Here is a 56,731-nt window from a genome sequence, read left to right on the forward strand (position 1 = left end):
TGCGAGCCGATCGTCGCCACCGGATTCAGTGCGTTCATCGCACCCTGGAACACCATCGAGACCTTGTCCCAGCGGAACTTCTGCATCGCCTCGACGTCGAGCGCGTTGATGTCGACGTCGACACCGGATGCATCGTGAAAGGTCACGCTGCCGCCCGCGATCACCGCAGGGGCCCGGAGCAGACGCTGCACGCCGTAGGCGAGCGTGGTCTTGCCGCATCCGCTCTCCCCGGCGAGACCGAGGATCTCGCCTCTCTGCAGTTCGAGCGTGACGTTCTTCACCGCCTCGACGGGAGGGTCGACGTCGTACACGACCGAGAAGTCGCGCACGCTGAGCAGTGGTTCTGACATGAGGGGTCCTTCGTCGGTCGGGAGGTCGGTGGGAGGGGCGGATGCCGCTGCATCCGCCCCTCCGGGACTGCTTACTCGGCCGGCTTCAGCTTCGTGAGGATCTGCACGATGTTCTGCTGCGTCGGGTCGCCCGAGGCGTACGGGTCCTCCTCCGAGGGCCACCCGACGTAGTTGCGGGTGTTGTACTCGCCGAGCAGCGGGTGCGCGCCCAGCGGGATCGCCGGGACCTGCTCGACGAAGATCTGCTCGAGCGTGGTGATCGCTGCAGTGCGCTCCTCATCGGACGACGCGTTCGCGTAGGTGTTGAGTGCCTCGGTTGCCGCGGGGTCTTCGAAGCGTCCGAAGTTGAACCCGGCGATGCCCTCGGGCGAGATCCAGCGCGGGTCCATCGTCGACGTGTAGAGGCCGTAGGCCGTGCCGCTGTCTTCCAGCCAGTGGATGATGGCCGAGAACGAGCCGTCGTCGCGGGGGCCTGCCCAGCCGCCCCAGTCGGGCATGTCGATCTTGACCTCGGCGCCGATGGCCTCGGTGACGTCTTCGGCGATGAGCTCCTGCGCGGTGTTCCAGTCGCTCCAGCCCGAGGGCACCGAGAGCGTGAACGAGACGGGCGTGCCGTCGGGGTCGATCAGCGCGTCGTCCTTCCACGTGTATCCGGCGCTCTCGAGCAGGTCGCGCGCCTTCTCGGCGTCTACCGAGTACTCCTCGCCCTGGAACTCGGGCTGGATCTCGTCCTCGAGGATCGACGACAGACCGGTCACCGACCAGACCGGCTCGCTCGCGCCCTCACGGGCGATGTCGACGTAGGCGTCGCGGTCGATGACCCAGGCGAGCGCCTGGCGGAACGCCACATCGTCGAACGGCTTCTGCTGCAGGTTCATGAACAGCGTCGCCGAACCCGTGGTCGGCGCGACGAAGAACTTGTTGTGCTCGGGGTCGGCGTCGAGGAACTGCTCCTGGATCTGCGGGATGAACGCCTGCGCCCAGTCGGCCTCGCCCTGCGCGAGAGCCGTCGTCAGAGCGGTGTTGTCGCCGTACGAGACGTAGTGCAGCTCGGGAACCGCGAGATCGCCGCCCCAGTAGTCGTCGCGGGCCTCGAGCGTGACCGACTCGGTCGACCAGTTCGACAGGGCGTAGGGGCCGGTGCCGATCAGGTCGTCGCCCTTGACGGGGTCGGTGGCCGGCTCGTCGAGGTTCTCCCAGATGTGCTTCGGCACGATCGGCACGTGCAGGACGCGCGCCTGGTTCACGTACTTCGATTCGCCGAAGTTCAGGGTGACGGCGTCGCCCTCGACGGTCGCCCCCTCGAACTTGAGGCCGGCGGTGTCGAGCTCGGGGGTCGACACGAGCTCATAGGTGAAGACGATGTCGTCGGCGGTGAACGGCTCGCCGTCGCTCCAGGTGACGTCCTTGCGGGGCACGACGGTGAGGGCCGTGTAGTCGTCGTTCCACTCGATGCTCTCGGCGAGCCAGGGGGTGACCTCGCGGTCGCCGGTCTGGTTGACGAGACCGAGGGTCTCGAAGATGACCTTGCCGTAGCCGTACTTCGACGCCGACGAGTCGCCGACGTAGGGGTTGTTCGACTCGGTGGTGATCGCACCGTCGGGCTTGGCGATCGTCAGTGCTGCGCCGCCGGATCCGGCGTCACCGTCGTTCGATCCGCCGGCTGCGCAGCCGGCGAGGGCCGAGACGCCGAGGGCGGAGATCGCCGCGACGGCGATCATGGACTTTCTGAGCTTCATTGCTTCTCCTTGGGCACGGGTCGTTGTGCTGTGTGGCTGTCGGTGCCCGGGCATCCGACTGCATTCGCTTACTGGCGAGAAAGTAAGCTGGTGCGAGGTTACTCGTTGGTAAGTAGAGTTGGCAAGTACGATCCAGTGCAGGATTCCGTGCAGAAGAGGATGGACCATGTCGAAGGATGCTGTCGCCCACACGTCCGTCCGGCCTGCCACCCGCGAGAAGCGCGAGCAGATCCTCAAAGCCGCCGTCGAGATCTTCGGCAACAAGGGATCGACCAACGGCACCCTCGCCGATGTCGCCGAGCAGGTGGGCATCACCCACGCCGGCGTGCTGCACCATTTCGGGTCGAAGCAGAAGCTGCTGCTCGAGGTGCTCGCCTACCGCGACCAGGCCGACGTCGCCGAGCTCGCCGAGAAGCACATCCCCGGCGGACCCGAGCTCTTCCTGCACCTCGTGCGCACCGCCATCGCCAACGAGCGGCGCCCCGGGATCGTGCAGGCGTACACCGTGCTCTCATCGGAGTCCGTGACCGACAACCACCCCGGCCGCGAGTACTTCGAAGAGCGCTACACGACGCTGCGACGCGAGGTGACGGAGGCCTTCCACGCCCTGTGCGCGCAGGAGGGAGTGACCGAGCCCTCGACGATCACGACGGCCGCCGCCAGCATCCTCGCCGTGATGGACGGCCTGCAGCTGCAATGGCTGCTGCATCGCGACGTGTTCGACCTCGGCGAGGCGAGCGAGTTCGCGATCCGGTCGATCGTCAACGGCGTACTGCATCCAGGACCGGCACTGGAGTCGTACCGCCGCGACTAGGCTCGGGCCATGACGATCGACCTCGAAGCGCTCTACACCGACCTGCACCAGCATCCCGAGCTCTCGTTCCAGGAGACGCGCACCGCCGGCATCGCCGCGGGCCACCTGCGGGATCTCGGCCTCGAGGTGCACGAGGGCATCGGCGTCACCGGCGTGGTCGGCATCCTGCGCAACGGCGACGGCCCGGTCGTGTGGGCGCGCGCCGACATGGACGCGCTGCCCGTCGGCGAGGAGACCGGGCTGGCGTACGCGAGCACCGCGACCGGCATCGACCCGGCCGGCAACACCGTGCCCGTCATGCACGCCTGCGGCCACGACATGCACGTCACCGCGATGATCGGCGCCGTCGAGAAGCTCGTCGCCGAGAAGGCCGACTGGTCGGGTACCGTGGTCGTGCTCATCCAGCCCGCCGAGGAGTACGGCGCCGGATCCCGTGCCATGCTCGACGCCGGACTGCGCGATCTCGTGCCGCATCCCGACGTCGTGCTCGGCCAGCACGTGACTCCCCTGCCCGCCGGAACCATCGGCGTACGCCCCGGCACACAGATGGCGGCATCCGACGGACTCACCGTCGTGCTGCACGGACGCGGCGGCCACGGCTCACGCCCGCACTCCACGATCGACCCGGTCGTCATGGCCGCGGCGACCGTCATGCGGCTGCAGACCATCGCATCGCGCGAGGTCGACCCGCGCGATGTCGCGGTGGTGACGGTCGGCTCGATCCATGCGGGCCTCAAGAACAACATCATCCCGGCCGAGGCCAAGCTCGAGCTCAGCCTGCGCTATCCGAACGACGAGATGCGCGACAAGGTGCTCGCGAGCGTCGAGCGCATCGTGCGGGCCGAGGCGGCGGCATCCGGAGCCGAGCGCGAGCCCGAGATCCGCACCGACCACACCCTGCCGCCGACGATCAACGACGCCGATGCCACCGCGCGCGTCACCTCCGCCCTGCAGCGCGCGCTCGGCGAGGCGTCGGTCGTCGACCCCGGGATGTTCACCGGCAGCGAGGACGTGTCGTGGTTCGCCCGCGACACCGGCGCGCCGCTGGTCTTCTGGTTCTGGGGCGGCATCGATGCGGCGAAGTTCGCGGCATCCGCCGCCGCCGGCACGCTCGACAAGGACATCCCGACCAACCACTCGCCGTTCTTCGCGCCCGAGATCCACCCGACGATCGAGGTCGGCGTCACCGCACTGTCGGCCGCCGCGCGGGAGTTCCTCGACTGACGCGCGTTCTCGCCGTTCACAATTCAGCATGAACAGCCGGAACTGCGCCGGATACGCACTCTGGACGCGCGGAACGCACGTTCTCTGCTGAATTATGAACGCGAAGCGGGGCTGACTCAGCCGCCGATGGCGTTCATGCCTCGGGCGGGCTGCAGGAATGACGGGTCGTTGATCGCGTGCCCCGGCAGCTTGCCGTGCACGCACGAGCGCAGCATGTCGGCGATCCCGCCAGCACGCCGGGCGGAGTCGGATGCTCCGTCGCCGCGCAGTACGCCGATCAGGTCGTACTCGGCATTCGAGAAGAGGCAGTTGCGCAGCTGTCCGTCGGCGGTCAGTCGAAGTCGGTCGCACGCGCCACAGAAGGGGGCGGTGACCGAGGCGATGACGCCGACCTCGTGCGGTCCGCCGTCGATGCGCCACTTCTCCGCCGGCGCACCGCCGCGGCCGGGAACCGGCTCCAGATCCCACCGCGCGCTGAGCTTCTCGAGGATCTCCTCGCGCGTCACCATCGAGGCGCGATCCCAGGTGTGCCCGGCGTCGAGCGGCATCTGCTCGATGAAGCGCAGCTGCGCTCCGACCTCCATCGCGAACGCGACCAGGTCGGGCAGCTCGTCGTCGTTCACGCCGCGCATCGCGACCGTGTTGAGTTTGAGCGGGCGCAGTTCGGATGCCGCCGCTGCCGCGATGCCCTCGAACACGTCGTCGATGCGGTCTCGACGCGTGAGGTCGGCGAAGCGCTGACGATCGACCGTGTCGATGCTGATGTTGAGTCGCGTGAGGCCGGCGTCGATCAGGTCGGGCAGGTGCTTCGCGAGCGTGATGCCGTTCGTCGTCATGGCGACCTCGACAGGGCCTTCGTCCCCCTCGATCGCCGAGACACGTCGCACGACGTCGACGATGTCGGCACGCAGCAGCGGCTCACCGCCGGTGAGCCGGAAGGTGCGGATGCCGAGCGATGCGGCGACCTGCGCCACTTCGACGATCTCGTCGGTCGACAGGATGCTGGTGCGCGCCAGCCATTCGTTTCCCTGCTCGGGCATGCAGTACGTACAGCGCAGCGAGCAGCGGTCGGTCAGCGAGATGCGCAGGTCGCGGTGCACGCGACCGTGGGTGTCGATGAGTCCCTGCGACGCGGGTGCGGGGTCTGTGGCGACCACGGGATGCGGCGAGCGCACACCGATCACGACCGGCACGGCCGTCATCGCAGTTTCCCTCTCCCCGACATGTTCCGAGACTACCCGCGCCCCGCGTCGCGCGGCCCATGCGGGCGCGACGACCGGCATATTGCCAGGTCCTCTCGGGACGCGCGGCGCTCGCCCAGGCCACCTGGCTGGAGATTCAGCCGGGAGTTCACCAGTCATCGGGCGAGCTCAGCGCACGGCTGCAGCTCACGGAACTGCGACGAACCGCACCAGCGCCGGGTCCACCCGCAACCGAACCCGGTCGCCGACCGCCAACCCTCCGGCAGCATCCAGCGACAGGTCGACCGCCCCGGCATCGGTGTGCACGCGCACGCCACCCAGCGTGGGCTCGATGCGCGCCACCACAGCGGTCCACGACCCCGGGCCTGCCTCGGCGACCCGCGCATCGCCCGGCCGGAAGACCGCGGCGAGCGCAGCGCCGTCCGTCGCTGCAAGCGCACGCGACGCAGGATCGGCGCTGGCCAGCAGCACCTCGCCGCTGCTCCACCCTCCCCCGCTCGCGACGCCCACCAGGCGATTGACCCCGGCGATCGACGCGACGAAACCGGATGCCGGGGCGGCGAGCACCTCGCGCACCGGGCCCTCCTGCGTCACGCGACCAGCCTCGACGACGATCAGCCGGTCGGCGAGCGCGACGGCGTCCGCCGCATCGTGCGTGACCGCGACGGTCGTGGTCGAGACGAGCTGGTCGCGCAGCATCCGCCGGATGTCGCCGGCCGTCTCGGGGTCGAGGGCGACGAGTGGCTCGTCGAGCAGTACGACGCGAGGGGATGCGGCGAGCGCGCGAGCGACCGCGACCCGTTGCTGTTCGCCTCCGGACAGCTCGTGCGGCATCCGCTCTCCGGAGCCGGGGAGACCGACCCGTGCGAGCCAATCGTCGGCCCCCGCCCGCGCCGCGCGCGCGTCAGTGCCCGCCGCCCGTGGCCCGAACGCCACGTTCTCGCGCGCCGAGAGATGAGGGAACAGCCGCGGTTTCTGCCCGAGCAGCACGACCCCGCGGCGCATCGGCTCGGTCCTCATCCGAGGCTTCGCTACCCGGTCGACGACCCGGCCCTCGACGGCGATCTCGCCCCCGCCCAGCGGCTCGAGTCCGGCGAGCGCCTGCACCAGCGTCGACTTGCCCGCTCCGCTGGGTCCCATCACGGCGACCGTCTCGCCGGTCTCCACCTGCAGCGAGACATCGACGGTGAAGTGCTCTCGCGGCACGACCACGCGGGCGCGCAGCCCGGCGACAGCAGGCGCGCTCATCGCGCCGCCCCCGGCCGCCAGCCGCGCACGAGCAGCAGCACGAGGATCGCCGTGGCGAGCAGCAGCAGCGCGAGGGCGACCGCGGCCCCCTGGGTGACGCCTGCGCCGTTGAAGGCCGTGTAGATCGCCAGGGGCATGGTCTGCGTGACGCCGGGTCGGTTGCCCGCGAAGAGTGCCGTCGCGCCGAACTCGCCGATGGCCCGGGCGAAGCACAGCACCACGCCCGCGACGATCCCGGGCGCCGCGAGCGGCAGCGTGATGCGGCGCAGGATCGTCCAGCGGCCGGCTCCGAGCGCGGCGGCGGTCCGCTCGTACTCGACGCCGGAGGTGCGCACAGCCCCTTCGACCGCCAGCACGAGGAACGGCAGCGCCACGAAGGTCTGCGCGAGCACGACGGCCGGCGTGCTGAAGGAGATCCCGAGACCGCCGAACCACCCCGCCCGCCCGAACAGGTAGAGCAGGGCGACACCGCCGACCATCGGCGGCAGCACGAGCGGCACCGTGACAGCGGCCCGCAGCACGGCGGCCAGGCGGGGCCCGGAGCGGGCGATCGTCAACGCCAGCGGCACACCGATCACGATGCACAGCAGAGTGGCGACGAGGCCGGTGCCGAGCGACAGGAGCAGAGCCGAGCGCGCGGCCTCCGACGTCACGTCGGTGATGAAGGTCGACCACTCGACACGGGCGACGAGCGCCGCGAGCGGGAGGATGAGGAACGCGAGACCGATCAGGGCCGGGATGGCCAGGGCACGCGGCGCGTATCCGTGTGAAGCGGCCGCAGTCACGGCGCTCCGAAGCCGAAGTCGGCCAGGATGCTCTGGCCACCATCCGACAGCACGAACGCGACGAACGCGTCGGCGGCCGCAGAGTTCGATGCCTCCGACAGCGTCGCGATCGGATAGTGGTTGACGACCTCGTCGGCACCGTCGGGCACGATCACCTCGACATCGTCACGACCGACGACGTCGGTGGCGTAGACGAGGCCCGCATCCGCCTCACCGGCTGCGACCTTGGTGAGCACCGCGGTGACGTTCTGCTCGAGGCTCGCGGCGTCGACCACGACGCCGGCGTTCGAGAGCAGCGTCGCCGAGGCGGCGCCGCACGGCACCTCGGGGGCGCACAGCACGGTGGTGACGTCGGCCAGATCGGCGAGGGCCTCGACGCGACCCGGATTGCCCGAGGGAACGGCGATCACGAGCGTGTTGGAGGCGAACAGGGTCGGGTCGACCGCGGCATCCTCGAGCTTGTCCATGTTCGCCTCGTCGGCTGAGGCGAAGACGTCGGCCGGAGCGCCCTCGCGCAGCTGGGTGACCAGCGTCGACGATCCGTCGTAGACGCCGCTGAACGTCACATCGGGGTTCTCGTCGGTGAAGGCCGCGCCGATCTCGTCGAAGGCGCCCGACAGCGACGCGGCGGCGTACACCGTGAGCTCGCCGCTGACGGCACTCTCCGGTGCATCTCCCGAGCCGGCAGGGGCCGGGGCTTCGGCGGTGCACCCTGTGAGGGCGAGAGCGGCGGCGGCCAGGACGACCGCGACGGTGCGACGCAGGGCGCGATTCATGTCAGCCCTTCGGCACTTCGACGACGACGTTGGTCGCCTTGACGGATGCGGTGGCGAGCGAGCCGACCTCCAGGTTCAGCTCGCGGGCGGCCTCGGCCGACATGAGCGAGACGACGCGGTGCGGTCCGGACTGCAGGTCGACCTGTGCCATGACTCCGTCGATCTGCACGCGCGTCACGATGCCGACGAAGCGGTTGCGGGCGCTCGAGAGAGCATGATCCGACGCCTGCGCCTCCTCGGCGAGCTCCACAGCGCGGGCGGCGAGAGCGTCACCGGGGATCTCGGCCGGGACGGCATCCGTCGTCGGCAGCAGGCCCTGATCGATCCAGCGCCGCACCGTGTCATCGCTCACTCCGAGCAGCTGTGCTGCGCGGGCGATCCGAAAGCTCTGCATGGGTGCACACTACCGCAGACGCGGATGCTCACACCGAAAATCACCGCATTCGCGGAAGCAACGGGCTCGCGCGGCATCCGTCCGCTGCGAACTCCGGACGAATCCCCTCGCCCCCGCCGCAATCGCGCACCCCGGGCATAGCCTGGTGCCATGCAGCCGCTCGTCGCTCCCGCGCCCGCCCTCGACCCGGCCGAACTCGTCCGCACCGCCAGGCATGCGGTGCTCACGGGCATCGGAGAGGAGGGGCAGCGCCGTCTCGCCGCGGCACACGTCACCGTGGTCGGCGCCGGCGGCATCGGCTCCCCCGTGCTCCTCGCACTGGCGGCGGCAGGAATCGGCAGCATCACGGTGATCGACGACGACATCGTGGAGCTGACCAATCTGCAGCGCCAGCTCGCCCACCGTGTCGAGGACATCGGCCGCCCCAAGACCATTTCGGCGGCGCGCGCGATCAGCGCACTGTCACCGGGGGCGGAGGTCGTGACGGCCTCCGAGCGACTCGACTCCGAGAACGCCGACCGCCTGTTCGCCGGGGCCGACATCGTGGTCGACACGAGCGACTCCTTCGCGACCCGGCGCGACGTCGCCGCCGCGACCGAGACCCTCGGCATCCCGCTCGTGTGGGGTGCCGTGCAGGAGTGGCACGCGCAGGCCACCGTGTTCTGGTCGAATCCCCCTGAAGGCCACACGCCCGTGGTGCTCACCGATCTCTTCCCGCTCGGCACCGAGGGCGAGCCGCCCAGCTGCGCGCAGGTCGGCGTGCTCGGGGCCCTGTGCGTGCAGGTGGGCGGGATGCTGGCGGGCGAGGTCGTGAAGCTCATCACCGGCGCGGGCGAGCCGCTGCTCGGCCGGCTCGCGATGATCGACTCCCTCACCTCGAGACAGCACGAGATCGCCATCCGTTCGGCGGTGTCGGCATGAGCGCCGCGGGCGGCGGCCGCCGATCCGTCGAGGATCAGCTCGCGCGGGTGCTGGATGCCGTACGCGCACTGCCCGCCGAGGCACGGGCGATCCGGGACGCGGCCCAGCGCACGCTCGCAGAGGCTGCGACGGCGGCGCACGACATCCCGCTCTTCGACAACTCCGCGATGGACGGCTTCGCCGTGCGGGCAGCGGATGTCGCCTCGGCATCCGACGAGAGCCCTGTCGTGCTCCGCGTCGTCGCAGATCTGCCCGCCGGGGTGTCGGACGACCCGGCACTCGGAGCCGGCGAGGCGGCACGCATCATGACCGGCTCACCCGCCCCGACTGCGGCGGACGCGATCGTGCCTTTCGAGGACACCGTCGGCGGTCTCGCCGATTCGCTCGGCGACGTGCGGGTGCTGCGCGCACCGTCGACCGCAGGAGCGTTCATCCGCCGTCGCGGCGCCGACCTGCGCGCCGGTGACGCAGTGGTGCTCGCCGGCGAGCGCCTCGGAGCGTTCCAGCTGTCCGCTGCCGTCGCCGCCGGGGTCGAGAGCGTGACGGTGACACGCGCACCCCGGGTGGCCGTCGTATCCACCGGCAGTGAGCTGCTCGAGCCGGGCGAGCCCGCAGCGCGCGGCCGCATCCCCGATTCCAACGGTCCGCTGCTCGAGCTCCTCGTCGCCGATGCCGACGCCGAGGTCGTGCTCGTCGCCCGCGTCGCGGATGACGCCGATGCCGTGCGCACCGTCACGGCGACCGCCGTAGAACGCGGCGCTGACGTGATCGTGTTCACCGGCGGCGTGAGCGCCGGTGCGTACGAGCCCGTGCGCGGCGCGTTCGACGGACAGGGCGAGGTCGAGTTCGCGAGCGTCGCGATGCAGCCGGGCAAGCCGCAGGCGTTCGGCGTGCTCGACGCCGGCACTCTGGTGTTCGGTCTTCCCGGAAACCCCGTGAGCGTGGCGGTGTCGTTCGAGGTGTTCGTGCGCCCCGCGCTGCTGGCGCTGCAGGGCCGCTCCGAGATCCACCGCCCGCGCGCATCCTTCACCGCGGATGCCGCGTGGACCACCCCGCCGGGACGCCGTCAGTACCTGCCCGCCGTCGTCGACCTCGTGAACAGGACCGTGCGCCCGGCGACCTCGGGCGGCTCGGGATCGCACCTGGCCGGCGGACTCGCCCGCGCCCACGCGTTCGCCGTCGTGCCCGCTGAGGTCGAGGCCGTCGCCGTGGGCGATGCGATCGATGTCATGCTGGTCGGATGAGCTTCACGCATCTCGATTCGGCCGGCCACGCCCACATGGTCGATGTGACCGGCAAGCAGCCGACGGTCCGCACCGCCACCGCGCGCGGATTCGTGCGCTGCGGCGCCGAGGTCATCGCTGCCCTGCGCGACGGCACCGCACCCAAGGGCGACGTGCTCGCGGTCGCCCGCATCGCCGGCATCCAGGCCGCCAAGTCGACACCCGCTCTGCTGCCCCTCGCCCACGTGATCGGCGTGCACCGCGCGTCGGTCGAGCTCGACATCGTCGACGATGGCGTGCACGTCGAGGCGACCGTGGGCACCGCCGACCGCACCGGCGTCGAGATGGAGGCCCTCACAGCGGTCTCGGTGAGCGCCCTCGCGATCGTCGACATGATCAAGGGCCTCGACCGCTCGGTCGTGATCGAAGACGTGCGCATCGTCGCGAAGTCGGGCGGGCGCTCGGGCGACTGGGTGCGCGAGGGAGAGACCCTGTGACCACCCGCGTCCGCTATTTCGCTGCGGCCGCCGAGGCCGCGGGCACCGACGCCGAGGACCGCGGCGAGCACTCGCTCGAGCAGCTGCGCGCCGCCGTCGTCGTCGACCATCCGGCGCTCGCCGACATCCTTCCGCGGTGCGCGGTCATGGTCGACGGTGTGCGCAGCGATGACGACCGTCCGCTCGACGACGCCCAGCTGATCGACGTGCTTCCCCCGTTCGCCGGGGGATAGGCCGCAGGCGAAGCGATGCCCGCGGGGCGTGCGCTTCGTTCGGCGATCTGCGCTTCAGAAGGACGCGGATGCCGAAAACGGCCTTCAGAAGCGCGAATGGCCGCGTGAAGCAGCCGCGACTCGACTCAGCCGCCGATGCCCTTCCACGAGGTCGAGCCGTCCGACTCGACCTGGCGCTTCCACACCGGCAGCGACGTCTTGATGTCCTCGATGACCGCGCGGCACACCTCGAAGGCCTCAGCACGATGCTCTGCCGCGACCGCGATGACCACAGCCGCATCCCCGACGTCGAGGCGACCGATGCGATGGCTCACGGCGACCACGACCCTGGCGTCGCCGACGGCATCCGCTGCCGCTCCCTCGGCGATGCGTCGCAGCGTCGGCTCCGCATCGGGGTGCGAGCTGTATTCGAGCCCGACCACCGGGGTCGTCGCATCGGGGTCGTTGTCGCGCACGCGCCCGATGAAGGTCGTGACCCCGCCCAGGGCCGGGTCGTCCACCGCAGCGAGATGCGCGTCGACGTCGAGCTTCTCCTCCGAGATCGCTGCGATCCGCACCTCGTTCACGAGTGATCACCGCCCTCGACCTGGTCGACGACGTGTCTGGCGACGGTGAGCACGACGGGAACACCGGATGCCACGGCCCGGGGCGACCCGGGAAGATTCACCACGAGCGATCCGGCCGGGTCGACGATGCCCGCCACGCCACGAGAGAGCAGGGACAGCGGGGTGTCGGCGAGGCCGCTGCGGCGCAGCTCCTCGGCGATGCCGGGCACCTCGCGGGTGATCACCCGACGGGTGCCCTCCGGCGTCTCATCGCGCGGGCTGACGCCGGTCCCCCCGGTCGTCACGATCAGTCTCACGCCGCGGGCCACCGCTCGGCGCAGCGCATCAGCGACCGAGGTGGCGCCGTCGGCGATGACCTCGGCATCCGGGCAGTGCCACCCGGCATCCCGCAGCAGCCCGACCGCGATCGGCCCTCCCCTGTCTTCGCGTTCACCCGCGAAGGATCGATCCGAGACAGTGATCACGCAGGCGGGGAGCGACGTCATGGCTCCCACACTAGGGCGAGACCCGGGGTCACGCACCGGCATCAGGCGACGCGGATCAGCGACCGCTGCCACCCCGACGAACCGTTCGGCGCGATCGGCGCCCGCTCTTCGATCTGCAGGTCGCCGTTCTTGTTGATGGCTCGCACGGCCACGTAGTGCGTGCCCGGCGTGGCATCCCACTCCATGAACCACTGCACCCAGGTGTCCTCGTTGATCGGTGCCGACAGCGTCGCCGGCATCCAGTCGCCCTCGTCGATGCGCACCTCGACCCGCTCGATGCCGACCGACTGCGCCCACGCGACGCCCGCGATCGGGATGCGGCCGGCCTTGACCGCCTCGCCGACCTTGGGAGTGTCGACGCGCGAGGCGAACTTGATCGGCGCCTCGGCGCTGTATCCACGCGGGGTCCAGTAGGCCTCGTCCTTGTCGAACGTCGTCACCTTGAGCTCGGTCAGCCACTTCGTCGCCGAGACGTAGCCGTAGAGACCGGGAACGACCATGCGCACCGGGAACCCGTGCTCGAGCGGCAGCGGCTCGCCGTTCATGCCCACCGCGAGGATCGCATCGAGGTTGTCGTCGGTCAGCGCCGACAGCGGCGTGCTCGCGGTGTATCCGTCGACGCTCTTCGACAGCACCATGTCGGCACCGGACTTCACCCCTGCCTTCTTGAGAACATCGCGCAGCGGGACGCCGAGCCACTTCGCATTGCCGACGAGGTCGCCGCCCACCTCGTTCGAGACGCAGGTGAGGGTGATCGCATACTCGTCGAGCCCCATGTCGAGGATGTCCTGGAAGCTCATCTCGACGCGCTGATCGACCATGCCGTCGATCACGAGACGCCAGGTGCTGGGGTCGATCGTGGGCACGGTCAGCGCAGTGTCGACGCGGTAGAAGTCCTTGTTCGGGGTGAACAGCTTGCTCAGGCCCGGGATGTCGAGCTCGGCGCCCTTCGGCACCGTGACCGTCGACTTCGGCGCCGGGAGCTTCAGCGCCTCCCGGATCGACGCCACGGAGGCGACCGTCATGCTCACCGTGCGCGACGCGATGCCGACGACGACCGCCGAGACGCTCGCGATCCCGGCGAGGATGAAGAACTGCCGACGCCCCAGATCCTTCGGCGGCTGCGCGGCATCCTGGCCCACCGTCCCGGCGCCGGTCGCGGCGAGACCCTCGCCCTTGCGGTCGGTCATCACGGCGGGAACCGCCGAGGCCCTCCACGTCTTCAGACGGCGGATCAGGAGCACCATCAGGATCGACCCTGCGATGGTGCCGAGCACGGGAGGCAGGAAGGCGAGGGGCGTGACTCCCGCCCTCGTCACGATCGCCGCGGTGGAGAGCGCGCCCGCGACCACCAGGGCGATCACGCCGAGCGGGGGACGGAGCAGCTGAAGGATTCCGGCGATCGCCGACGCGATCACCACCGCGAGACCGAGACCGACCAGCAGCGCGATCTTGTCGTACTCGCCGAAGGTCGCGATCGCGAATTCCTTGAAGGGCTGCGGCACGATGTCGATCACGAAACCGCCGACCGCGAGGATCGGGCTCGCTGAGCGCGCGAAGATCAGCGCGAACAGCTCTGCGGTGGCCAGGAAGACGGCACCGCTGATCACACCCGAGAGTGCTGCCCAGAGGATGAATCGTCTGCCCTTGCTGCGCTGTGGGTCTTTGCTGCGCTGTGCCATGATCTGCTCCTTCGCACCGCCGACGGTGTGGTCAGCGGTTGTTCGGAGCGAAGGCGCGAACGGATGGTCGCGAGCGCCGGTGCGTCAGAGACGCCGCGCGGTGATGGTGTCGCGGTCCTGCAGCTGGCGCAGAGTGCGCAGGCACCGGGAGCACAGGATCTCGACGCGACGCGGGTGGTTCTCCCCGCAGACGCAGTCGACCGTGACGCGCCACTTGGCCTTGCGTCCGCAGGCGGCATAGGCCTCGTCGTCGCCGTGGTCGCACTCGCACAGCTGGCGTCCTCGGTCGAGACCGGGGAGCTCGACGAGGGTGCGCTCGAGGTCGGCGACCGGGGGCTGCTGCGTCTTCACCACCTGCCCATGCTCCCGGAGCCCGCCGACGCGCGCAACACCGCGCTGCTCGCGTGCGCCGCGCACCGGAGACGACGAGCGTCGGGTCAGACCTGCACGACGTGCGGCGGGGGCGGCGGCGCGAGCTGGCGCTGCGGCACCCCGTGCGCCTCGCGATGCAGACGCTCCATGCGGCTGTCGAGCTCGGCGGCGGCCTCGGCCGCATCGGTCAGGCTGTCGACGAGGTGCGAGGGCACCTGGTTCGAGAACTTGTAATAGATCTTGTGCTCGAGGCTGGCCCAGAAGTCCATCGCGATGGTCCGGAACTGCACCTCGACCGGCACTGACAGAGCTCCGGTCGACAGGAACACCGGCACCTCGATGATCGCGTGCAGGCTCTTGTACCCGTTGTCCTTGGGGTTCGCGATGTAGTCCTTGACCGTGACGACGGTCACGTCGTCCTGAGCAGTCAGCAGGTCGAACAGGCGATACACGTCGGCGACGAAGCTGCAGGTCACGCGCACGCCGGCGATGTCGGTGATCTCGGAGCGGATGCGCTCGAAGTCCGGCTCGACGATGCCCTTGCGGGCGATCTTCTCGACGATGCTGTCGGGAGTCTTCAACCGGCTCTTCACGTGCTCGATCGGGTTGTAGGCGTGATGGTGGGTGAACTCGTCGCGCAGGATCCCGATCTTCGTCTCGACCTCCCGCATGCCGAACTCGTACTCGCGCAGAAAGCGCTGGAACTCGTCGCGGAGCTCCCGAGTCTGCTGGATCGCGTCGTCGGTGACCTGAAGAGACGTCATGCCTTCGACGTTATCCGTCCGTGATCGGAAGTGGCTGTGCATCTTCGATGGAGTCGAGAACCTTGACGATGTCGGAGGCCGGGTCTAGAACGGAGGACATGACCAGCGCAGGAGAGAAGTGGACCGAGGCGTACGTCGAGGCCTGGAAGTCGAACGATCCCCAGCAGATCTCCGCGCTCTTCAGTGAAGACGCGATCTACCTCACCAGCCCGGACGCCGAGCCGCGCGTCGGCCGGGCGGACATCGTCGCCGGCTGGCTCGACGACCTCGACGAACCGGGGGCGTGGTCGTTCGACTGGTGGATCGTGCGCGAAGACGACGAGTTCGTCGTGGTCGAGGGACGCACGAAGTATCCGGCGGAGCGCGACTACGTGAACCTCTGGATCGTCCGGCTGGATGCGGAGGGGCGGGCGACCGCCTTCACCGAGTGGTACATGCCCCGCCCTCATCAGGAGTGACGGCGACAGGGGCCCGTGAGGATTCCGTTAGGGACACCGGGGCACCCGTAGGGATTCCGTGAGGAACGCGTGAGGAAGCCGTTCGCGGGCGTAATGTCGCCCGACGTGTCAGATGAAACCCGGGACAACCTCGACGCTCCTCCTCGCGTGAAGCGCATCCTCATCGGCGACCCGCTGACGAGCGCACAGGTCGACGATCAGCTGCTCCCGAAGAAGATGGCGTTGCCGATCTTCGCGTCGGACGCCCTGAGCTCGGTCGCCTACGCGCCGCAGGAGCTCGTGATGATCCTCCTCATCGGCGGACTGACGTTCCTGTCGTTCACCCCGCTCGTCGCGGTCGCGGTCGTCGTGCTGCTGATCGTCGTCGTGCTCAGCTACCGGCAGCTCATCAAGGCATACCCCTCGGGCGGCGGCGACTACGAGGTCGCCTCGAAGAACCTCGGCGAGATCCCCGGCGTCATCGTCGCGGCCGCGCTGCTGGTCGACTACGTGCTGACGGTCGCCGTGTCGGTGGCATCCGGCGTCGACAACATCATCTCGGCGGTGCCGGGCCTCGATCCGCTGCGCGTCGAGCTGGCGGTCGGATTCGTGATCCTCATCATCCTGGTGAACCTGCGAGGAGTGCGCGAGGCCTCGCTCGTCTTCGCGATCCCGACCTACGTGTTCATCGCCTCCGTCGGCTTCATGATCGTGACCGGGCTGTTCCGCACCTTCCTCGGCGATGCGCCGGTCGCCTCGAGCGCCGAGTTCGCCGTGCACTCCGAAGACCTCGGCCAGGCCGCGGTGATCCTTCTCATCCTGCGGGCGTTCTCGAGCGGATGCTCGGCCCTCACCGGCGTCGAGGCGGTGTCGAACGGCGTGCCCGCCTTCCGCACCCCGAAGGTCCGCAACGCCCAGACCACGCTCGTGCTGATGGGTTCCATCGCCGCGTGCCTGTTCGCCGGGCTCACCGCCCTGGCCCTGATCACCGGCGTGCACTACGCCGAGAACCCGTGCGACCTGATCGGCTTCGACTGCTCGAACCCGCAGCCGAGCCTGATGGCGCAGATCGCGTCTGCGACGTTCGGCGGCGGCAGCATCCTCTTCTACATCATCCAGGCGGCGACCGCCTGTGTGCTGCTGCTCGCAGCCAACACCGCGTTCAACGGATTCCCGCTGCTCGGCTCGGTGCTCGCCCGCGACGGCTATGCGCCCAAGTCGCTGAACACCCGCGGCGACCGCCTGGTGTTCTCGAACGGCATGATCGTGCTGGGGATCGCGGCGATCATCGTGCTCGTGGTGTTCCAGGCGAAGCTCACCACGCTGATCCAGCTCTACATCATCGGCGTCTTCGTGTCGTTCTCGCTCGGGCAGATCGGCATGGTCCGGCACTGGCGCCGCGTGCTGCGCGGGCCGCTCGAGACGACTCCCGGATCGGGCGTCGACGGCGCCTCGGCATCCGACCGCCGCTCGGCGAAGATCGGACTGGTCATCAACTCGGTGGGCGCCGCGATGACGGTGGCGGTGCTGCTGATCGTGACGATCACGAAGTTCACGCACGGCGCCTACCTGGTGTTCTTCGCGATCCCGGTGCTGGCGTTCCTGATGATGGGCGTGAAGCGGTACTACCGCGACGTCGAGCACGAGATCGCGATCGACGACACGACGAAGTTCGGCGCGACCGGCGACCTGGCGATCGTGCTCGTCAACCGCCTGCAGAAGCCCGTGATCAAGGCCATCGACTATGCGATCGCCGCCAAGCACGGCAAGACTCTGGCGGTGCACGTCGCCGTCGCATCCGACGATGCCGCGCAGCTGCAGAAGGACTGGGCAGACCACCTGGTGCCGATCCCGCTGGTGATCGTCGAGTCGCCGTTCCGGTCGTTCGCACAGCCGGTGACGCAGTTCATCAAGCAGTACCGCGAGAAGCACGGCTCGTCCGTGGTCACGGTCTATCTGCCGCAGTACATCGTGGGGCACTGGTGGGAGACGTTCCTGCACAACCGCCGCTCACGCCGCCTGGCCAACCAGCTGATGCTCGTGCACGGGGTCTCGATCACGCTCGTGCCGTGGCTGCTCGACTCGTCGGAGCTGATCTACGGCCGACGCTCACGCCCGCTGCCGGGGCAGGAGCGCGCAGGGCGACCGGTCGTCGTGAACGGCCGCCGCGCGCACCGCCCCGAGGGTCCGCCCGAGAGCTGACGCCGGTCAGGATGCCGCGAGCACACCGCCGAGGATCTCCGCCGCCTCGGGGAATCGCGTCGGGTCGGCGTTCGCGTAGTTGAGTCGAACATAGGCTCCGGAGGGCTCCGCGGGGAACCATTCGGATCCGGGAGAGATGATGAGGCCGCGTGTCTCGCATCCTCGTACCACGCCGACGACATCGGTGCCCTCCGGAAGCCGCACCCAGAGGTTGAGGCCACCGGCCGGCACCGTCTCGACCGTCGCGGTCGGGGCGTGCTCGGCGAGGCTCGCGAGCAGCAGGTCGCGTCGCGCCCTCAAGTGGTCGCGGAAGCCACGCAGGTGGCTCTTCCACGCCGGCTGGGTCACGACGTCGAGCGCGGCAGCCTGCAGCAGCCCGCTCACGTACATCGACTCGGCGGCGCGGTCGGCGAGGATGCGCTCGCGCGCCGGGCCGCGGGCGATCACCGCGGCGATCCGCAGTGCGGGCGAGACGCTCTTGGTCAGCGAACGGAGATAGACGACATGGCCGTCATCGTCCATCGCCGCGATCGGACGCGGATCGCCGTCGATGGCCAGATCGTGCGCCCAGTCGTCTTCGATGAGGAAGGCACCGTGTCGCCGCACGCTCTCGAGAACGGCGAGGCCCGTCGACGCGGGCCACCTGGCGCCCGTCGGGTTGGCGAATGTGGGCTGCGCGTAGAACGCACGAGCGCCGGTCTCGACGAACGCCCGCTCGACGGCATCCGGATCGGGCCCGTCCGGCCCCGACGGGATCGGCACCAGCACCACCCCGGCCTGCTCGGCGGCGAGAAGAGCACCCCAGTAGGTGGGCGACTCGATCAGCAGAGGCTGCCCTGCCCCGACCACGGCTCGGAAGATGGAGCTCAGCCCGCTCTGGCTGCCCGCGATCACGAGCGCATCCCTGGCGGATGCCGGAGTGACGTCTGCGGGGGCGGATGCCGCGAGCTCGGCCGCGAACCAGGCCTGCAGCTCCGGCATCCCGGCGGCGGGCGAGCGAGTGAGCGCTGACGAGGTGCGTGCCGCACGGGTGATCGCCTGACGGACCAGCCGCTCGGGAAGCAGGTCGACCGCCGGATACCCGGAATGCATGCCGATCGCGTCGGGAGCGACAGTGCGCTGCGTCGAGGTGAGCCCGGCGAGTCGCGCGGGAGGAGCCCCGAGCGCGGATGTCTGCCAGCCGTAGTCGGCGGGGCGCGGCGTCTTCTGCGCGCGCACGAACGTCCCCGCGCCTGGTCGGGATTCGATCAGGCCCAGCCGGGCGAGGCGTCCCATCGCCTTCTGCACCGTCACAGGGCTCGCTCCGTACTGCGCGACGAGCGCTCGATTCGAGGGAACCCGAGACCCCGGAGGCGCCGCCTCGATCCACCGACGCAGTTCTCCTACGATCCGGTCACTGCTATCCTGACTCATGAAACAACAGAGTAGCGTTATCGTCCGCCCACGTGCGCCGCTATCCTCGAGTCCCGGGCTCTGGTGGGGACTCCTCGGCGTCACCGCCTTCTCGTTCACTCTCCCGTTCACCCGCATCGCGGTCGGCGGCCTCTCGCCGCTGTTCATCGGATCCGGCCGCGCGGTCGTCGCCGCAGCACTCGCCGCCCTGGCGCTGGCGGTGACACGTCAGCATCCACCCACCAGTGCGCAGTGGTGGCGCCTCGCGATCGTCGCCGGCGGCGTGGTCGCGGGGTTCCCCCTGCTGACGTCGTTCGCCATGACCGCTGCGCCTGCGAGCCACGGCGCCGTGGTGATCGGCCTGCTGCCCGCGGCGACAGCCGCGATGGTGGCGCTGCGCACCCGCGAGCGCCCCGGACGAGCGTTCTGGTGGTTCGCTGCTGTGGGTGCCGCCGCGGCGGTGGTCTTCGCGGCACTGCAGAACGGGGATCTCGGCGAACTCCACTGGGCCGATCTGCTGCTGTTCGCCGCGGTGCTCGCTGCGGCTGTCGGCTATGCGGAGGGCGGCCTGCTGGCTCGGGAGCTCGGAGCCTGGCAGACCGTGTCGTGGGCGCTCGTGCTCGCCGCGCCGCTGATGCTCGTGCTGACCCTGGCCTCGGCGGTCGCCGACCCGCCGACGGCATCGCCGGTGCAGTGGCTCGCCTTCGCCTACCTCGGCGTGGTGAGCATGTTCCTCGGATTCTTCGCCTGGTACCGCGGGCTCGCGATCGGGCCCATGGCCCCGGTGAGCCAGATCCAATTGGTCCAACCCGTGATGAGCATCGCGTGGGCCGCGCTGCTTCTTCATGAGCAGATCGGATGGCCCACCGCGCTCGGCGGCCTGGCCGTCATCGTGTGCGCCGCGCTCGCGGTGCGCACCCGACTGATCCATCCCCGACCCACCACCCGCCCCCTGAACGAGGAGTCCTGATGCGCCACACACCCCGTTACCTGATGACCGACCCGCTCGAGGTGAAGCGCCTGATCCGCGGCAACCCGTGGGCGACCTTCGTGTCCCCCGCGAGCACAGGGCTGGTCGCTTCGCACTACCCCGCGCTGCTGATCGAAGACGAGCACGAGATCGTGATCGCGAGCCACTTCGGCCGCCCCGACGAGCAGCTGCATGAACTGGGCGCGCACGAGGTGCTCGTGATCATCCAGGGCCCTCACGACTACGTGTCGCCCAGCCTCTACGCGCCGGGAGACCTGGTGCCGACCTGGAACCACGTCACTGCCCACCTCTACGGCACTCCCGAGATCCTCACCGAGGAGGAGAACTACGCCATGCTCGCGCAGCTCACCGACCACTTCGAGAAGGGAACGCCGCACGGGCGCAGCCTGTCGGAGGATGAGGCCGGCACCCGGCGAGCGGCGAAGGGAACCGTCGGGCTGAGGATGCGTGTCGACCGGTTCGACGCGCGCGCCAAGCTGAGCCAGAACAAGTCTCCCGAGGTGCGAGACACCATCACCGGGCGGTTCGACGAGACGAACGCGGCACTCGCGGCCGAGATGCGTCGAGTGTCCGGCCACGCCCCTCAATAGGCTGGGGCGATGACCGATTCGCCGCACACCGACGTCTGGCCTGTCCGTACCGAGCGGCTGCAGATCCGGCCGATGACGGCACCCGACGTCGACGTCATGTGGGAGTGGCGTCGACGGCCGGAGGTGAACCGGTGGCTCGGACTCGCGCCGGCCACACTCGAGGAGTTCCGCGAGCGGTATCTCGACCCCGGCCGGCTCACGTCGATGTACCTCGTCGAGCTGATCACGGAGAACGACGGACCCACGCCGATCGGCGACATCATGATCAGGATCGGTGACGGCTGGGCGCAGCTCGAGGTCGCCGATCAGGCGAGGGGCGTCGAGGCCGAGCTCGGCTGGGTGCTCGACCCCGCGCACACCGGTCGCGGCTATGCGACCGAGGCCATCCGCGCCGTGATCGACGTCTGCTTCGGTCCGCTGGGGCTGCGCCGGGTGCACGCCGGATGCTTCGCCGACAACGAGCCCTCGTGGAGTCTGATGGAGCGGCTCGGCATGCGCCGGGAGGAGTTCAGCCGCAAGACCGCTCTGCACCGGTCGGGCGAGTGGCTCGACGGGCTCAACTACGGCATCCTCGCGGAGGAGTGGACACCGACGCGTCAGAGTTCTGTGACCCCGTCGACCACGAACGTGTAGAGGTCTCTCACCAGATCAGTCGCTTCGAGGCGGTCGCGATCGCGCGCTGCGGCGACGAGCGCGTCGACGACCGATCGGAGCATGGCGGGGTTGCGGGGCCGGCTGAGCGAGCGGATGCCGAGCACCAGCGCAGTGCGCTTCGACGCGTGCAGGGCGCTGAGGTGTCGGTTGCGCGAGAACACCGCGAGCAGGTCGAGCAGTTCCCACAGCCCCTCTGCTCCGATGACCTGATCGCTCTCGTCCGACGCCCAGAGTTCGCGGACGGTCGCCGCCCGCTCGGCGAGATCGGCGATCTGCGCCTCGGTCGCCTCCGCGATGCCGAGGTCGGCCGCCGCGATCGACAGGCCGGAGCACTCAGCGGCGACAGCGACGAACCACGCGGGGGTCGGCGTCACGACGACCGACGCCCTGTTCAGACGGTGCTCGATCAGATGCATCGCTTCAAGGGTGCCGAGGGCTGATCGCACGGTCGCCGCGGCGACGGTGAGCCGCTGTGCGAGGGCGGTGACCGATAAGGGATCGCCGGGCGCCAGTTCGCCCGACTCGATCGAGTGCGCGAGCGAGTCGACGACGGCATCCGCGCGGGAGGTGATGACGGGCGGTGGCTGCTCGATCCCTCCCAGCAGTCGCGTGGAGTTCAGCCTGTCGATCCGCCGGTCGGGCATGTCAGTCCCCGGGTAAGAGGACGGCGGGCGTCGAGCCGGCGGAGACGGAGGCGGATGCCGCGGCGAGCGCCGCCGCCGCGCGGAGAGGTTCGATCGTCGATCTCAGGAACAGCGGTTCGATGAGGTCGCGTACCCCGACGCCGTCGCGCCGATCGAGCAGGGCACGCAGCTGATCGAGGGCCGCGCGCATGTAGTCGACGAGTTCGTCGGGCACGCGTTGCGCGGGCACTGTTCGGGTGAGGTGCAGCACCAGCTGACCGTCGAGGATGTCGATCATCGTCTGGTTGTGGGCGTTGAGCACGATCTCGCCCCACAGCGCGTACCAGAGGCTGAGCCCCTCGCGACTCGAGGTTCCTGCGAGCTCGGCGACCAGGAGTCCGTCGATCCTCTCGTGCAGAGAGGCGACCTGCTCGTCGGTGTAGGTCGGCACTGCTCTGACGGCGCAGTATCCGATCATGGCGACGGCGGTCTCGACACGTTCCGCCTGTGCCTCGAGGTCGACCGGCGCGACGCGTGTGAACCGGTTGGTGCTGACCTCGATGAGTCCGAGGTCGGCGAGACGGTTGAGAGCCTCGCGGATAGGCGTGCGGGAGACGCCGTATTCGGCCTGCAAGTCCTGGTCGCGAATCTCTTCGAGGGGTTGCATGCGCCCAGAGATGATCTCTTCGGCGAGCGTGGCGAAGACCTGGTCGCGGATCAGCTGCCGCGGCCGGATCGGCAGAGATGCGCTGATGTCGCCCACGGGCACACTTTATGCCGCTGTCATGCCGACGCACCATACATCAGGCACTGAAGTTTCACCGGATCCGACGGCATGTGCGTAGCGTTGTGGAGTAGGGCAGCGACCCTCACCCGGCACACACTCCCCATGTCGTGCCGCGGACCTCCCCCAGATCCCGTGACGCGAGTCGCTGCCCTTTTCGCTCCCCTGCGGCCGGGATCGGGATGCCGGATCTCAGCCTGCGACCAAGGCGAGCACGAGCGTGGCGACCAGCACCGTCGGCACGGCGACGATCGCTCCCCAGAGCATCAGGCTGCCCCAGCGGATCTCGACACCCAGCGACACCACCCTGTGGTGCCAGAGAAGGGTGGCGAGCGATGCCCACGGGGTGATCAGGGGGCCGAGGTTCACGCCGATCAGCAGCGCCATGAGCGCGACCGGATCGCCGGCTGTGGGTTCGAGGATCAGGTAGGCGGGCAGGTTGTTGACCCCGTTCGCGGCGAGCGCGCCCGCCGCAGAGAGACGCAGCAGTTCTGCGGGCGCGTGGCCACTGGTCGCGAGAACCGACAGGAAGTCGAGGATGCCGTTCGCGTGCGCGGTCTCGACCACGACGAACAGGGCCGCCGCCAGGCCGATCGCTTGCCATGGCACGAGCGAGAGTCGCAGCACATGGCGACGCCGGATGCCGAACACGACGATGAGCACGAGCGCTGCGACCGTCGCGGGGATCCACACGTCATGGGTCACTGCGAGCAGCGGCATCAGGAGCAGCAGGATGCCGGACGCCGCCCAGAAGAGCACTCGGTCGGAAGGGTCACCGCCTGTCGGCGCCCGATAGGCACCGAAGAGCGTCCGTCGGTGTCGCAGCGTGAGGACCACGACGGGCACGAGCACCCCGACGAGGGTCGGCGCCCAGCTCAGCGCGAGGAACGCGAGCGGGTCGTCGCCGATCGACCGCGCCGCGAGCAGGTTGGTGAGGTTCGAGACGGGCAGGGCGAGGGATGCCGTGTTCGCCAGCCACACGGTGACGAGGGCGAACGGAAGCGGGGGGATGCCGACGCTCTGCGCGAGCACGACCACGACCGGCGTCACGATCACCGCCGTGGTGTCGAGCGACAGGAACACCGTGCTGATAACGGCGAGTACCACGACGGACAACCAGAGCAGGATGACGCGCCCCTGCCCCCAGCGCGCGAGGCGCTGCGCGACGACGTCGAACACCGCAGCATCCCGCGCCAGCTCGGCGACGATGGTGATCGCGATGACGAACCCGAGCACGGGCGCGATGCGTGCACCGAGCGCCCCGGCATCCGCGGGTGGCAAGACGCCCGTGACGATGCAGACGAGTGCCACGGCGATGAGAACCAGGACGATGATCGTCCCCGCCCCCAGCCGCCGTCGCGTCGCACTCACTCGCTGAGTGTAGATCCGGAGGGAGTGTGATCCGGTGAGTGTCCGGCTCGCGGATGGTCAGCCGTGTGTGGTCAGACGTGGCCGTCGCCTCGGGTCATGCCTCGATCACGGATGAGAGGTCGGCCACGGCTGTCGTGATCTCGAGGTCACTCGGCCCTCGCAGACCTGATCCGTTGCGAGGTGCCACCATGAAGAAGAGCTCCTCCCCCGACGTCAGCACGATCACGACGCCGCCGTATGACATGCTCGTGGTGTCGTGAGGGAAGACACCCTTCACCGCGTCGAATCGAATCTCACGCCGCTGGCGGGCGCTCCCGATCCCGATCGTCGACCGCCGAAAGACGATGACCAGGGTCTCGTCTGAGGCGACCACCCAGCCGGATCCCGGGTACGTATGCTGACCGTCGCCAGATGCGAAATCCGCCTGCATGAACGGAAAGAACGCCCCTGCTCCGGCCGCTTTCGCCTCTCTGGTGGCCCGGTTGGTGATTCCCTTCCACCTGAAGGCGTTGACGAAGAAGACCGCGACCATCATCGCCCCCAGCGCCCCGAAGTACAGCGATCTGGGCGGCTGCACCCCCTGCACGGTCGGCAGAACCATGACCGCCAACCCCACGACCGCAGACACCGTCGCCGCCACGTTGCGGGCGAGGGTGGTGGTCGGCCCGTATCTCGCGCTCAGGGCGACATTCACGATGGTTCCCCTCTTGAATCCGCTCCCAGGCTAGCGGGGGATCACGCCGAGACTTGCGCGACTATTCGTCCACTGCGCCCCACCCGCGCGTGGCTCGCGTCAATCCGGGAGTCGTGGGGAGTTGCCCTCGACTTCGTTTCGCGCTTGAGCGACTTGGTCCTGGTAGTCCGCGTCGAAGAGCATGGGAAGCTCGGATTCGAGCTGAGCCTCGATGTCCAGAGAACGCGCTGCTCCGGGCCCGAAGCATGTTGAGATGGCTCCTCGCGTGTCAGCCACTCATAGAGCACGAGCGCTTCGCTGGTGCTGAGCGAAAGCGAAATCTTCTCATCCACCGCCGATCCATCCGTTCGTCAGCAGGTGCATTATCTGTGCGTTCGAGGCCACGTCATGTGTTCTCGGAGAAGGATCGGGCGCCAGCGCGCAGGTGCCCGATCTTCGTCGTCGTATCCGCGTTGATCGCAACGCGCGCGCTGAGAAAGACCTGTTCGGCCTGCGCTCTGTCCGGGAAGTACACAGCCGCAAACCCACTCTCAGAATCAGGCTCCGGATCCAACGTCACTCCGCGGCCACGCAGTTCCGCCACAACGCCGAGGATGAACAGCTCGCCATGCAGACCACCCGCGGCCGACCCGTCAAAAGCCTCTGCTGCCTCCGCCAACCCCTCAAAACTGCGCAATGAACACGCCCCAAACCTCACCATCTCCCGCCTCATCGAGGGTGATCGCATCCACTGGCGATGCTGGTCGATCGGGCAGGATCCATCCGGCGGCCGCCCATGACGCGAGCGCGGATCCGCTCGGATAGGGGGTGATGTCGAGCATGGCCCCGGAGCCGACGACGGGCACGTCGGCCCAGTCCTCGCGGGTGGCGACTCCATTGAACTGCAATCGCGAGAGGTGGGGAAGTCGGGCCAGCGATGCAAGCCCGGTGACCTCACCACAGACGTTGAGGCGGAACTCGGCCAGGTTCGTCATCCCCTCGAGTTGTCGAAGATCGAAACGCGATGGCCCCACCCGAAGCATCCGACGCATCGACTCGGGATGCTCGAAGACTGGTAGCTCTGTTGCCGACCGCGCCCCATGATGCTCGAACACCTCCAACCTTCCGGCCACTCTCGCGAAGCTCTTCGGAATGACACCCTCGACACGCAGGAAGCGCAAGTCCGGGTTGCGAAGCACGGACGCGGTAGTGCGCGTCACACCGCCGCTGAACTCTTCCAGGTGGGGCAGGCTCGATAGATCAGGTCTATCGGAGCACGCTCCGGCCGCAAACGCGAGCGACCGAAGGAGACGCGCGTTCTGCAGGATGTTCGCACCGACAACGCGATCCACAGTGCCGACCCATAGATCCTGAACGTCATCGATCACAGGTTCAAGGAAGTCCAAGGAGGTCACCGAAGCCGGACTTGATCCGGAGCTGACCGTGATTCGCATACCGGCGTCGATGGCGGCGCGCAGTTCCGCAGGGTCGGTCACGAGATCGTCGGCGCTCATCACATATTGGAGCGCCTCCGACCCGTCGGCCCGATACCAGGTGCCGACGCGCTCCGCTGAGATGGTCATACTTCTAAGAGATAGCGGATGCTCAGGGTTCAGCGCGATATGCGACACATCACAAACGCGCAACGGGTGATCTCGGCCCCTTCAGTCCTCGTCCCAGGGGAGCTTTCTTCACCACGGTCAAGCGGCACTGCCGCCGAGACTGCCCGCGGGATCACACCCTGCCTTGCGGTGGCTCACAGGTGGCTGGGGTTCATCTCGAGCGCTTCCCTCATGAGCCGAGCGAGGAGAACAACGTTGCGGCTACGCCCGACGGTGACGGGCAGAGGCACCCGTCGGCCTGTCACACGTTCCACCTCGATCATGCGCAGGGAACCGATGAACGGGAGCCATCCGACGCCATCGCCACCCGCACCGTAGTAGCGAGTCACATCGAAAGCCGAGACCTGTCCGCGAGTGAAGGAGTAGCGGCGAAACCACGACACCACGACTACTTCGCCAGGCCCAGCCCACACGCCAAGGAAGAACGACCGAAAGAGTGCGGCCACGGCGACGCCGTATACCGGAACACCAATCCACCAATACTCCGAGCCCCAGCTGACCAAGACGAACAGGCCACTAGCCGTCGCACCCCAGAGCAAGCAGCCCAGCCGGGCACCGCCACCAGAACCTCTCACCTTCCCCACGCCGGTCACATCTCCCTATAAGGCTTGCCCCAGTTCACAGTTCAAGTCGTAGCCGCGAACATTCGCTATCTGCACTGCAGATTTATCTCGGTCGACAGTATGGCCCGAGACTCAACTCTGCGGCTTCAGAAAACTCCCGCAAAGAGAATGGATCCCGAAACCAGTGCGAGCAGTCCGTAGGCGAGCAAGATGGTTCCCACGGTTATAGCTATCGAGTGCCGCTTTGGCAGTCGAAGCTCGTGCGCGCCCTGCCATTCCGCCCTTCGCCCCCACGCGCGAATTCCCACCGCGAGACCGAAACCCGCAGCACCAGCACCAGACACAACGAGCAAGACAGAGGTTACTTTCCAGGCAACGCCACCCCCTGCAAGGATTGACGACAGAATGTGGTCAAAGTCACTTCCGCCAGAGATACTTCCGCTGGCCGCTGCGGCAACGGTCAACGCAAGGCCAAACGCCATCTGCATCAGACCAACTCCCACGGCGTACACGACAGGGGACCTTCCATTGCCACGCGTCAACCCCGAATTCGACAGGTTATGGGCGAATCGGCGTCGGAGCACAACTACGGCAACCCCGCCCGCTATGAGGATCGCACCGAGGAAAAGGAAAACTGCAGAGATGACATTCATACTTCCAACCTGCCTGTTTGCATTCGACTCCCACGATGACAACTGAGTTGCGTTACGTTCAACGTTGAGTAAACAACCATAGTAATCCCGCTCCCCCCGACACTCCGTTCGATTCAAATGGGGGCGCCATGATCGTCGAAGCTGTGATCCCTCCCGCGTAGAGCCATCCCGCCCAGCACTTGCTATCCCACCCGTTCCCCAGACAGTCCGTGGCTGCAGACGCGACGGAGAACGGCAATGCGGCCACTCCAAGCCCCTTAGAAACTACCGCTGCGACGAGGCACGCATGTGGGCCGCCGAGGCACCCGAGGGACGCAGCCGCACCTAGGCCGTTGAGCGCGACAGATACGACGCCGAAACCTACTGACAGTCCGTTCCAGATGTCATTGTCCGAGATCTCATCTGTAGGCAGAAGCGGACGCGACGCCGTCCGCACGGCGAGCCTGTTTTTCACAACTGGCACCCCAGGAACCTGGCCGCCGTGGTGGCTTGCGTCCGCTGACTCCGCTGCGTTGTGCTGCTCGTGGCGCTGTTCTTCGTAAGGGCGGGTCCCTTCCACTTGTCTCCCGCCAGATCGTGCATGTTGATGGGATCGGTGGGCCACGCGTAGTCGTTCGCGCCGCCACCCTCAACGGGGTCGACCTGCAGGAACCGGCCCAGCGCGGGCACATACAACCGGACACCCATCTCGACAACGAGCGTCGAGCCCACCGACTCGGCCGGCTTCAACGCGCCCTGATGCCACAGCGTGTTGCCCGCGACCTGACCAGTGTCATTCGACGCCGCCGTGCCGATCGCGAACGTCGCCGGATCCACCGGCTGTCCGAACGGATCCCACACCAGCAACGCCCCGTTCGTCCCACCCGGCCGGGTCATCAACCCGTGACCGGCGAGATTCGGGAACGACCACGTCACCGTGCCCGCCTGATTCGTCCACGACACCCCACCCGGCAACCCGACACTCCGAGTCAACGCCGTGCCCACCTTCTGACCCCACGCCGCATCCCCCGCGGCCGCGAACAGATACCGCGTCACCACCGCAGGCGCAGCCCCCGCCGGATCCATCGTCCGCGACACGATGCGCCCCGTCGCATCCCACGCGATTGCCACGGTCGAACCATCCGCGTAGGTCGTCCCGACATGACGGTTCGCCGCGTCATAGGTGAACTGCATGTCACCCAGACGCGTCGTGTTGCCCCGCGCGTCATAGACGATCTCCGCAGCCGGAACACCATCCGCCACACTCGACGCACCAGGGATCGCCCCCGTCACCGCCGTCGAGCGCAACCGATCTAAGCAGTCCGGCCTTCAGTCCTCGTCCCAGGGGAGCTTGACCACCGGCAGGATGTAGACCCGCCCCATCACGGCGGTCGGATGCTTCGCCATGAAGCTCGCCGCCTCGTCGATCGACTCGGCGGTGACGATGTCGTAGCCGGCGAACCATTCCTTGAACTCCGGGAACGGGCCGTCGGTGACGAGCACCTTGCCGTCTCGCACCGCCACCGACTTGGCTTGGTCCGCCCCGGCGACGGGTGCGCCCTCGCCCAGGCTGCCGGCCGCCCTGCCCTCATCCGCCCAGTCTTCGAGAAGGCGCTGATCCTCTCCCTGCGGCATCGTGCCGCCGGTCGGGTCGGTCATGTGGATCACGAGGTACTTGTTGCTCATCTGCTCTCTCCATTCGTCGTGCGCCCGGGCTCCCCGGGTGCGAGGGGCGCCGCGAGCTCGTCGCGGCGTCGGGTCAGGTGGATGATCTCCGCGGTGTTGTCGGCGAGGGCGATCGCGCGCTCGTAGGCAGCCCGAGCATCGTCCGGCCGGTCCGCAGCGCGCAGCAGCTCTGCGCGCGTCACGTGGAAGGCATGGAACTGATCCAGCGCATCGCGCAGCGTCTCCACGATCAGCAGTGCTCGTTCGGGCGAGTCCCGCTCTGCGACGGCGACCGCCCTGCTGAGGGTCACGACCGGGCTGGAATCGATCCGCTCGAGCTGCTCGTAGAGTCCGACGATGCGCGCCCATTCGGTGTGCTCGGCATCCGTCGCCCGCACATGCACCGCGTTGATCTCGGCCAGCAGTCGGTGACGACCGGGGGCCGCGGTGGGTGGCTCGTCGAGCAGTGCGAGGCCTCGACCGATGAGCTCGTGGTCCCACGAGCCACGGTCCTGTTCATCTAGGCGCACCAGCTCGCCGCCGTCGGTGACGCGTGCCGCGGCGCGCGCCTCGCTGAGCAGCATCAACGCCAGCAGACCCGTGACCTCCTCGTCGGCGGGCAGCAGCTCGCGGAGCAGTCCGGTGAGCCGGATCGCCTCGCCCGTCAGTTCGCGACGCAGTGCGGGCACTCCGGCCCCGGACGCGAAATACCCTTCGTTGAAGATCAGATAGAGCACTGCGAGCACTCCGTCGATCCGGAGGCGGAGGTCGTCGGCAGCCGGCATCCGATACGGGATCCGTTCGGTCTTGATCTTCGCCTTGGCTCGGGTGATGCGCTGCCTCACCGTGGACTCCGGGATGAGGAATGCCCGCGCGATCTCTTCGACGGTGAGTCCGCCCACGATCCGCAGGGTCAGGGCAACGCGCGCTTCGAGCGACAGCGCCGGGTGGCAGCAGGTGAACAGCAGACGGAGGCGATCGTCGTCGATGACGCCCGTCGGCTCCGGTGGTTCGGGATCGTGCAGCATGAGAGCCTCCCGATGCTTGGCATCGCGGAACGACTCACGACGCAGTCGATCGATGGCCTTGCGGTAGGCCGTGGTGGTGATCCAGCCGGCGGGATTGGGCGGCACGCCCTCGTTCGGCCACCGCTCAGCGGCCGAGGCGAACGCCTCAGCAGCCATCTCCTCGGCGAGGTCGAGATCACCGCACCGTCGGGTGAGTCCTCCCACGATGCGCGCCCACTCGTCGCGATAGACCTGCGTGACGTGCTCTGCGACGTCGGTGTTCACCGAGAACCCTCGATCCGACCTCGTCGCCGCGTCACCTGTGGTCACTCCGTCCGCTCGATCGAGCAGGTTCCGCTCCGATCCTGCCGTCAGGACGATCATCCCGGTTCCCCGCTTCCGCCGGAAGAGATGCGCGCCCAGAGGCGGCGAGCGCGCACACGGAGGGAAGGACGCCGGATCAGACCAGGATGCTCGAGCGCCGTCCGACGTCGCACGATCTGCTCCTCGGCGTGCTCAGCCTCGAGCCGGTAGACGAGGTTCGCCACCATCGGGTCGTTGTACACAGTCACCACCGCACCTCTCGCGTCTGAGGCCCCCCGATCGGGGACCTCCTACCCGAACCACGAACGACGAACGACGGATGCGACAACGCGTCGCGAGAAAGTCGGATCGACCCCGAGATGTGAGCAAGTCGCATGCATCCCGCACGGCCCCGTAGGCAAAGCGTGAGGATCGCGATATTCCGGTCTGCACGGGAGTTGTATCGAGTCTCGTGCTCGACATCATCTACATCGCGCTGACTCTCGCGCTGTTCGCCCTCGTCTCTCTTGTCGCGAAGGGGGTGGAACGACTGTGATCGTCTTCGAGATCATCGCCGCCGCCCTCGCCGTGGCCGCCGTCGTCTACCTCGTGGTGGCTCTCGTCGCCCCGGAGAAGTTCTGATGGGCGCGGGTGCCGACATCTGGTTCGGCGTCCTGCAGGCCGCCGTCCTCATCATCGCCCTCGTGCTGCTGTACCGCCCGGTGGGCGACTACATGGCCCACGTCTTCAGCACCCCGCGCGACCTGAAAGCCGAGCGCGGCCTGTATCGACTGATCGGCGTCGACCCGGCATCCGAGCAGACCTGGCGGGCCTATGCCCGCAGCGTGCTCGCGTTCTCGGTCGTCGGCCTGCTGCTCGTCTACGGGCTGCAGCGTCTGCAGAGCTTCCTGCCCCAGTCGCTCGGACTCCCGGCCGTGCCCGAAGGGCTCGCGTTCAACACCGCGGCGTCATTCGTCGCGAACACCAACTGGCAGTCGTACTCGCCCGAGCAGACCATGGGATACACCGTGCAGCTCGCCGGCCTCACGGTGCAGAACTTCGTCTCGGCCGCCGTCGGTCTGGCCGTCGCGGTCGCGCTGATCCGCGGCCTCTCGCGCCGCGGCTCGACCACGATCGGCAACTTCTGGGTCGACCTGATCCGCGGGCTCGGACGCATCCTGCTGCCGATCGCTCTGATCGCCGCCATCGCCCTGATCGCGGGCGGCGTGGTGCAGAACTTCGCCGGCTTCACCGACGTGACCACGGTCTCGGGCGGCACGCAGACCATCCCGGGCGGGCCGGTCGCCTCACAGGAGGCCATCAAGCTGCTCGGCACGAACGGCGGCGGCTTCTTCAACGCCAACTCGGCGCATCCGTTCGAGAACCCGACCGGCTGGACCAGTCTGCTGCAGATCCTGCTGATCCTCGTGATCCCGTTCTCACTCCCCCGCACGTTCGGTCGCATGATCGGCGACAACCGCCAGGGCTACGCGATCGCCGCCGTGATGGGAACGATCTTCCTGATCTCGACCTTCGCGCTCTCGGCCCTCGAGCTGGCCGGCCGCGGCAGCGCCCCCGAACTCGCCGGCGCGGCGATGGAGGGCAAGGAGTTGCGCTTCGGCATCCTCGGCTCGACCCTCTTCGGCAGCGCCAGCACCCTGACCTCGACCGGTGCCGTCAACTCGATGCACGACTCGTACACGGCACTCGGCGGCATGATGCCGATGCTCAACATGATGCTCGGCGAGGTCGCCCCCGGCGGCGTCGGATCGGGTCTCTACGGGATGCTCGTGCTCGCGATCATCGCGGTGTTCGTCGGCGGACTGCTCGTCGGCCGCACCCCCGAGTACCTCGGCAAGCGCATCGGCCCGAAGGAGATCAAGCTCGCGAGCCTCTACATCCTCGTGACGCCGACCCTCGTTCTTGTTGGCACGGCCCTGAGCTTCGCGATCCCCGGCATCCGCGCCGACGTCGAGGCGACCAGCATCCTCAACCCCGGCGTGCACGGCATGAGCGAGGTGCTCTACGCCTTCACCTCGGCGTCGAACAACAACGGCTCCGCCTTCGCCGGCCTCACCGCGAACACCCCGTGGTTCAACACCGCACTGGGCATCGCGATGCTGCTCGGCCGGTTCCTTCCGATCGTCCTCGTGCTGGCCCTGGCCGGATCCTTCGCCGCACAGCAGCGCGTGCCGGAGAACACCGGAACCCTGCCCACGCACCGACCGCAGTTCGTCGGCCTCCTCACCGCCGTCACGGTCATCATCACGGCACTCACCTACTTCCCCGTGCTCGCACTGGGACCCCTCGCTGAAGGACTCGTCTGACATGACCCTCACCACCACGCCCTCGGAACAGCAGGATGCTCCGGCATCCGCCCCGACCGCACCGCCCCGCTCATTCGGCTGGGCACAGCTGACGCAGGCCCTGCCCGGCGCCCTGCGCAAGCTCAACCCCGCGTCGCTCGTGCGCAACCCCGTGATGCTCCTCGTCTGGGTCGGTGCCGCATTCACGACCGTGCTCGCGATCGCCGAGCCGTTCCTCGGCGGCCCGGCCGACTCCGGCGGAACACCCGTGCCCGCACCCTTCACCTGGGGCATCGCGATCTGGCTGTGGCTGACCGTGCTGTTCGCCAACGTCGCCGAGTCCGTGGCCGAGGGCCGCGGCAAGGCCCAGGCCGCGAGTCTGCGCAAGACCCGCACCAGCACGATGGCCCGCAAGGTCGTCCGCTATGACTCGGCGACGGATGCCACGGCCGAGCGCACCGAGGCGGTCGACGTCTCATCGGCCGAGCTGCAGCGCGACGACATCGTGATCGTCACGGCGGGCGAGCTGATCCCCGGTGACGGCGACATCGTCGCGGGAATCGCGACCGTCGACGAGTCGGCGATCACGGGCGAGAGCGCACCGGTCATCCGCGAGTCCGGTGGCGACCGCAGCGCCGTCACCGGTGGCACGCGCGTGCTGTCGGATCGCATCGTCGTGCGCATCACCTCGAAGCCCGGCGAGACGTTCGTCGACCGCATGATCGCGCTCGTCGAGGGCGCCAGCCGTCAGCGCACACCCAACGAGATCGCGCTCAACATCCTGCTCGCGAGCCTGTCGATCGTGTTCGTCGTAGTGGTTCTCGCGCTCAACCCGATCGCCTCGTATGCGGCCTCGCCCGTCAGCATCCCGGTGCTGATCGCCCTGCTCGTGTGCCTGATCCCGACCACGATCGGCGCCCTGCTCTCGGCCATCGGCATCGCCGGCATGGACCGTCTCGTGCAGCGCAACGTGCTCGCGATGTCGGGCCGCGCCGTCGAGGCCGCAGGCGACGTCACGACGCTGCTGCTCGACAAGACCGGCACCATCACCTACGGCAACCGCCGCGCCCACGAGGTGCTTCGCCTCGGCGGCGTCGACCCCGACGAGCTGCTGCGTGTCGCTGCCCTCTCATCCCTCGCCGACCCCACGCCCGAGGGTGCCTCGATCGTCGAGCTGGCGCTGAGCCGCGGCATCCGGGTCGACGAGCCGGCGGATGCCGTGGTCGTGCCGTTCACCGCGCAGACCCGCATGTCGGGACTGGACCTCGCCGACGGGACGCAGATCCGCAAGGGCGCAGGGTCGGCCATCGACGCCTGGCTCGGGCTCGACACGGATGCCGAACTCGCCGGCCTCGTCGACGGCGTCGCCTCGAGCGGCGGCACCCCGCTGGTGGTCGCCGTGAAGCGTCCAGCGGGAACCGGCGAGGTGCTCGGCGTCGTGCACCTCAAGGACATCGTGAAAGACGGCCTGCGCGAGCGGTTCGAGGAGCTGCGCAGCATGGGCATCCGCACGGTCATGATCACGGGCGACAACCCGCTGACCGCCGCGGCCATCGCGAAGGAGGCGGGCGTCGACGACTTCCTCGCCGAGGCGACACCCGAGCAGAAGCTCGAGCTGATCAAGCGCGAGCAGGAGGGCGGCCGACTCGTCGCCATGACGGGCGACGGCACGAACGACGCCCCCGCTCTCGCCCAGGCCGACGTCGGCGTCGCGATGAACACGGGCACGTCGGCCGCGAAGGAGGCCGGCAACATGGTCGACCTCGACTCGGACCCGACCAAGCTCATCGACATCGTGCGCATCGGCAAGCAGCTGCTCATCACTCGCGGCGCGCTCACGACCTTCTCGCTCGCGAACGACATCGCCAAGTACTTCGCCATCATCCCGGCGATGTTCATGGGGGTGTTCCCGGGCCTCGCGGCGCTCAACATCATGCAGCTGCATTCGCCGGCATCCGCCGTGACCAGCGCGATCATCTTCAACGCGATCGTGATCGTCTTCCTCATCCCGCTCGCGCTGCGCGGGGTGAAGTACCGGCCGGCGAGCGCCTCGCAGATCCTGCAGCGCAACCTGCTCGTCTACGGCCTCGGCGGAGTGATCGCACCGTTCATCGGCATCAAGCTGATCGACCTCGTCATCACCCTCATCCCCGGCTTCTGACCGGCGTCCGTCTTCGTCCTTCTCGCATCGAAAGGCACTCCATGTCCTCCTCCCGCACCGTCGCCCGCACCACCGGCGTCGCCATCCGCGCGATGCTCGTGCTCACCCTCGTGCTCGGCGTCGGCTACACGCTCGTCGTCACCGGCATCGGTCAGCTGCTGCTGCCGTTCCAGGCGAACGGCTCGCCGCTGGGCGACGACAAGGGCAGCTCGCTGATCGGTCAGTCCTTCACGGATGCCGACGGCGACGCGCTGCCCGAGTACTTCCAGTCGCGTCCGTCGGCCGCCGGTGACGGCTACGACGGGGCCGCGTCCGGCGGCAGCAACCTGGGCCCCGAGAACCCCGACCTCGTCGCGGCGATCGACGAGCGCCAGGCGGCCATCGCCGAGCGCGAGGGTGTGAGCACGGATGCCGTGCCGGCCGACGCCGTGACGGCATCCGGATCCGGCCTCGACCCGCACATCAGCGTCGCGTACGCGCTGCTGCAGGTGCCGCGGGTGGCGGCCGAGCGCGACCTGCCCGCGCAGCAGGTGCGCGACCTCGTGGAGTCTAGGATTCAAGGGCGGGATCTGGGATTCCTCGGCGAAGAACGCATCAACGTCGCCGAACTCAATCTCGCGCTCGATGAGCAGGAGGGCTGATGACGGCAGAGCGGATGCCGCGGCGCGGCCGACTCCGCGTGCTGCTCGGCGCAGCCCCCGGTGTCGGCAAGACCTTCGAGATGCTGGTCGAAGGGCGCCGGCTGCTCGACGAGGGCCGCGACGTCGTGATCGCGATCGTCGAGACGCATGAGCGCGCGGCGACCGCCGCGCAGACCATCGGCATCCCCGAGGTCCCCCGTCGCACCGATCTGCACCGGGGCGTGCCGCTCAGCGAGATGGACCTGGATGCGGTGCTCGCACGCCGACCCGAGATCGCGCTGGTCGACGAACTCGCGCATACCAACACCCCCGGCTCGCAGAACCCGAAGCGCTGGCAGGACGTCGGTGCGCTGCTCGACGCGGGCATCGACGTCGTCACGACGGTGAACGTGCAGCACATCGAGTCGCTGAACGCGGTGGTCGAGAAGATCACCGGCATCGCGCAGCAGGAGACGATCCCGGATGCCGTGGTGCGCGCCGCCGACGAGATCGAGGTCGTCGACCTGGCGCCGCAGTCGCTGCGCGACCGTCTCTCCGCCGGACTCGTCTATCCGGCGGAGCGGATCGACGCGGCCCTGTCCAACTACTTCCGTCTGGGCAACCTCACGGCTCTGCGTGAACTCGCGCTGCTGTGGCTCGCCGACGAGGTCGACAGCGCGCTGCGCAGCTACCGGGCCGACCACGGCATCGAGGGCACCTGGCAGGCGCGCGAGCGCGTGGTCGTCGCCCTCACCGGCGGACCCGAGGGCGAGACGCTGCTGCGCCGAGGGGCCCGCATCGCCGCACGCTCGGCCGGCGGCGAACTGCTCGCCGTACATGTGGCTGCGCAGGACGGGCTGCGCGATGAGACGCCCGGCGCCCTCGCCGCGCAGCGGTCGCTCGTCGAATCCCTCGGCGGCAGCTTTCACCAGATCATCGGCGACGACATCCCCGGCACGCTCGTCGAGTTCGCCCACGGGGCGGATGCCACTCAGCTCGTGATCGGTGTCAGCCGGCGTGGGCGTCTCGCGGCGGCGCTGACGGGACCGGGCATCGGCTCGGAGGTCATCCGCCGCTCCGGCGACATCGACGTGCACATCGTCACCCACGCCGCCGCGGGCGGCCGCGTCGCACTCCCCCGCATCACCGGCGGCGCCCTCGGCTGGCGACGTCAAGCGCTCGGGTTCGCACTGGCGCTCGTCGTCGGCCCGCTGCTCTCGTGGGCGATGTTCGCGTTCCGCAGCCCCGAGTCGATCACGGTCGAAGTGCTGGCCTTCCAGCTGCTCGTCGTGATCGTGGCCCTGGTGGGAGGCGTGCGGCCTGCCGTCTTCGCGGCGGTGCTGTCGGGCATCACCCTCGACTTCCTGTTCGTCGCCCCGCTCTTCACCATCACGATCGCGCACCCGCTGCACGTGCTCGCCCTCGCGCTGTATGTGACCATCGCCATCCTCGTCAGCATCATCGTCGACCAGGCCGCCCGACGAGCCCGCACCGCCCAGCGCGCCGCCGCGGAAGCAGAGCTGCTCGCGGCCGTGGCCGGCAACGTGCTGCGCGGCGACAACGCGGTGCTCGCCCTCGTCAGCCGCACGCGCGAGGCGTTCGGACTCACCGGCGTCCGCCTGCTCACCGCCGACGGCGAGGTGCTCGCCAGCGACGGCGAACCCGTGCCCGACGGACGCGCCACGACCATCCCGGTCGGTGCCGGAGGATCGGCACCCGCCGTGCTCGAGCTGCACGGCGAACCCCTCGACACCCCCGCCCGACGCCTGCTCGACGCGATCGTCGCGCAGCTGGCGGCGGCCATCGAGCACACCGACCTGCGTGCCACGGCGCGCGAGGTCGCTGCCCTCGCCGAGACCGACCAGGTGCGCAGCGCCCTGCTCTCGGCGGTCAGCCACGACCTGCGCCGCCCTCTGGCCTCGGCCGTCGCCGCGATCGGCGGACTCCGCGGGGCGCACGCGCTGTCGGCATCCGATCGGGAAGAGCTGCTCGCGACGGCCGACGAGAGCCTCGCGACCCTGTCGTCGCTCGTGACCGACCTGCTCGACGTCAGCCGGGTGCAGGCCGGAGTGCTCGCCGTCTCGACCATGCGGCTCGATGTCGCGGGCCCCGTGCTCGCTGCCGTCGACGAGCTCGGCCTCGGGCCGTCGGATGTCGAGCTCGCGCTCGATGCCCGGCTGCCCGCCGTGTCGGCCGACCCGGTGCTGCTGCAGCGAGTGCTCGTCAACGTCATCGCGAACGCCCACCGTCACGCGCCCGCCGACAGCCGGGTGATCGTCTCGACGAGCACGATCGGCGACCACGCCGAGATCCGCATCATCGACCGCGGTGCCGGCGTTCCCGCCGAGAAGCGCGACGAGATCTTCCAGCCGTTCCAGCGCCTCGGCGACACCGACAACACCACCGGCCTCGGCCTCGGCCTCGCCCTCTCGCGCGGATTCGCCGAGGGCATGGGCGGTACCCTGACACCCGAGGACACCCCCGGCGGTGGACTCACCATGGTCATCTCGCTGCCCCTCGCAGCAGAGCCCGACATCATGCAGGAGGAGACGGAGTGAAGCTCCTCATCGCCGACGACGACCCGCAGATGGTGCGCGCACTGCGCATCACCCTCGCCGCCCACGGGTACGAGGTGGTGGTCGCCCCCGACGGCGCCGCCGCCGTGGCCGTCGCCGCACAGACTCACCCCGACCTCATCATGCTCGACCTCGGCATGCCGCGGCTCGACGGCATCGAGGTGATCCAGGCGCTGCGCGGCTGGACGACCGTGCCGATCATCGTCGTGTCGGGTCGCACCGGGTCCGCCGACAAGGTCGAGGCCCTGGATGCCGGAGCCGACGACTTCGTCACCAAGCCCTTCCAGGTCGACGAGCTGCTCGCGCGGCTGCGGGCGCTGTCTCGTCGGGCGGTGCCCGCGGGCGGGGAATCCACCGTCGGATTCGGCGATGTGGTGGTCGACCTCGCGACGAAGACGGTCACCCGGGCGGGTGCGCGCGTGCACCTGACACCGACCGAATGGCGCATGCTCGAGCACCTCGCCCGGCATCCCGGAGCCCTGGTCACCCGGCAGGACCTGCTCAAGGAGATCTGGGGCAGCGAACAGGTGTCCGACTCGGGCTACCTGCGGCTGTACATGTCGCAGTTGCGCAAGAAGCTCGAGGCCGAGCCGAGCGCACCGGTGCATCTGCTCACCGAGTCGGGCATGGGCTACCGGCTCGTCCTCTGAGCCAGGTCTGCCGTTCTCGTCATTCTCGGTTCACAACTCAGCATGAGCTGCTGTCAACCGACGGAATCGGCGGGTTCACCTCGTCGCACGCACGATCTGTGCTGAGTTGTGAACGCCGACCGAGCGCAGAGTCAGAGGGCGATGTCGGCGCGAGGGCGGCGCAGCACTCCCCAGACTCCCGCGGCGACGAGGGCGACCGCGACGACGATCGCGGCGATCGCGGTCACGGTGCTCTCGGGTTCGCCGGTCAGACGACCGACGGCGAGCCATCCGAGACCCCATGCGGTCGCGAGGGCAGGGGCGATGCGCTTGGTGACGAGGGCGCTGGCAACCCCGATCACGAGCACGACGGCGAGCACGGCGACCGCCCAGATCTCGGCCTGATCAGCCCAGCTCTCGGGCGCGATCTGCGTGAGCCAGGCCGTGGTGTTCGCGACCGTCGCGATGGTGACCCAGCCGAAGTGCAGGCCGTTCGCGCCGTCGACGACGATGCGCTCGGGCCAGGTGCGGGCACGGCTGCGGCCGAGGATCACGATGACGCGAGCGAGGGTCGCGAGCAGCAGGGCGATCACGATGACCGTCAGCGGCAGCGACAGGAACTGCGCCGTCACGAGCCAGAGCCCGTTCAGGATCATCGACGCGGCGATCCATCCGCCGACAGCTCGCTGGCGCTCATCCGCCCGCTGCGCCGGAAGCGCCTGCCACACCGTGTAGGCGATGAGGCCGATGTAGATCAGCGACCAGATCGAGAAGGCGGGGCCGGCCGGCGCGAGGTATGAGCCCTGCGCCGAGAGCGCTCCATCCTGCAGCTCGCTGACCGAGGTGCCACCGAAGGCACCGGATCCGACGGCCGCTGCGATGAGCATGAAGGTGGCCGAGGCGATGATGATCGTCTGGCGGGCGATGTCCTGCGTCCGGGAGTCCATGCTCGCAACATACGCGCGCGAGGGCGCAAACGCACCAGCCTTGACACCGGGATGCATAAACGCTAGCCAAGCTAGCTAAATCTGCTCTCCCGTTGCGGTCAGGCGGCGACGGCGGCGTCGATCAGCACTTCGGCGGCGTTGCGCGCCTGCACGGCGACCTGCGGGTCGGCGGCGATCGCCGCGGTGCTCTGCGCACCCTCGGCGAGGATCGACAGCTGCGCGGCGAGGGATGCCGGCGCTCCGGCCGCCACGACGAGGTCGGCCATGTACGCCTGGAACGACGCCTTGTGATCGCGCACGATCTCGGCCACCTCGGGGTTCGTGCCACCGAGCTCGCCGAACGCGTTGATGAACGCGCAGCCGCGGAAGTCGTCAGTGCAGAACCAGTCCTCGAGGTACCCGTAGACGGCGAGCAGGCGTTCGCGGGGGTCTGCCCCGGCATCCGCCACGGCTCCCGTGAGTCCCGACTCCCACTCCCGATGCTTGCGCGCGAGGACGGCCGTGACGATGTCGGTCTTGGATGGGAACAGGGCATAGAGGCGACGCAGCGACACGCCGGCCGCAGCCCGCAGCTCATCCATTCCGACGGCCGCGTATCCCTTGCGGTAGTAGAGCTCGTCGGCCGCCGCGAGGATCTGTTCACGCACTGTGTCGTCGGTCATCACCCCAGTGTACTTGACATGAGAACGAGCGTTCTCTACAGTGAAGACATCAGCGAGAACGACCGTTCTCACCGGACCGAAAAGGATCAGGACCATGGGCTACATCACCGTCGGAAACGAGAACAGCACCCCGATCGAGCTCTACTACGAAGACCAGGGATCGGGTCAGCCCGTCGTCCTGATCCACGGGTACCCGCTGAACGGCCACAGCTGGGAGCGCCAGACCCGTGAGCTGCTCGCTCAGGGCTACCGCGTCATCACCTACGACCGCCGCGGTTTCGGCCAGTCCTCGAAGGTCGGCACCGGATACGACTACGACACTTTCGCCGCAGACCTCAACACCGTGCTCGAGACCCTCGACCTGCGCGACGTCGTGCTCGTCGGCTTCTCGATGGGCACCGGAGAGCTCGCCCGCTATGTCGGCACCTACGGTCACGAGCGGGTCGCCAAGCTCGCCTTCCTCGCCTCACTCGAGCCGTTCCTCGTGCAGCGCGATGACAACCCCGAGGGCGTGCCGCAGGAGGTCTTCGACGGCATCGAGGCTGCAGCCAAGGGCGACCGCTACGCGTGGTTCACCGACTTCTACAACAACTTCTACAACCTCGACGAGAACCTCGGCAGCCGCATCAGCCAGCAGGTCGTCGACGCCAACTGGAACCTCTCGGTCACCAGCGCCCCGGTCGCGGCCTACGCGGTCGTCCCGAGCTGGATCGAGGACTTCCGCGGCGACGTCGACGCCGTGCGCGACGCCGGCAAGCCCACCCTGATCCTGCACGGCACGAAGGACAACATCCTTCCGATCGACGCCACCGCCCGCCGGTTCCACCAGGCCGTGCCCGCCGCGACCTACGTCGAGGTCGAGGGCGCACCCCACGGTCTGCTCTGGACCCACGCCGACGAGGTCAACGCCGCGCTGAAGGACTTCCTCAGCAAGTAGTCCGCGAACGGCCCGAGAGCCCGGCATCCGCCTCAGGATGTCGGGCTCTCGGACGTGTTGACGTCAGCGCTTGACCGCCACCGTGAGCGTCTTGCTCTGGGTGCTCCCGGCCGCGTTCACGAACTCGACGCGGTAGGTGTGCTTCCCCACCGCGCGATCAGCGACCGGCACCGTCACCCGTTGCGCGGCGGGGCTGTTCGCGACCATGTCGCCCTCGGAGATCAGCATGCCGTCCTCATACAGGCGATACGAGGTCGCATTGGTGCCCCACCACATGTCGGCGGTGAGAGTGTATGAGCCGTCGCCGTCCCAGTTGTCGGCCGAGAGCACGGGCGTGCCGGGCGCGGCATCCTTCACCGTCACCGTCACGGGCTTCACCGCCGTCACACCGCGCGAATTGACCAGCTCGCCACTGTAGACGTACGAGCCATTCGTCTTGCCGGTCACGGCGATCTGCGCGCTCTGCGCGGAGGTTCCCCCGAAGGTGAGCGGCACGGTCTTGACCAGCACACCGTTCTCGAACACCCGCAGCTTCGTGGCGTTCTGCCCCCACCACAGGTTCATGGTGAGCGTGAAGTCGCCGTCGAGCAGCCCCGTATCGTGACCGTTATCGTGCGACAGCACTCCGCGAGCGGGCGCGGTGGTCGCCGCATCCTGAAGCAGGAGCGCGTCCACTGCGGCAGCCAGTGTGTCCAAGGCCCCCGTGACCGCTGACGCCCTCGGACTCGCGGCAGCCAGCACGATGTCGGCGCGAGCGATCGCACCGGGCAACGCGACCGTCGACGACGCGACATAGGCATCGAGGTCGAGAGCCGCGGCCGCATCGCGCCGCTCTCGCAGCTGCGAGGTGTCGGCACCGGGCACCGGTGCGCGCACGAGTTCGAGATCGTCGATCGTCCCCCACGCCCCCGCCGGAAGCGCCGCGGAGACCCGCACGACAGCCGTGCCGTCAGCGCCCACCTGCAGCGCTTCGGTCGTCGGCGTCGACCACACGCGCCAGCCGTCGAAGCCGAACGCCGCAGCGGCGCCGGCGACCGACGCAGACGACAGCGACAGCGACGCACGCCCGTCGGCACCCTCCCCGTCGCCCTGCAGCGATGCCCGTGCGACATACGACCCCGCGGGCAGTCCGGAGACCGTCTGCGAGAGGTCGAACGAGTATCCGGCACCCGCATAGAAGTGCGCCGAGTGCGTGCCGCTCCGAGGGTCGTCCCACGCGCGCAGCGTGAGTCCCGATCCGGTGACGCTCCACATGCTCGTGTCCGCGTCCTCGAATCCGGGGTTGCGCAGGTAGTTGCGCGCCGAGACGGTGACGGTGGCCGACGCCGCTAAGCCGGCATCCGTCGCGCCCGAGATCACGTACTCGCCGGCGCCCTCGATGAATCCGGCCGCCGACGACCAGGTGACGGGCTGCTGCTCCGACGACCCGTCGTTGTAGAGCACCGTGACCTCGTCGGGCAGCTCGACGGCATCGCCCTCGGTCACCTGCAGCGCGACCGCCTGCACCGACTCGACGGCCCGCGGGGCCTGGGCGCCGGTGCGCACGTACGAGAAGATGTTCAGCGCATCGGATGCCGTGCCGTCGAAGCCGAACAGCGCCTGGTTGTCCCACGCGGATCCGCCGAACCAGTGCCCCGCGTCCTCGGGCTCGTACTCGCCGGCGAAGCTCGACGCCCAGCCCGATCCGTCGCGCTCCCACAGCGTTCTGTTCTGCTCGAGCTGTGCGGGCGGACCCACCGGCAGCCATGCGGGCTCCCAGTAGTAGACGCCGAGTCCCGCCTCACCCACGTCGGCGACGGCCTGCACGACCGCGCGCACGGCATCGGCCTGACCCTGCACGCTCACCGGGTACTGCGTCGCCTCGGACGCCAGGTCGACGACGTTGCCGTGACCGTCTCCGTCGTCGAGCGTGAACGCCCACGAGGTCTCGGCGACCATGACCTTCTTGCCGTAGGTCTCGGCGACGTGCGAGAGCACGGCCGTGAGGTTCTCGGGAGTCCCGTGCCAGAACGGGTAGTACGACGACGCGAACACGTCGTAGTCGACGTCGCGGCGATCGAGCTGCGCGGCGACGTCGGCGTAGAACCCGGCGCGCTCGGGGTTGGTGAAGTGCAGGGCGACGAGCGTGTCCGGCGCCTCGGCCCGCACGGCGGCGGAACCGGCCGAGAACACCTTCGCCATGTCATCCCAGCCGCGCACTCCGGCGACTCCGCCGTTCGTCTCATTGCCGACCTGCACCATGCGGAGGTCGACACCCGCATCGACCAGGCGACGCACCGCATCGCGCGTGAAGGCACCCACCTCGGTCGCCACCTGGTCGGCGGTCATCCCCTCCCACGCCTTGGGCGCCTGCTGCTTCGCGGGGTCGGCCCAGAAGTCGGAGTAGTGGAAGTCGACGAGCACGCCGAGGCCGGCATCCGTCGCTCGCTGCGAGATCTCGATCGCCCGATCGACGTCGACATCGCCCCCGCCGTAGCCGTTGCCGTTCGCGTCGAACGGGTCGTTCCAGACGCGCACGCGCACGTCGGTGACCCCGGCGTCCGCGAGGATCTCGAACAGGTCGCCCGGCGCGCCCTGGGCGTCGCGGAACACCACCCCCGACTCCTCGAGCGACAGCACCGACGAGACGTCGACGCCGCCGATGAAGTCGTCCGGCAGGTTCTCGACCCGGGGGACGGTGATGGCGGCATCCACCGGCCCGTCGACCGAGACAGCCGCAGGAGCGAGAGCGGATGCGGCCGGCGAGGCGGCCGACGCCGGCAGCGCGACGCCGATCAGGGCGACGGCGGTGACCGTGGCCAGGGCGGTGGAGAGAAGGGAACGCGTGCGACGGTGCATGACGGCCTTTCGAGCGGTGGAGGTGCGGATCAGCCCTTGACGGATCCCTGGGTGAGCCCGCCCACGATGTACTTCTGCAGCGAGAAGAACAGCGCGAGCACGGGCACGGCGGCGACCACGACGCCGGCGGCGAAGAGCCCCCAGCGTGAGGTCAGCTGGTTCGAGACCCACTGGTACATGCCGACGGCGAGGGTCCAGTTGTCCTCGGACGTGAGGATGATCTTCGACAGGATGAAGTCGCCGAACGCCGCGAGGAACGCGAGCAGGGCGACGACCGCGAGGATCGGCACGACCAGCGGCATGATGAGCCGCCAGAAGATCTGCGCGTGACTGGCCCCGTCGATCTTCGCCGACTCGTCGATCTCGACGGGGATCGTGTTGAAGAACCCGTACATCAGGAAGGTGTTCGCGCCGAGCGCGCCACCGAGGTACACGCAGATCAGAGCGATCTTCGAGTTGATGCCGAGCGCCGGCACGACGTCGCCGATCGTCTGCAGCATCAGGAAGATCGCGATGAACGCGAGCGCCTGCGGGAACATCTGCAGCACGAGCAGGGTGGTGAGGCTGGCGCGTCGTCCGCTGAACCGGAACCGGGAGAACGCGTACGCCCCGCAGGCGCCCATGAGCACCGAGCCGACTGCGGTGACACCGCCGATCAGCAGGGTGTTGCCGAACCAGACCCAGTAGCGGGATTCACCCAGAGCGATGTAGTTCGCCGGGTCGAACGCGCTGAACAGCGCACTGGATGCCGCAAGGCTGCCGTTCGGGTTGAGCGAGGCCGAGAGGACGTAGACGAGCGGGAACGCGGCGAAGAACAGCACGCCGGCGGCGAGGATGTACTTCCAGCCGACCTCGCCCCACCAGCGACGCCGACGTGCACCCGCGCGCGCGGCCTCGGCCTTCGATGAACCGGTCACGATGACTCTGGTCTCACTCATCACTGGTACTCCTCGAGCTTGCGGGTCTGTCGGAAGCTCAGCGCTGAGATGAGACCGACCACGATGAAGGCGATGATCGACAGCGCACTCGCGAGGCCGTAGTCGGCCGCACCACCCGAGACGCCTGAGACGTCGTAGATGGCCGAGACGAGGATGTCGGTCGAACCCAGTGCGTAGGGCGCTCCGGCGATCGCCGGCCCGCCGTTGTTGAAGGTGTAGATGACGGTGAAGTTGTTGAACGCCACCGCGAACGAGGCGATCAGCAGCGGAGCGGTCGAGACGAGCAGCAGCGGCAGCACGATGGCGCGGAAGCGCTGCAGCTTGTTGGCCCCGTCGATCTCGGCGGCCTCGAGCGTCTCACCGGGGAGCGACTGCAGGGCTCCGGTGCAGACGAGGAACCAGTAGGGGTAGCTCAGCCAGACGTTGACGAAGATCACCGCCGCCCGGGTCAGCCACGGGTCGCCGAGCCAGTTGATCTGCGACCCGAAGAAGAACAGGTCGTTGATGACGCCGAACTCGGCGTTGAACATGCCGCGGAACAGCAACGCGGCCATGAACGCGGGGAACGCGTAGGGCAGGATGAACAGCGCCCGCAGGAACCGGCGACCCTTGACCCGCGGGTCGTTGTAGACGATCGCGAGGCCGAGCCCCACGGCGAAGCTGAGGACGACCGAGAGGATCGCGAACGCGAAGGTCCAGACGGTCACGCTCAGCAGAGTGCCCGCGAGATTCGCGTCGGTGAAGAGCTTCAGGAAGTTGGCGAAGCCGACGTTGACCGACCAGCCCGTCGGCAGCGCCGTGCCGTCCTCGGCCACGAACGCGCCGAGTTCTGTGGCGGTGTAGACCGTGCCCGACTGCGTGTCCGTGATGGTCTGCGCCTCGGCATCCCACACCAGCGTCGGTTCGTACACCGAGCCGGTCGAGCCCTCCCGTGTGCGGATGGAGCCGTCGTTCGGGTCGTCCGACACGGGCACCCTGAGGTCCTTGATGGTCGCGCCGAGTGCCGGATCGGTCAGCACGGTCGCCCTCGGGACGACCTCCCACCCGGGCACCTCGCTGGGGGCGCCGGTCGCGCCGATCTCGGCACCGGATGCGGTGGTCAGCGGCTCGGTGGCCGAGCCGACCTGCACGTCGCCGTCGTCATCGACGATCGCGAAGCCGAGCTCTGCGCCGCGCTGCACGATCGACAGCGGGTAGTCGGACGAGCCCTCGATGCGGCGCTCGCCCTGGATCAGTGCGGCCTCGACCGCCTGCTCCTGGGTGCCGACGTGACCGGTGCCGTAGTTCGTGAAGGCGATGTAGGCCGTGTAGCCGAAGATGAAGATCTGGAAGACGAGCAGGAAGATCAGCCCGGGCAGCAGGTACTTCAGCGGCAGCGCCCTGCGGGTGAAGTACACCCAGTCGGCGATGATCACCAGCAGCACGACGACGCCGAGCACGATCCACGACTCGGCGCTCCAGGCCGAGATGGCCGTCATGATGCCGAAGGCGTTGACCAGCGCCATGAGGGCGAGCTTGATGAGGAAGCCCCAGCCGAGGCCGCGGAAGCGGCGGGCATGGGACTCGCGCGAGGGCTTCACCACGGGAGTGGGCGCCTCGGCGGGCGGTGCCTGGATCGTCATGTGTGCGTCCTGTCTGAGGATCGCAGGACGGGGAGGGGTTCGGGCCCCTCCCCGTCCGGCGGGGTCAGCCGGCGAGGGTCGTCTCGAGGTCGGCGACCATGGTGTTCCACGTCGACACCGGGTCGGCGCCGTTGATGATCTGCGCCTGCGCGGCGTTCCACAGGTCCCAGACGGAGCCCATCTCGGGGATCGACGGCATCGGGACGCCGGTCTGCGCCGAGGCCACGAATCCGGCCGTGATCGGGTCGGACGACACCTCTTCGGCGAGCGTGGTCCACGCCGGGATGCGCGGGTCGGCCTCGTACAGCGCGCGCTGCGCGTCTTCGGTGCCGAGGTAGTTCACGAGGAACTCCTGCGCGAGCAGCGCGTTCTTGCTCTTGCTGGAGAGGTAGAAGCCCTGCACGCCGACGAACGGCGCAGCGGTCTCGCCACCCGCAGACGGGATCGGGTTCACGGCGACGTTGACGCCCTCGAACGCGCTGATGGCCCACGGGCCCTGGATCGTGTACGGGGCCTTGCCCGACGCGAACAGCTCGTTGTTGATGTCGTAGTCGACCGTGGTCGAGATGTAGCCGGTGCCGTTCGACCCGTTGGCTCCGAGCCACGTGGCGAACGCCTCGCCGGGCGCGCCGCCCATGCCGACCTCGCTCGTGTACGAGCCGGTGTCGTCCTGCACGAAGACGGGGGCGCCGAACGAGGTCTGCAGTCCGTACATCGTGTATCCGTCGCCGGTCTCGCCACCCGTGTTGATGACGAACGGGCGCTCGGTGCCGGCGGCGACGCCCTTGGCGATCATGTCGTCCCAGCTGGCGGGAGCCTCCGCGCCGACCAGGTCGACGTTCTGCACGAGGGCGATGGTCTCGAGCGAGTACGGCATCGCATACAGCTGACCGTCGTACGTCATGGCGTCGAGCGCGACCTGCTCGAACTCCGACGCCTTGTCGCCCAGGTCGATCGTGTCGACGACACCGGCCGCGACGAGCGCGCCGAGCCAGTCGTGGGCGCCGACCGTGATGTCGGGGCCCTCTCCGGTCGGGACCTGTGCGATGAAGTCGTTGCGGAGGTCCTCGAAGTTCTTCTGCACGAGGGTGACCTTCGCGCCGGTCTCCTCCTCGAACGCCTCTGCGGCGGCGGTGATCGCGGCTTCGCGCTCGGCGTCCGTCCAGATGACGAGTTCCGCGCCGTCGCCGGATGCGGCGTCGTCGCCGCCTTCGGGTGCGCCGGCGGAGCAGCCCGCGAGGACCACGGCCGCGGCCAGAGCGAGTGCGCCGACTCCGATGTGCTTGCGCATGCGTTTTCCTATCTGTCGTGGCCGACGATGCGCTGCGCGTCATCGCGACCGGTGAGTGGGTGGTGCTGGGTGAAGCGGGTGGTGCGGGGTGAAGCGGTTCGTGCGGTTCGTGCGGTCAGTGGGAGGTGCGGATGACGGCGACGCCGCCCGCCGCGATGGTCAGGGCGCCCGAGACCTCGGCGCCGCTGAGGAGCTCGATGCCCGAGGCATCGAGCTCGACGTCGTCGTCACGGTGGTTCACGGCGATCCGGTAGACCGCGTCGGCGCCGTGACGCGTGATGACCTCGAGGCCGTCGGCGACACCCGACGGGGTGATGTCGGCATCCGCGTAGACCTCGTGGAGAAGGGCGCGCATGCCCGCGGCATCCAGACGGGTGCCGACGTACCAGCCGGTCCCCGCGCCATGCGCGTTGCGGGTGATCGCCGGCTCGCCCTCGCCGGGTCCGCCCGAGAAGTTCGCGACGACCTCGGCGCCTTCGAGCGCGATGTCCTCCTGCCAGACGTCCGCGACGATGCCCTCGTGGTCGACCCAGTCGAGGCCGTGGCTCTCGCCCTCGCGCAGCGGCAGGAACTCCTCGACCGTGAGGCCGAGCGCCTCGCGCAACGGCGCGACGAAGCCACCGGCGTGCACGGCGTCGTTCTCGTCGACGATCGCCGAGAAGAACGACACGAGCAGGGTGCCGCCGTCGTTGACGTAGGCGGTGAGGTTGGCGGCATCCGCCGTGCTCAGCAGGTACTGCGCCGGAGCGACGACCAGGCGGTAGCCCGAGAGGTCCTGGCCGGGCAGGGCGAAGTCGACCGTGATGCCGTCACGCCAGAGCTGCTCGTAGAAGCGGCGCACCTGGGCGGCGTGCGTGACGTCTTCGGACGGGCGCCACTCGAGGTCCTGCGCCCAGAACGATTCGAAGTCCCAGAGGATCGCGACGTCGGCCTTCACGACGCTGCCCTGCACCTCGTCGAGGCGGCCGAGTGCTGCACCCAGATCGACGACCTCGCGGAATACCCGCGACTCGGTGCCGGCGTGCGGCAGCATCGCCGAGTGGAACTTCTCCGCACCGGAGCGCCCGGCGCGCCACTGGAAGAACAGGATGCCGTCGGCCCCGCGACCGAGGTGCGTGAGCGAGTTGCGCTTCATCTCTCCCCGGCGCTTCGCGATGTTGCGCGGCTGCCAGTTCACGGCCGAGGTCGAGTGCTCCATGAGGATCCACGGCTTGCCGCCGCCCACCGAGCGGCTGAGGTCGGCGGCGATCGCCAGGCCGATGTGAGCGTCTTCATCGGCGGCCCACAGGTAGTGGTCGTCCGAGACGATGTCGACCTCGCGGCCCCACGCCCAGAGGTCCGTGGTCCAGCTCTGGTTCGCCATGAAGTTGGTCGTGATCGGCTGGTCGGCGTGCGCGCGGATCGCGTCGCGCTCGGCGATGAAGCACGCGCGCAGCTGGTGATCGGTGAAGCGCGCGAAGTCCAGGCGCTGGGCGGGGTTCACGACGCTCGGGGCGATGGCCGGGGCGCCGACGTGCTCCCATGCCGAGTAGTGCTGGCCCCAGAAGGCGGTGCCCCACGCGCTGTTCAGTGCGTCGAGCGAGCCGTACTTCTCCTGGAGCCAGAGCCGGAAGGCGGCGACCGCGTTGGGCGAATAGTCCTCGCCGACGGGAACGCCGTACTCGTTGTGCACGTGCCACAGCACGACGGAAGGATGCTGTGCGTAACGCGCCGCGAGAGCATCCGCGATCCGCACGATCGCCTCGCGGTAGGCCGGCGACGAGTGCGAGGCCATGCCGCGCGAGCCGAAGCCCATCGTGCGGCCCTCGCGGTCGATGACGTGCGCGTCGGGGTTGCTCGCGAAGAACCAGGCGGGTGGCGAGGCCGTCGGTGTGCCGAGGTCGACCCTGATGTCGTTCTCGTGCAGGAGGTCGAGCAGCTCGTCGAGCCAGGCGAAGTCGAACTCGCCCTCGGAGACCTCGATGAGCGCCCACGAGAAGATGCCGACACTGACCAGGTTCACCCCGGCCTCGCGCATCAGGATGACGTCTTCGCGCCACGTCTCGGGCGACCACTGCTCGGGGTTGTAGTCGCCGCCGTAGGCGATTCCGCGCAGGTCGGGCCAGGCGTGGGGCGAGGTCATCGGCACTCCATCGGGTCGGTGTGGTCGTGGTGCGGGTCCCGACGTGCTGTCGCTCATTCGACTGGGACCGGTCTCAGGTTGTCACGGGGACATGACTGGGACCGGTCTCAGTTCTACCCCAGGTTCGGCGTCGACCACAACCGCCGTTACCGAACTGAGACCGGTCCCAGGTTGGACTACCGCTGGACGGGATGCTGTGGGTAGAGTCACAGGCGATGAGTGATGTCAGCGCGAAGCGCAAGCCGACGATCCGCCAGATCGCGGCGCAGGCGGGGGTGTCCCGCAGCACGGTCTCGCGAGTGATCAACGGCGGGCACTGGGTGTCCCCCGACGCCAGGCAGGCCGTCGAAGAGGCGATCCTCGCCACCGGCTACACCGCCAACCACCATGCCCGCAGCCTCGCCACCGGCCGCGCCGGATCACTCGCCTTCCTCCTGACCGAGCCGCAGCAGCTGCTGTTCGACGATCCGACCTTCGCGCTGCTGCTGCGCGGGGCCGCCGAAGCGCTCGCCCAGCGGGCCATGACCCTCGTGCTGCTCGTCGCCGGGACCCCCGCCGAGCGCGAGAGCGTCGCCCAGTTCCTCAGCGCGGGACACGTCGACGGCGTCATGCTGATCTCGTCGCACGAGTCCGACCCGCTGCTCGATCAGCTGATCGAGGTCGGCATCCCGACTGTGTGCTGCGGCGTGCCGCTCGGGCACGAACGCGAGCTCTCGACGATCTCCGTCGACGAGATCGCCTCCGCCCGCACCATGGCCGCGCACCTCGTGACGCAGGGACACCGCCGCATCGGCATGATCGCCGGCCCCGACGACACCCCCGGTGGTCGCTATCGCCTGGTCGGCTTCCGCGAAGAGCTCGGCGACCTCTACGACGAATCGCTGGTCGAGCGCGGCGACTACTCGTACGAGTCAGGACTCGCCGCCATGACGCGGATGCTCGAGCACGACGTCGACGCGGTGTTCGCGGCATCCGACCGGATGGCGGCCGGAGCCATCGCCGCCGCCCGCCGCGCAGGGCGCCGCGTGCCCGAGGACATCGCGATCGCCGGCTTCGACGACTCAGGCCTCGCCGCCACCCATGAGCCCCCCATCACGACCATGCGCCAGCCGTGGGATCAGATCAGCGCGAAGATGGTCGCCGTGCTGCTCGAGGTCATCGCCGGGGCATCCCCCCGCTCGGTCATCCTCGACACCGAGCTCGTGGTGCGCGCGACCGCGTAGGCGGCATTCGCTCCGCTCCCGCTCCCGCTCCCGCTCCCGCTCCCGATCGCGCTCCCGCTCGCGCTCCCGCTCGCGCTCCCGCTCGCGCTCCCGCTGCCGCTCGTGCGCGCGCTGCGAAGGTGATCTCCCGCAGCGAAGGTGATCTCCCGCAGCGAAGGACCGAAGGCCGCGTGAGGCCCTTCGCAGCGCGAGATCTCCTTCGGTGCGTGCGACGGCTGATGACAGGACGCGTCGACGAGGTCTCGCTCGCCCCCTTACGACCGGTCGAGCACTTCGCGGAGCGTGGCGGCGAAGGCCTCGGGCTGCCCGGCATAGCCGAACTCGCCACCCATGAAGCCGCCGTGGTGACTGGGGAAGACCGTCGCCTGCTGTCCGAGCTTCTCGGCCAGGGCGAGCGCGGTGCGGCCGGTGTAGCCCTTCAGCGACTCCTCCCCGACAGCGACGACGATCCGAGTCGGGGATGCCTTCAGCGCTTCGAGATCCGGCTCGTAGAGCGGCACCGCCCACGAGAGTTCGGACAGCAGTGGATCATCCCGCGAGCCGTCGTCCTCCGTCGGCATCCCGAATGCCGCGGGGTCGGGGGCCGGTTGGGCGAGGAACTCCTCGGTGACCTCGCCCTCCCACGACGTCATCGCGACGAACGCCGCCATTCCGGCACCCCATCCTCGCTCCTGATATGCCCGGGTATAAGCGATTCGCACTCGATGCACCGCTTCGGCATCAGGCAGCACGCTGTCGATCGGCGGCTCGTGGGCGACCAGAGTCACCACGTCCTGAGGGTGCGCGGTGACCAGAGCGAGTGCGCTCACGGCTCCACCGCTGCTCGCGAACATGTCGACAGGGCCTGCACCGAGCGCCTCGATGATCGCGTGGACATCCTCGGCCTGGACATCGGGCTCGTTCGTGACTCCGCCGTCCTTGCGCACGCTGCGGCCCAACCCTCGTGGGTCGTAGGTCACGACGGTGCGATCGCCCAACAGCTTCACCTGCGCCTGGAAGCCGCTCGCATCCATCGGCTGGCCGATCATCATCAGCGGAGGGCGGCCATCCTTCGTCGGGAGTGGCCCATGCACGTCGTAGACGAGGTCGACGTCCGGGAGCTCGAGGGTGTGCTGCGTCATCGGGTGGCCTCCTCGGCGTCGAACGATTCCACTGGGATGCTACGGCGCGGCATCCGCTGGCGCCAGCGCTTCGACACTTCTTCGTGACAGCCGACCGCACCCCGTCCCAGCCGACCGCATCCCGTCTCAGCCGGCCGCATCCCGTCTCAGCCGACCGCATCCCGTGTCAGCCGACCGCATCCCGCACCAGCTGACCGCATCCCGTGAAGGAGATCTCGCTCGGCGAAGGATCGGATGCCGGATCCGCTCCTTCGTTGGGAGAGATCTCCTGCGATGCGCGAGCGCCAACGCGAGAGCGAGCGCCAACGAGAACGAGTGCGCGAGCGCGAGCGCGAACGCGAACGCGAACGAGAGCGAGAGCGGCCCCCCGAACCGCCCGGCCTCAGCCGCGCATGGCGACGCCGCGACGCCAGTAGCCCATGAAGGCGACCTGCGAGCGGTCGATGCCGAGATCCTTGACCAGGTGGCGGCGCAGCGTCGTGACGACGCCGCTTTCGCCGGCGATCCAGAAGTAGCGCTCGGCGGGAGCATCCGCCGCCGCGATCTCCTCTCCGAGACCCGAGTAGTCGGGGGTCTCCCAGAGCAGGGCCTCCGTGTCGATGTCCTTCACGTCGATCTCGTCGGCGGCATCCGCATCTCCGAGGTACTCGAGCACGGCGGGAATCAGCCGCACACCGTGGGGCTCACCCGCATCGCGAGGCAGCCAGTGCACCTCGACCCCGGCAGGCGCGTCGATGCGCAGGACGTCGGCCGGGGACGGCACCTCGATGAAGGCGCAGCCTCGAAGGTCGCTCGGGGCGTCTTCGAGGATGCGCGCGATCGCGGGAGCCGCCGTCTCGTCACCGGCGAGGACGACCGACGTCGCGGTGCCCGGCTCGTACTCGGCACCGCCGTGTGCGGCCGCGGCGACGCCTCGACGCGGTCCGACGATGAAGAGCTCCTTGCCGACCGCCGCCGCATCGGCCCAGCGCGACGCCGGGCCCGTGAGACCGGGCGCCAGGTGGAGCACGAAATCGACATCGAGCTCGGTGCCCGCATCCGTCACCCGCAGGTCACGCACCGAGTAGGTGCGCATGGATCCGCGGTCCTCCTCGGGGACGGCGAGGAAGGAACCCCACCAGTCGTCGGTCTCACGATCGAGATCGGGGAGGATGCCGGATGCCGGCGGGAACACGATCTTGATCCGGGAGTCGAAGACGTCACCCGGCGTGCCGAACTCGAGAAGGTCGTCGCCGCCGAACGTGATCCGCACGAAGTTCGGCGACACCCGTTCGACCCCGCGCACCTCGGCGCGAGCGAGCACGTAGGTGGGGCGTTCGGTCGTGGTCTCAGCGGACATGATGCCTTCCGATCGGGGTGACCATCGGCTTCCCGGAGACCGGGTCGATGGTGATCTGGTTCGCGAGGTCGAAGACCTCTTCGACGAGCTGGGCGGTCACGACATCCTGCGGAGCGCCGGTGGCGTGCACCCTGCCCTCCTTCATCGCGACGAGCTCGTCGGAATACCTCGCGGCGAGGTTGAGGTCATGCAGCACCATCACGATCGTGGTGCCGCGCGAGACGCTGAGGTCGGTGAGCAGATCGAGGACCTCGACCTGGTGAGCGACGTCGAGGAACGTGGTCGGCTCATCGAGCAGCAGGATGTCGGTCTCCTGCGCGAGCGCCATGGCGATCCACACGCGCTGACGCTGGCCGCCCGAGAGCTCGTCGACGCTGCGGTCGGCGAGCTCCGTGGTGCCGGTGGCGGCCAGAGCATCCGCGACGACCTCGTAGTCGTGAGCGCTCCAGCGAGCCAGCATCTTCTGATGCGGATGCCGACCGCGGCCGACGAGATCCGCGACGGCGATGCCCTCGGGAGCGACGGGCGACTGTGGCAGCAGGCCGAGGATGCGCGCGACCTCCTTGGTGGGGCGCGCGTGCACCGACTTGCCGTCGAGCACGACCTGACCCGCCGTCGGCGAGAGCAGACGCGCGAGCGAACGCAGCAGGGTCGACTTGCCGCATCCGTTCGCGCCGACGATCGTGGTGATCTTGCCCGGCGCGATCGCGAGGTCGAGGCCGTCGATGATCGTCCGGTCGCCGTAGGCGAGAGTGACGGACTCCGCCGTCAGAGTGTGCGCCTCGGTCACAGGGAGCCTCCCGAGCGGTTCGTGCGGATGAGCAGGTAGATGAGGTACGGAGCGCCGAGCACGCCGGTGATCACGCCGACCGGGTAGCGCTCGCCGAACGCGAACTGACCGATCAGGTCGCCTCCGAGCACGAGCACAGCGCCGATGAATGCGCTGGGGACGAGCAGGTTCGCTCCGGGCCCCGTGATGCGGGCCGCGATCGGACCCGCCATGAACGCCACGAACGCGATGGGGCCGGTCGCGGCGGTGGCGAACGCCAGCAGTGCGACTGCGCCGAGGATGAAGAGCAGACGAGTCGTGTTGACCCGCACCCCGAGACCGGATGCCGAATCGTCGCCGAGCTGCATCGCCCCGAGCGCCCTGCCCTGCAGGAGCAGCAGCGGCACGATGATGACGGCGGCGATCGCGAGCGGCATCACACGTTCCCACGAGGCGTTGTTCAGGCTTCCGGTGAGCCACTGCATCGCGGTCTGGATGTCCCAGTTCGCCGCCCTCGACAGCATGTACGAGATGATGCTCTGCAGCATCGCCGCGACACCGATGCCGATCAGGATCAGTCGAGTGCCCGCGAAGCCGTTCTTGATCGACAGCAGGTAGATGACTCCTGCCGTGACGATCGCACCGCCGAGCGCGAGCAGCGAGACGATCGGCCCGTTGAGCGACAGCACGATGATGCCGAACACCGCCGCGGCGCCGGCGCCGTTCGAGATGCCGATGATGTCGGGCGAGGCGAGAGGGTTGCGCAGCAGCGTCTGGAACGAGACGCCGGCGATGCCGAACGCGAAACCCGCGAGGATCGCGAGCACCGCGCGGGGCAGGCGCAGCTCGCCGACGGTGAACGACGCCCCCGGCACGGTCTCGCCGAGGATCACGCGGATCACCTCGTCGAGCGGATAGAACGTGTTGCCGATCATGAGCGCCACGGCGAACAGCACGAGCAGCAGCGCACCGAGCACGATCGTGGCCGTGGCGTGGCGGCGGTGGCGCGAACGGCGGCCCGCGACGAGCGCGGCGACCTCGTCGCGGGTGCGGTCGGATGCTGCGGGGGTCTGGGCGGCAGCCCGGTCGATGGTGCTCACAGTTCACGCACCTTCTGACGACGGACGATCCAGATGAAGAACGGGGCGCCGATGATGGCGGTGATGATGCCGACCTGGATCTCCTCCGAGGTCGGCGCGATGACGCGGCCGACGATGTCGCTCGCGAGCAGCAGGGCGGCGCCGGCCATGGCCGAGAACGGCAGCAGCCAGCGGTGGTCGGTGCCGATCAGCATTCGGCAGACATGCGGGATCACGAGACCGACGAATCCGATGGGCCCGGCGATCGCGGTGGCTGCTCCGGCGAGGATCACGGCGCCGACCGCCGACATGAGGCGCGTGCGGAAGACGTGCTCGCCGAGTCCCTTCGCCATGTCGTCGCCGAGAGCGAGGGAGTTCATGCCCCGGGCGCTGGCGAAGCAGATCAGTGCGCCGAGCGCGAGCACCGGGGCGGTGATCGCGATGCGCGGCCACTCGGCACCGCCCACTCCGCCGATCTGCCACGACTGGAACGCCTGCAGCAGGTCGACGCGCGGCAGCATGACGGCGCTGATGAGCGAGGCGAAGGCGGCCGAGGTGGCGGCACCGGCGAGCGCGAGCTTGAGGGGCGTGGCACCGCCGCGTCCGAGCGAGCCGACGGTGTAGACGAACGCCGCGGCCAGGGCGGCGCCGATGATCGCGAGCGCCATCTGGCTGTAAGCGTCGGTGAGACCGAGGAAGGCGAGACCGAACACGACGGCGAGCGAAGCGCCGTTCGAGACGCCGAGGATGCCGGGGTCGGCGATCGG

54 protein-coding genes (2 of these 54 cut by a window edge) are annotated in these 56,731 nt (G+C 68.9%); 19 read left to right on the forward strand and 35 right to left on the reverse strand.

Annotation, left to right across the window (positions count from 1 at the left end; genetic code table 11):
- Together BEP68_RS00745 and BEP68_RS00750 are read right to left on the reverse strand one after the other, a co-directional pair.
- Positions 1-350, reverse strand: partial view of an ABC transporter ATP-binding protein gene (locus tag BEP68_RS00745; RefSeq protein WP_053098568.1) — the 5' end (the start) only. Its footprint begins 475 nt before the window's first position; only the first 350 of its 825 coding nucleotides appear in the window; it begins with the start codon at positions 348-350; its stop codon lies off the left edge, out of view.
- A gap of 71 nt (positions 351-421) precedes the next feature.
- The gene (locus BEP68_RS00750) at positions 422-2,089 is read right to left on the reverse strand and encodes an ABC transporter substrate-binding protein (RefSeq protein WP_187248948.1); all 1,668 of its coding nucleotides are present in this window, start codon (positions 2,087-2,089) and stop codon (positions 422-424) included.
- Between the two features lie 166 nt (positions 2,090-2,255).
- On the opposite strand from BEP68_RS00750, the gene BEP68_RS00755 reads away from it, so the two are divergent.
- Positions 2,256-2,903 (forward strand): TetR/AcrR family transcriptional regulator, encoded by a 648-nt coding sequence (locus tag BEP68_RS00755; protein ID WP_056276425.1) that lies wholly within the window; start codon positions 2,256-2,258, stop codon positions 2,901-2,903.
- A 9-nt stretch (positions 2,904-2,912) separates the two neighbouring features.
- Positions 2,913-4,127, forward strand: coding sequence for an amidohydrolase (locus tag BEP68_RS00760; protein WP_053098565.1), 1,215 nt, complete (start codon positions 2,913-2,915; stop codon positions 4,125-4,127).
- A 116-nt stretch (positions 4,128-4,243) separates the two neighbouring features.
- Here the strand turns inward: BEP68_RS00760 and moaA are convergent, their stop codons facing one another.
- The 5 genes from moaA to BEP68_RS00785 form a co-directional block, all read right to left on the reverse strand.
- Positions 4,244-5,329 (reverse strand): GTP 3',8-cyclase MoaA, encoded by a 1,086-nt coding sequence (gene moaA, locus BEP68_RS00765; protein ID WP_187248949.1) that lies wholly within the window; start codon positions 5,327-5,329, stop codon positions 4,244-4,246.
- 186 nt (positions 5,330-5,515) lie between these two features.
- Positions 5,516-6,577 carry an ABC transporter ATP-binding protein gene (locus BEP68_RS00770; RefSeq protein ID WP_187248950.1) on the reverse strand — a complete coding sequence of 354 codons (1,062 nt, stop codon included), beginning with the start codon at positions 6,575-6,577 and terminating at the stop codon, positions 5,516-5,518.
- Positions 6,574-7,362: a molybdate ABC transporter permease subunit gene (modB, locus tag BEP68_RS00775; protein WP_187248951.1), complete on the reverse strand. Its 789-nt coding sequence runs from the start codon at positions 7,360-7,362 to the stop codon at positions 6,574-6,576. Before modB ends, BEP68_RS00770 begins: the two co-directional genes overlap by 4 nt.
- Complete coding sequence (modA, locus tag BEP68_RS00780) at positions 7,359-8,138, reverse strand: molybdate ABC transporter substrate-binding protein (protein ID WP_187248952.1); 780 nt, start codon at positions 8,136-8,138, stop codon at positions 7,359-7,361. Before modA ends, modB begins: the two co-directional genes overlap by 4 nt.
- Position 8,139: 1 nt before the next feature.
- Entirely contained in the window at positions 8,140-8,532 is a 393-nt protein-coding gene (locus BEP68_RS00785; RefSeq protein ID WP_056276411.1) for a molybdopterin-binding protein, read from the reverse strand.
- A gap of 150 nt (positions 8,533-8,682) precedes the next feature.
- On the opposite strand from BEP68_RS00785, the gene BEP68_RS00790 reads away from it, so the two are divergent.
- The 4 genes from BEP68_RS00790 to BEP68_RS00805 are packed head-to-tail and all read left to right on the forward strand — an operon-like array spanning position 8,683 to position 11,406.
- Positions 8,683-9,453 carry a HesA/MoeB/ThiF family protein gene (locus BEP68_RS00790; protein WP_187248953.1) on the forward strand — a complete coding sequence of 257 codons (771 nt, stop codon included), beginning with the start codon at positions 8,683-8,685 and terminating at the stop codon, positions 9,451-9,453.
- On the forward strand, positions 9,450-10,697 hold the full coding sequence (gene glp / locus BEP68_RS00795) for a gephyrin-like molybdotransferase Glp (protein WP_187248954.1): 1,248 nt from the start codon (positions 9,450-9,452) through the stop codon (positions 10,695-10,697). Before BEP68_RS00790 ends, glp begins: the two co-directional genes overlap by 4 nt.
- Positions 10,694-11,173, forward strand: a complete 480-nt coding sequence (moaC, locus tag BEP68_RS00800; protein ID WP_053098558.1) for a cyclic pyranopterin monophosphate synthase MoaC — start codon at positions 10,694-10,696, stop codon at positions 11,171-11,173. Before glp ends, moaC begins: the two co-directional genes overlap by 4 nt.
- Positions 11,170-11,406, forward strand: a complete 237-nt coding sequence (locus BEP68_RS00805; RefSeq protein WP_187248955.1) for a MoaD/ThiS family protein — start codon at positions 11,170-11,172, stop codon at positions 11,404-11,406. Before moaC ends, BEP68_RS00805 begins: the two co-directional genes overlap by 4 nt.
- 125 nt (positions 11,407-11,531) lie before the next feature.
- Here the strand turns inward: BEP68_RS00805 and BEP68_RS00810 are convergent, their stop codons facing one another.
- The 5 genes from BEP68_RS00810 to BEP68_RS00830 form a co-directional block, all read right to left on the reverse strand.
- Positions 11,532-11,972, reverse strand: a complete 441-nt coding sequence (locus BEP68_RS00810) for a molybdenum cofactor biosynthesis protein MoaE (RefSeq protein WP_187248956.1) — start codon at positions 11,970-11,972, stop codon at positions 11,532-11,534.
- Positions 11,969-12,457, reverse strand: a complete 489-nt coding sequence (locus tag BEP68_RS00815) for a molybdenum cofactor biosynthesis protein B (protein WP_053098555.1) — start codon at positions 12,455-12,457, stop codon at positions 11,969-11,971. The genes BEP68_RS00810 and BEP68_RS00815 overlap by 4 nt, the downstream gene beginning before the upstream one ends.
- A 41-nt stretch (positions 12,458-12,498) precedes the next feature.
- On the reverse strand, positions 12,499-14,139 hold the full coding sequence (locus BEP68_RS00820; protein WP_187248957.1) for a molybdopterin-dependent oxidoreductase: 1,641 nt from the start codon (positions 14,137-14,139) through the stop codon (positions 12,499-12,501).
- An 84-nt stretch (positions 14,140-14,223) separates the two neighbouring features.
- On the reverse strand, positions 14,224-14,493 hold the full coding sequence (locus tag BEP68_RS00825; RefSeq protein ID WP_053098553.1) for a hypothetical protein: 270 nt from the start codon (positions 14,491-14,493) through the stop codon (positions 14,224-14,226).
- 83 nt (positions 14,494-14,576) lie between these two features.
- Complete coding sequence (locus BEP68_RS00830) at positions 14,577-15,275, reverse strand: GTP pyrophosphokinase family protein (RefSeq protein WP_187248958.1); 699 nt, start codon at positions 15,273-15,275, stop codon at positions 14,577-14,579.
- 98 nt (positions 15,276-15,373) lie between these two features.
- Between BEP68_RS00830 and BEP68_RS00835 the strand changes: the two genes are divergently transcribed.
- Together BEP68_RS00835 and BEP68_RS00840 are read left to right on the forward strand one after the other, a co-directional pair.
- Positions 15,374-15,733, forward strand: a complete 360-nt coding sequence (locus BEP68_RS00835; RefSeq protein ID WP_187248959.1) for a nuclear transport factor 2 family protein — start codon at positions 15,374-15,376, stop codon at positions 15,731-15,733.
- Positions 15,734-15,826: 93 nt separating this feature from the next.
- Positions 15,827-17,914 carry an APC family permease gene (locus tag BEP68_RS00840; protein ID WP_187249294.1) on the forward strand — a complete coding sequence of 696 codons (2,088 nt, stop codon included), beginning with the start codon at positions 15,827-15,829 and terminating at the stop codon, positions 17,912-17,914.
- A 6-nt stretch (positions 17,915-17,920) separates the two neighbouring features.
- Here BEP68_RS00840 and BEP68_RS00845 read toward each other — a convergent pair whose 3' ends face one another.
- A complete protein-coding gene (locus BEP68_RS00845) occupies positions 17,921-19,327 on the reverse strand; it encodes a PLP-dependent aminotransferase family protein (protein ID WP_187248960.1) in 1,407 nt (468 codons plus the stop codon).
- Between BEP68_RS00845 and BEP68_RS00850 the strand changes: the two genes are divergently transcribed.
- Genes BEP68_RS00850 through BEP68_RS00860 form a run of 3 tightly spaced genes read left to right on the forward strand, consistent with a single transcriptional unit; the run spans position 19,326 to position 21,520 of the window.
- Positions 19,326-20,276: a DMT family transporter gene (locus BEP68_RS00850; protein WP_187248961.1), complete on the forward strand. Its 951-nt coding sequence runs from the start codon at positions 19,326-19,328 to the stop codon at positions 20,274-20,276. The two genes, BEP68_RS00845 and BEP68_RS00850, sit on opposite strands and share 2 nt — an antisense overlap.
- Entirely contained in the window at positions 20,276-20,887 is a 612-nt protein-coding gene (locus BEP68_RS00855; RefSeq protein WP_053098547.1) for an FMN-binding negative transcriptional regulator, read from the forward strand. The genes BEP68_RS00850 and BEP68_RS00855 overlap by 1 nt, the downstream gene beginning before the upstream one ends.
- 9 nt (positions 20,888-20,896) lie before the next feature.
- Positions 20,897-21,520: a GNAT family N-acetyltransferase gene (locus tag BEP68_RS00860; RefSeq protein WP_187248962.1), complete on the forward strand. Its 624-nt coding sequence runs from the start codon at positions 20,897-20,899 to the stop codon at positions 21,518-21,520.
- On the opposite strand, the gene BEP68_RS00865 is transcribed toward BEP68_RS00860, so the two are convergent.
- The 10 genes from BEP68_RS00865 to BEP68_RS00910 form a co-directional block, all read right to left on the reverse strand.
- Entirely contained in the window at positions 21,484-22,185 is a 702-nt protein-coding gene (locus BEP68_RS00865; protein ID WP_056276375.1) for a GntR family transcriptional regulator, read from the reverse strand. The two genes, BEP68_RS00860 and BEP68_RS00865, sit on opposite strands and share 37 nt — an antisense overlap.
- A gap of 1 nt (position 22,186) precedes the next feature.
- Positions 22,187-22,927, reverse strand: coding sequence for a GntR family transcriptional regulator (locus BEP68_RS00870; RefSeq protein WP_072590588.1), 741 nt, complete (start codon positions 22,925-22,927; stop codon positions 22,187-22,189).
- Positions 22,928-23,140: 213 nt separating this feature from the next.
- Positions 23,141-24,319, reverse strand: a complete 1,179-nt coding sequence (locus BEP68_RS00875) for an SLC13 family permease (RefSeq protein ID WP_187248963.1) — start codon at positions 24,317-24,319, stop codon at positions 23,141-23,143.
- Between the two features lie 94 nt (positions 24,320-24,413).
- Positions 24,414-25,013, reverse strand: coding sequence for a hypothetical protein (locus BEP68_RS00880; protein ID WP_187248964.1), 600 nt, complete (start codon positions 25,011-25,013; stop codon positions 24,414-24,416).
- A 385-nt stretch (positions 25,014-25,398) separates the two neighbouring features.
- On the reverse strand, positions 25,399-25,671 hold the full coding sequence (locus BEP68_RS00885) for a hypothetical protein (RefSeq protein ID WP_187248965.1): 273 nt from the start codon (positions 25,669-25,671) through the stop codon (positions 25,399-25,401).
- 4 nt (positions 25,672-25,675) lie between these two features.
- Positions 25,676-26,575, reverse strand: a complete 900-nt coding sequence (locus tag BEP68_RS00890; protein WP_187248966.1) for a hypothetical protein — start codon at positions 26,573-26,575, stop codon at positions 25,676-25,678.
- A 1,705-nt stretch (positions 26,576-28,280) separates the two neighbouring features.
- Positions 28,281-29,117 (reverse strand): RHS repeat-associated core domain-containing protein, encoded by an 837-nt coding sequence (locus tag BEP68_RS00895; RefSeq protein WP_187248967.1) that lies wholly within the window; start codon positions 29,115-29,117, stop codon positions 28,281-28,283.
- Between the two features lie 21 nt (positions 29,118-29,138).
- A complete protein-coding gene (locus BEP68_RS00900; RefSeq protein WP_053098543.1) occupies positions 29,139-29,495 on the reverse strand; it encodes a YciI family protein in 357 nt (118 codons plus the stop codon).
- The gene (locus tag BEP68_RS00905; RefSeq protein ID WP_187248968.1) at positions 29,492-30,865 is read right to left on the reverse strand and encodes an RNA polymerase sigma factor; all 1,374 of its coding nucleotides are present in this window, start codon (positions 30,863-30,865) and stop codon (positions 29,492-29,494) included. Before BEP68_RS00905 ends, BEP68_RS00900 begins: the two co-directional genes overlap by 4 nt.
- Positions 30,862-31,053 (reverse strand): hypothetical protein, encoded by a 192-nt coding sequence (locus BEP68_RS00910; RefSeq protein ID WP_150115145.1) that lies wholly within the window; start codon positions 31,051-31,053, stop codon positions 30,862-30,864. The genes BEP68_RS00905 and BEP68_RS00910 overlap by 4 nt, the downstream gene beginning before the upstream one ends.
- 283 nt (positions 31,054-31,336) lie before the next feature.
- Here BEP68_RS00910 and BEP68_RS18325 point away from each other — a divergent pair, with 283 nt between their 5' ends.
- The 6 genes from BEP68_RS18325 to BEP68_RS00940 are packed head-to-tail and all read left to right on the forward strand — an operon-like array spanning position 31,337 to position 39,097.
- Positions 31,337-31,426 carry a potassium-transporting ATPase subunit F gene (locus BEP68_RS18325; RefSeq protein WP_056276367.1) on the forward strand — a complete coding sequence of 30 codons (90 nt, stop codon included), beginning with the start codon at positions 31,337-31,339 and terminating at the stop codon, positions 31,424-31,426.
- Positions 31,426-33,111: a potassium-transporting ATPase subunit KdpA gene (gene kdpA / locus BEP68_RS00920; protein WP_187248969.1), complete on the forward strand. Its 1,686-nt coding sequence runs from the start codon at positions 31,426-31,428 to the stop codon at positions 33,109-33,111. The genes BEP68_RS18325 and kdpA overlap by 1 nt, the downstream gene beginning before the upstream one ends.
- A gap of 1 nt (position 33,112) precedes the next feature.
- The gene (kdpB, locus tag BEP68_RS00925) at positions 33,113-35,251 is read left to right on the forward strand and encodes a potassium-transporting ATPase subunit KdpB (protein WP_187248970.1); all 2,139 of its coding nucleotides are present in this window, start codon (positions 33,113-33,115) and stop codon (positions 35,249-35,251) included.
- A 41-nt stretch (positions 35,252-35,292) separates the two neighbouring features.
- On the forward strand, positions 35,293-35,892 hold the full coding sequence (gene kdpC / locus BEP68_RS00930) for a potassium-transporting ATPase subunit KdpC (protein WP_187248971.1): 600 nt from the start codon (positions 35,293-35,295) through the stop codon (positions 35,890-35,892).
- 14 nt (positions 35,893-35,906) lie between these two features.
- On the forward strand, positions 35,907-38,429 hold the full coding sequence (locus tag BEP68_RS00935) for an ATP-binding protein (RefSeq protein ID WP_072592186.1): 2,523 nt from the start codon (positions 35,907-35,909) through the stop codon (positions 38,427-38,429).
- The gene (locus tag BEP68_RS00940; RefSeq protein ID WP_053098537.1) at positions 38,426-39,097 is read left to right on the forward strand and encodes a response regulator; all 672 of its coding nucleotides are present in this window, start codon (positions 38,426-38,428) and stop codon (positions 39,095-39,097) included. The genes BEP68_RS00935 and BEP68_RS00940 overlap by 4 nt, the downstream gene beginning before the upstream one ends.
- A gap of 131 nt (positions 39,098-39,228) precedes the next feature.
- Here BEP68_RS00940 and BEP68_RS00945 read toward each other — a convergent pair whose 3' ends face one another.
- Together BEP68_RS00945 and BEP68_RS00950 are read right to left on the reverse strand one after the other, a co-directional pair.
- Positions 39,229-40,023 carry a TspO/MBR family protein gene (locus tag BEP68_RS00945; RefSeq protein ID WP_187248972.1) on the reverse strand — a complete coding sequence of 265 codons (795 nt, stop codon included), beginning with the start codon at positions 40,021-40,023 and terminating at the stop codon, positions 39,229-39,231.
- Between the two features lie 98 nt (positions 40,024-40,121).
- Positions 40,122-40,685: a TetR/AcrR family transcriptional regulator gene (locus BEP68_RS00950; RefSeq protein WP_056277669.1), complete on the reverse strand. Its 564-nt coding sequence runs from the start codon at positions 40,683-40,685 to the stop codon at positions 40,122-40,124.
- 94 nt (positions 40,686-40,779) lie between these two features.
- Here BEP68_RS00950 and BEP68_RS00955 point away from each other — a divergent pair, with 94 nt between their 5' ends.
- Entirely contained in the window at positions 40,780-41,622 is an 843-nt protein-coding gene (locus BEP68_RS00955; RefSeq protein ID WP_056276350.1) for an alpha/beta fold hydrolase, read from the forward strand.
- A gap of 63 nt (positions 41,623-41,685) precedes the next feature.
- Here the strand turns inward: BEP68_RS00955 and BEP68_RS00960 are convergent, their stop codons facing one another.
- The 5 genes from BEP68_RS00960 to BEP68_RS00980 form a co-directional block, all read right to left on the reverse strand.
- A complete protein-coding gene (locus BEP68_RS00960) occupies positions 41,686-44,460 on the reverse strand; it encodes a glycosyl hydrolase 53 family protein (RefSeq protein ID WP_187248973.1) in 2,775 nt (924 codons plus the stop codon).
- 29 nt (positions 44,461-44,489) lie between these two features.
- Entirely contained in the window at positions 44,490-45,398 is a 909-nt protein-coding gene (locus tag BEP68_RS00965; RefSeq protein WP_056276346.1) for a sugar ABC transporter permease, read from the reverse strand.
- Positions 45,398-47,020 (reverse strand): ABC transporter permease subunit, encoded by a 1,623-nt coding sequence (locus tag BEP68_RS00970; RefSeq protein WP_072590577.1) that lies wholly within the window; start codon positions 47,018-47,020, stop codon positions 45,398-45,400. The genes BEP68_RS00965 and BEP68_RS00970 overlap by 1 nt, the downstream gene beginning before the upstream one ends.
- A 64-nt stretch (positions 47,021-47,084) precedes the next feature.
- Positions 47,085-48,311 (reverse strand): extracellular solute-binding protein, encoded by a 1,227-nt coding sequence (locus tag BEP68_RS00975; protein WP_056276340.1) that lies wholly within the window; start codon positions 48,309-48,311, stop codon positions 47,085-47,087.
- Between the two features lie 115 nt (positions 48,312-48,426).
- Entirely contained in the window at positions 48,427-50,433 is a 2,007-nt protein-coding gene (locus BEP68_RS00980) for a beta-galactosidase (RefSeq protein WP_056276337.1), read from the reverse strand.
- A gap of 215 nt (positions 50,434-50,648) precedes the next feature.
- Between BEP68_RS00980 and BEP68_RS00985 the strand changes: the two genes are divergently transcribed.
- Positions 50,649-51,656 (forward strand): LacI family DNA-binding transcriptional regulator, encoded by a 1,008-nt coding sequence (locus BEP68_RS00985; protein ID WP_053099357.1) that lies wholly within the window; start codon positions 50,649-50,651, stop codon positions 51,654-51,656.
- A 254-nt stretch (positions 51,657-51,910) separates the two neighbouring features.
- On the opposite strand, the gene BEP68_RS00990 is transcribed toward BEP68_RS00985, so the two are convergent.
- The 5 genes from BEP68_RS00990 to BEP68_RS01010 all read right to left on the reverse strand — a co-directional run.
- Positions 51,911-52,777: an alpha/beta fold hydrolase gene (locus BEP68_RS00990; protein WP_187248974.1), complete on the reverse strand. Its 867-nt coding sequence runs from the start codon at positions 52,775-52,777 to the stop codon at positions 51,911-51,913.
- Positions 52,778-53,159: 382 nt separating this feature from the next.
- Positions 53,160-54,116 (reverse strand): siderophore-interacting protein, encoded by a 957-nt coding sequence (locus BEP68_RS00995; RefSeq protein ID WP_187248975.1) that lies wholly within the window; start codon positions 54,114-54,116, stop codon positions 53,160-53,162.
- The gene (locus BEP68_RS01000; RefSeq protein ID WP_053098527.1) at positions 54,106-54,906 is read right to left on the reverse strand and encodes an ABC transporter ATP-binding protein; all 801 of its coding nucleotides are present in this window, start codon (positions 54,904-54,906) and stop codon (positions 54,106-54,108) included. The genes BEP68_RS00995 and BEP68_RS01000 overlap by 11 nt, the downstream gene beginning before the upstream one ends.
- The gene (locus BEP68_RS01005; protein WP_187248976.1) at positions 54,903-55,985 is read right to left on the reverse strand and encodes an iron ABC transporter permease; all 1,083 of its coding nucleotides are present in this window, start codon (positions 55,983-55,985) and stop codon (positions 54,903-54,905) included. The genes BEP68_RS01000 and BEP68_RS01005 overlap by 4 nt, the downstream gene beginning before the upstream one ends.
- A protein-coding gene (locus tag BEP68_RS01010; protein WP_072590572.1) for a FecCD family ABC transporter permease crosses the window boundary here: on the reverse strand, positions 55,982-56,731 show its 3' portion. 294 nt of this gene lie beyond the right edge of the window; 750 of the gene's 1,044 nt are visible here — the last part of the coding sequence; its start codon lies beyond the right edge, outside the window — the gene reads right to left on this strand; its stop codon occupies positions 55,982-55,984. The genes BEP68_RS01005 and BEP68_RS01010 overlap by 4 nt, the downstream gene beginning before the upstream one ends.

The sequence above is a fragment of the Microbacterium sp. 4-7 genome (assembly GCF_014332665.1).
Lineage (GTDB): Bacteria > Actinomycetota > Actinomycetes > Actinomycetales > Microbacteriaceae > Microbacterium.

Excerpts from the sequence above, each read along its gene's own strand:
- kdpC (WP_187248971.1), top strand. The coding sequence starts at position 35,293 with ATGTCCTCCTCCCGCACCGTCGCCCGCACCACCGGCGTCGCCATCCGC.
- BEP68_RS00945 (WP_187248972.1), bottom strand. The coding sequence starts at position 40,023 with ATGGACTCCCGGACGCAGGACATCGCCCGCCAGACGATCATCATCGCC.
- BEP68_RS00750 (WP_187248948.1), bottom strand. The coding sequence starts at position 2,089 with ATGAAGCTCAGAAAGTCCATGATCGCCGTCGCGGCGATCTCCGCCCTC.
- BEP68_RS00975 (WP_056276340.1), bottom strand. The coding sequence starts at position 48,311 with ATGCGCAAGCACATCGGAGTCGGCGCACTCGCTCTGGCCGCGGCCGTG.
- moaA (WP_187248949.1), bottom strand. The coding sequence starts at position 5,329 with ATGACGGCCGTGCCGGTCGTGATCGGTGTGCGCTCGCCGCATCCCGTG.
- BEP68_RS00955 (WP_056276350.1), top strand. The coding sequence starts at position 40,780 with ATGGGCTACATCACCGTCGGAAACGAGAACAGCACCCCGATCGAGCTC.
- BEP68_RS00905 (WP_187248968.1), bottom strand. The coding sequence starts at position 30,865 with ATGATCGTCCTGACGGCAGGATCGGAGCGGAACCTGCTCGATCGAGCG.
- BEP68_RS00995 (WP_187248975.1), bottom strand. The coding sequence starts at position 54,116 with ATGTCCGCTGAGACCACGACCGAACGCCCCACCTACGTGCTCGCTCGC.
- BEP68_RS00840 (WP_187249294.1), top strand. The coding sequence starts at position 15,827 with ATGTCGCCCGACGTGTCAGATGAAACCCGGGACAACCTCGACGCTCCT.
- BEP68_RS00845 (WP_187248960.1), bottom strand. The coding sequence starts at position 19,327 with ATGAGTCAGGATAGCAGTGACCGGATCGTAGGAGAACTGCGTCGGTGG.
- BEP68_RS00770 (WP_187248950.1), bottom strand. The coding sequence starts at position 6,577 with ATGAGCGCGCCTGCTGTCGCCGGGCTGCGCGCCCGCGTGGTCGTGCCG.
- BEP68_RS00965 (WP_056276346.1), bottom strand. The coding sequence starts at position 45,398 with ATGAGTGAGACCAGAGTCATCGTGACCGGTTCATCGAAGGCCGAGGCC.
- BEP68_RS00865 (WP_056276375.1), bottom strand. The coding sequence starts at position 22,185 with ATGCCCGACCGGCGGATCGACAGGCTGAACTCCACGCGACTGCTGGGA.
- BEP68_RS00755 (WP_056276425.1), top strand. The coding sequence starts at position 2,256 with ATGTCGAAGGATGCTGTCGCCCACACGTCCGTCCGGCCTGCCACCCGC.
- BEP68_RS00830 (WP_187248958.1), bottom strand. The coding sequence starts at position 15,275 with ATGACGTCTCTTCAGGTCACCGACGACGCGATCCAGCAGACTCGGGAG.
- BEP68_RS00970 (WP_072590577.1), bottom strand. The coding sequence starts at position 47,020 with ATGACGATCCAGGCACCGCCCGCCGAGGCGCCCACTCCCGTGGTGAAG.
- BEP68_RS00835 (WP_187248959.1), top strand. The coding sequence starts at position 15,374 with ATGACCAGCGCAGGAGAGAAGTGGACCGAGGCGTACGTCGAGGCCTGG.
- BEP68_RS00850 (WP_187248961.1), top strand. The coding sequence starts at position 19,326 with ATGAAACAACAGAGTAGCGTTATCGTCCGCCCACGTGCGCCGCTATCC.
- BEP68_RS00960 (WP_187248973.1), bottom strand. The coding sequence starts at position 44,460 with ATGCACCGTCGCACGCGTTCCCTTCTCTCCACCGCCCTGGCCACGGTC.
- BEP68_RS00890 (WP_187248966.1), bottom strand. The coding sequence starts at position 26,575 with ATGACCATCTCAGCGGAGCGCGTCGGCACCTGGTATCGGGCCGACGGG.
- glp (WP_187248954.1), top strand. The coding sequence starts at position 9,450 with ATGAGCGCCGCGGGCGGCGGCCGCCGATCCGTCGAGGATCAGCTCGCG.
- BEP68_RS00980 (WP_056276337.1), bottom strand. The coding sequence starts at position 50,433 with ATGACCTCGCCCCACGCCTGGCCCGACCTGCGCGGAATCGCCTACGGC.
- BEP68_RS00820 (WP_187248957.1), bottom strand. The coding sequence starts at position 14,139 with ATGGCACAGCGCAGCAAAGACCCACAGCGCAGCAAGGGCAGACGATTC.
- BEP68_RS00785 (WP_056276411.1), bottom strand. The coding sequence starts at position 8,532 with ATGCAGAGCTTTCGGATCGCCCGCGCAGCACAGCTGCTCGGAGTGAGC.
- BEP68_RS00855 (WP_053098547.1), top strand. The coding sequence starts at position 20,276 with ATGCGCCACACACCCCGTTACCTGATGACCGACCCGCTCGAGGTGAAG.
- BEP68_RS00990 (WP_187248974.1), bottom strand. The coding sequence starts at position 52,777 with ATGACGCAGCACACCCTCGAGCTCCCGGACGTCGACCTCGTCTACGAC.
- BEP68_RS00790 (WP_187248953.1), top strand. The coding sequence starts at position 8,683 with ATGCAGCCGCTCGTCGCTCCCGCGCCCGCCCTCGACCCGGCCGAACTC.
- modA (WP_187248952.1), bottom strand. The coding sequence starts at position 8,138 with ATGAATCGCGCCCTGCGTCGCACCGTCGCGGTCGTCCTGGCCGCCGCC.
- BEP68_RS00760 (WP_053098565.1), top strand. The coding sequence starts at position 2,913 with ATGACGATCGACCTCGAAGCGCTCTACACCGACCTGCACCAGCATCCC.
- BEP68_RS00985 (WP_053099357.1), top strand. The coding sequence starts at position 50,649 with ATGAGTGATGTCAGCGCGAAGCGCAAGCCGACGATCCGCCAGATCGCG.
- BEP68_RS00935 (WP_072592186.1), top strand. The coding sequence starts at position 35,907 with ATGCCGCGGCGCGGCCGACTCCGCGTGCTGCTCGGCGCAGCCCCCGGT.
- BEP68_RS00815 (WP_053098555.1), bottom strand. The coding sequence starts at position 12,457 with ATGACGTCGCTCCCCGCCTGCGTGATCACTGTCTCGGATCGATCCTTC.
- kdpA (WP_187248969.1), top strand. The coding sequence starts at position 31,426 with ATGGGCGCGGGTGCCGACATCTGGTTCGGCGTCCTGCAGGCCGCCGTC.
- BEP68_RS00950 (WP_056277669.1), bottom strand. The coding sequence starts at position 40,685 with ATGACCGACGACACAGTGCGTGAACAGATCCTCGCGGCGGCCGACGAG.
- BEP68_RS00900 (WP_053098543.1), bottom strand. The coding sequence starts at position 29,495 with ATGAGCAACAAGTACCTCGTGATCCACATGACCGACCCGACCGGCGGC.
- moaC (WP_053098558.1), top strand. The coding sequence starts at position 10,694 with ATGAGCTTCACGCATCTCGATTCGGCCGGCCACGCCCACATGGTCGAT.
- kdpB (WP_187248970.1), top strand. The coding sequence starts at position 33,113 with ATGACCCTCACCACCACGCCCTCGGAACAGCAGGATGCTCCGGCATCC.
- BEP68_RS00860 (WP_187248962.1), top strand. The coding sequence starts at position 20,897 with ATGACCGATTCGCCGCACACCGACGTCTGGCCTGTCCGTACCGAGCGG.